This is a genomic window from Mucilaginibacter gossypii (assembly GCF_900100945.1).
Taxonomy (GTDB): Bacteria; Bacteroidota; Bacteroidia; order Sphingobacteriales; family Sphingobacteriaceae; genus Mucilaginibacter; species Mucilaginibacter gossypii.
This window is the reverse complement of record NZ_FNCG01000005.1, coordinates 230283-287953: the sequence shown is the minus strand read 5'-3', so window position 1 is coordinate 287953 and position 57671 is coordinate 230283. Positions and strand designations below refer to the sequence as shown.

General features: G+C 43.1%; 54 protein-coding genes and 1 riboswitch (2 of these 55 cut by a window edge). Of the genes, 29 read left to right on the top strand and 25 right to left on the bottom strand.

All coding sequences use genetic code 11. The annotated features are described in order from the left end of the window. Positions 1-37 carry the beginning of a FecR family protein gene (locus tag BLS28_RS12950; RefSeq protein WP_091167538.1) on the bottom strand. The gene continues 1028 nt to the left of window position 1, outside the view, so 37 of the gene's 1065 nt are visible here — the first part of the coding sequence; the start codon lies at positions 35-37; its stop codon lies off the left edge, out of view. A 241-nt stretch (positions 38-278) separates the two neighbouring features. On the opposite strand from BLS28_RS12950, the gene BLS28_RS12945 reads away from it, so the two are divergent. Beyond that, a complete protein-coding gene (locus BLS28_RS12945; RefSeq protein ID WP_091167536.1) occupies positions 279-839 on the top strand; it encodes an RNA polymerase sigma-70 factor in 561 nt (186 codons plus the stop codon). A gap of 282 nt (positions 840-1121) precedes the next feature. Here BLS28_RS12945 and BLS28_RS12940 read toward each other — a convergent pair whose 3' ends face one another. Beyond that, on the bottom strand, positions 1122-2459 hold the full coding sequence (locus BLS28_RS12940) for an efflux RND transporter periplasmic adaptor subunit (RefSeq protein ID WP_091167533.1): 1338 nt from the start codon (positions 2457-2459) through the stop codon (positions 1122-1124). A 36-nt stretch (positions 2460-2495) separates the two neighbouring features. Continuing rightward, on the bottom strand, positions 2496-3941 hold the full coding sequence (locus BLS28_RS12935) for a TolC family protein (protein ID WP_091167531.1): 1446 nt from the start codon (positions 3939-3941) through the stop codon (positions 2496-2498). A 101-nt stretch (positions 3942-4042) separates the two neighbouring features. Here BLS28_RS12935 and BLS28_RS12930 point away from each other — a divergent pair, with 101 nt between their 5' ends. Continuing rightward, positions 4043-4666 carry a polysaccharide deacetylase family protein gene (locus tag BLS28_RS12930; protein WP_091167529.1) on the top strand — a complete coding sequence of 208 codons (624 nt, stop codon included), beginning with the start codon at positions 4043-4045 and terminating at the stop codon, positions 4664-4666. Positions 4667-4749: 83 nt separating this feature from the next. Here the strand turns inward: BLS28_RS12930 and BLS28_RS12925 are convergent, their stop codons facing one another. The 4 genes from BLS28_RS12925 to BLS28_RS12910 all read right to left on the bottom strand — a co-directional run bounded on the left by BLS28_RS12925 (position 4750) and on the right by BLS28_RS12910 (position 8113). Continuing rightward, positions 4750-5544: an alpha/beta hydrolase gene (locus tag BLS28_RS12925; protein WP_091167525.1), complete on the bottom strand. Its 795-nt coding sequence runs from the start codon at positions 5542-5544 to the stop codon at positions 4750-4752. A gap of 305 nt (positions 5545-5849) precedes the next feature. After that, positions 5850-6707: a helix-turn-helix domain-containing protein gene (locus tag BLS28_RS12920; RefSeq protein ID WP_091167521.1), complete on the bottom strand. Its 858-nt coding sequence runs from the start codon at positions 6705-6707 to the stop codon at positions 5850-5852. A 105-nt stretch (positions 6708-6812) separates the two neighbouring features. After that, the gene (locus BLS28_RS12915; protein WP_091167516.1) at positions 6813-7508 is read right to left on the bottom strand and encodes an alpha/beta hydrolase; all 696 of its coding nucleotides are present in this window, start codon (positions 7506-7508) and stop codon (positions 6813-6815) included. Positions 7509-7603: 95 nt separating this feature from the next. Then, entirely contained in the window at positions 7604-8113 is a 510-nt protein-coding gene (locus BLS28_RS12910; protein ID WP_091167514.1) for a helix-turn-helix domain-containing protein, read from the bottom strand. Positions 8114-8389: 276 nt separating this feature from the next. Here BLS28_RS12910 and BLS28_RS12905 point away from each other — a divergent pair, with 276 nt between their 5' ends. Continuing rightward, a complete protein-coding gene (locus BLS28_RS12905; protein WP_256337409.1) occupies positions 8390-9145 on the top strand; it encodes an IS110 family transposase in 756 nt (251 codons plus the stop codon). A 261-nt stretch (positions 9146-9406) separates the two neighbouring features. On the opposite strand, the gene BLS28_RS12900 is transcribed toward BLS28_RS12905, so the two are convergent. From BLS28_RS12900 to BLS28_RS12890, 3 genes are all read right to left on the bottom strand, one after another. Then, the gene (locus BLS28_RS12900) at positions 9407-10378 is read right to left on the bottom strand and encodes a S41 family peptidase (RefSeq protein WP_091167512.1); all 972 of its coding nucleotides are present in this window, start codon (positions 10376-10378) and stop codon (positions 9407-9409) included. Between the two features lies 1 nt (position 10379). Continuing rightward, positions 10380-10811 carry a MarR family winged helix-turn-helix transcriptional regulator gene (locus tag BLS28_RS12895; protein ID WP_091167509.1) on the bottom strand — a complete coding sequence of 144 codons (432 nt, stop codon included), beginning with the start codon at positions 10809-10811 and terminating at the stop codon, positions 10380-10382. A gap of 62 nt (positions 10812-10873) precedes the next feature. After that, positions 10874-11248, bottom strand: coding sequence for a hypothetical protein (locus BLS28_RS12890; RefSeq protein WP_091167507.1), 375 nt, complete (start codon positions 11246-11248; stop codon positions 10874-10876). A 194-nt stretch (positions 11249-11442) separates the two neighbouring features. On the opposite strand from BLS28_RS12890, the gene BLS28_RS12885 reads away from it, so the two are divergent. Then, a complete protein-coding gene (locus tag BLS28_RS12885) occupies positions 11443-12189 on the top strand; it encodes a class I SAM-dependent methyltransferase (protein ID WP_091167504.1) in 747 nt (248 codons plus the stop codon). Positions 12190-12192: 3 nt separating this feature from the next. On the opposite strand, the gene BLS28_RS12880 is transcribed toward BLS28_RS12885, so the two are convergent. From BLS28_RS12880 to bshA, 3 genes are all read right to left on the bottom strand, one after another. Next, positions 12193-13581 (bottom strand): voltage-gated chloride channel family protein, encoded by a 1389-nt coding sequence (locus tag BLS28_RS12880; RefSeq protein WP_091167501.1) that lies wholly within the window; start codon positions 13579-13581, stop codon positions 12193-12195. 58 nt (positions 13582-13639) lie between these two features. Continuing rightward, positions 13640-13704: riboswitch (Fluoride riboswitch) on the bottom strand. Between the two features lie 425 nt (positions 13705-14129). After that, the gene (locus BLS28_RS12875; protein WP_090530691.1) at positions 14130-14321 is read right to left on the bottom strand and encodes a hypothetical protein; all 192 of its coding nucleotides are present in this window, start codon (positions 14319-14321) and stop codon (positions 14130-14132) included. A 94-nt stretch (positions 14322-14415) separates the two neighbouring features. Next, positions 14416-15570 (bottom strand): N-acetyl-alpha-D-glucosaminyl L-malate synthase BshA, encoded by a 1155-nt coding sequence (gene bshA / locus BLS28_RS12870; RefSeq protein ID WP_090530693.1) that lies wholly within the window; start codon positions 15568-15570, stop codon positions 14416-14418. Between the two features lie 177 nt (positions 15571-15747). Here bshA and BLS28_RS12865 point away from each other — a divergent pair, with 177 nt between their 5' ends. From BLS28_RS12865 to BLS28_RS12820, 10 genes are all read left to right on the top strand, one after another. Further along, on the top strand, positions 15748-16170 hold the full coding sequence (locus BLS28_RS12865) for a VOC family protein (RefSeq protein WP_091167496.1): 423 nt from the start codon (positions 15748-15750) through the stop codon (positions 16168-16170). 198 nt (positions 16171-16368) lie between these two features. After that, entirely contained in the window at positions 16369-17043 is a 675-nt protein-coding gene (locus BLS28_RS12860) for an energy transducer TonB (protein ID WP_091167493.1), read from the top strand. A 47-nt stretch (positions 17044-17090) separates the two neighbouring features. Continuing rightward, positions 17091-17594, top strand: coding sequence for a hypothetical protein (locus BLS28_RS12855; RefSeq protein ID WP_091167490.1), 504 nt, complete (start codon positions 17091-17093; stop codon positions 17592-17594). 235 nt (positions 17595-17829) lie between these two features. After that, positions 17830-20148 carry a PSD1 and planctomycete cytochrome C domain-containing protein gene (locus BLS28_RS12850; RefSeq protein WP_091167488.1) on the top strand — a complete coding sequence of 773 codons (2319 nt, stop codon included), beginning with the start codon at positions 17830-17832 and terminating at the stop codon, positions 20146-20148. A gap of 4 nt (positions 20149-20152) precedes the next feature. Then, complete coding sequence (locus BLS28_RS12845) at positions 20153-21610, top strand: DUF1501 domain-containing protein (protein WP_091167486.1); 1458 nt, start codon at positions 20153-20155, stop codon at positions 21608-21610. A 204-nt stretch (positions 21611-21814) separates the two neighbouring features. Beyond that, positions 21815-22840: an NHL repeat-containing protein gene (locus BLS28_RS12840; RefSeq protein WP_091167483.1), complete on the top strand. Its 1026-nt coding sequence runs from the start codon at positions 21815-21817 to the stop codon at positions 22838-22840. Between the two features lie 25 nt (positions 22841-22865). Then, positions 22866-25022, top strand: coding sequence for a DUF2231 domain-containing protein (locus tag BLS28_RS12835; RefSeq protein ID WP_091167480.1), 2157 nt, complete (start codon positions 22866-22868; stop codon positions 25020-25022). Positions 25023-25502: 480 nt separating this feature from the next. Continuing rightward, positions 25503-26510, top strand: a complete 1008-nt coding sequence (locus BLS28_RS12830) for an NAD(P)H-dependent glycerol-3-phosphate dehydrogenase (protein WP_091167477.1) — start codon at positions 25503-25505, stop codon at positions 26508-26510. Positions 26511-26541: 31 nt separating this feature from the next. After that, positions 26542-26853, top strand: coding sequence for a hypothetical protein (locus BLS28_RS12825; protein ID WP_091167474.1), 312 nt, complete (start codon positions 26542-26544; stop codon positions 26851-26853). Positions 26854-26900: 47 nt separating this feature from the next. Continuing rightward, positions 26901-27221: a hypothetical protein gene (locus BLS28_RS12820; protein ID WP_090530718.1), complete on the top strand. Its 321-nt coding sequence runs from the start codon at positions 26901-26903 to the stop codon at positions 27219-27221. A gap of 236 nt (positions 27222-27457) precedes the next feature. Here the strand turns inward: BLS28_RS12820 and BLS28_RS12815 are convergent, their stop codons facing one another. Both BLS28_RS12815 and BLS28_RS12810 read right to left on the bottom strand, forming a co-directional pair. Continuing rightward, positions 27458-29320, bottom strand: coding sequence for a DEAD/DEAH box helicase (locus BLS28_RS12815; protein ID WP_090531349.1), 1863 nt, complete (start codon positions 29318-29320; stop codon positions 27458-27460). A 372-nt stretch (positions 29321-29692) separates the two neighbouring features. Next, complete coding sequence (locus tag BLS28_RS12810) at positions 29693-30160, bottom strand: DUF4293 domain-containing protein (protein ID WP_091167471.1); 468 nt, start codon at positions 30158-30160, stop codon at positions 29693-29695. Between the two features lie 130 nt (positions 30161-30290). Between BLS28_RS12810 and BLS28_RS12805 the strand changes: the two genes are divergently transcribed. From BLS28_RS12805 to BLS28_RS12795, 3 genes are all read left to right on the top strand, one after another. Next, positions 30291-30812, top strand: coding sequence for a DUF892 family protein (locus tag BLS28_RS12805; protein WP_176844446.1), 522 nt, complete (start codon positions 30291-30293; stop codon positions 30810-30812). Between the two features lie 55 nt (positions 30813-30867). Beyond that, complete coding sequence (gene truA / locus BLS28_RS12800) at positions 30868-31686, top strand: tRNA pseudouridine(38-40) synthase TruA (RefSeq protein WP_091167466.1); 819 nt, start codon at positions 30868-30870, stop codon at positions 31684-31686. Between the two features lie 208 nt (positions 31687-31894). Continuing rightward, the gene (locus tag BLS28_RS12795) at positions 31895-33643 is read left to right on the top strand and encodes an ABC transporter ATP-binding protein (protein WP_091167662.1); all 1749 of its coding nucleotides are present in this window, start codon (positions 31895-31897) and stop codon (positions 33641-33643) included. 79 nt (positions 33644-33722) lie between these two features. Here the strand turns inward: BLS28_RS12795 and BLS28_RS12790 are convergent, their stop codons facing one another. Further along, positions 33723-33923 (bottom strand): hypothetical protein, encoded by a 201-nt coding sequence (locus tag BLS28_RS12790; RefSeq protein WP_091167464.1) that lies wholly within the window; start codon positions 33921-33923, stop codon positions 33723-33725. Between the two features lie 344 nt (positions 33924-34267). Between BLS28_RS12790 and BLS28_RS12785 the strand changes: the two genes are divergently transcribed. The 5 genes from BLS28_RS12785 (at position 34268) to BLS28_RS12765 (ending at position 38287) form a co-directional block, all read left to right on the top strand. Continuing rightward, the gene (locus BLS28_RS12785; RefSeq protein ID WP_091167461.1) at positions 34268-35146 is read left to right on the top strand and encodes a cell division protein FtsX; all 879 of its coding nucleotides are present in this window, start codon (positions 34268-34270) and stop codon (positions 35144-35146) included. 85 nt (positions 35147-35231) lie between these two features. After that, entirely contained in the window at positions 35232-35516 is a 285-nt protein-coding gene (locus BLS28_RS12780) for a DUF3098 domain-containing protein (protein WP_090530735.1), read from the top strand. A 95-nt stretch (positions 35517-35611) separates the two neighbouring features. Next, a complete protein-coding gene (locus BLS28_RS12775) occupies positions 35612-36406 on the top strand; it encodes an undecaprenyl-diphosphate phosphatase (protein ID WP_091167458.1) in 795 nt (264 codons plus the stop codon). Between the two features lie 147 nt (positions 36407-36553). After that, the gene (gene truB / locus BLS28_RS12770) at positions 36554-37285 is read left to right on the top strand and encodes a tRNA pseudouridine(55) synthase TruB (RefSeq protein WP_375339189.1); all 732 of its coding nucleotides are present in this window, start codon (positions 36554-36556) and stop codon (positions 37283-37285) included. Between the two features lie 75 nt (positions 37286-37360). Then, positions 37361-38287, top strand: a complete 927-nt coding sequence (locus tag BLS28_RS12765) for a bifunctional riboflavin kinase/FAD synthetase (RefSeq protein ID WP_091167451.1) — start codon at positions 37361-37363, stop codon at positions 38285-38287. 84 nt (positions 38288-38371) lie between these two features. Here BLS28_RS12765 and BLS28_RS12760 read toward each other — a convergent pair whose 3' ends face one another. Continuing rightward, positions 38372-38995 (bottom strand): LysE family transporter, encoded by a 624-nt coding sequence (locus BLS28_RS12760; RefSeq protein ID WP_091167448.1) that lies wholly within the window; start codon positions 38993-38995, stop codon positions 38372-38374. 166 nt (positions 38996-39161) lie between these two features. Here BLS28_RS12760 and BLS28_RS12755 point away from each other — a divergent pair, with 166 nt between their 5' ends. Both BLS28_RS12755 and BLS28_RS12750 read left to right on the top strand, forming a co-directional pair. Continuing rightward, the gene (locus tag BLS28_RS12755) at positions 39162-40088 is read left to right on the top strand and encodes a cobalamin-binding protein (protein ID WP_091167446.1); all 927 of its coding nucleotides are present in this window, start codon (positions 39162-39164) and stop codon (positions 40086-40088) included. A gap of 132 nt (positions 40089-40220) precedes the next feature. Further along, entirely contained in the window at positions 40221-42776 is a 2556-nt protein-coding gene (locus tag BLS28_RS12750; RefSeq protein WP_091167443.1) for a family 20 glycosylhydrolase, read from the top strand. Between the two features lie 244 nt (positions 42777-43020). On the opposite strand, the gene BLS28_RS12745 is transcribed toward BLS28_RS12750, so the two are convergent. The 4 genes from BLS28_RS12745 to BLS28_RS12730 all read right to left on the bottom strand — a co-directional run bounded on the left by BLS28_RS12745 (position 43021) and on the right by BLS28_RS12730 (position 49223). Further along, a complete protein-coding gene (locus tag BLS28_RS12745; protein WP_091167440.1) occupies positions 43021-45099 on the bottom strand; it encodes a TonB-dependent receptor in 2079 nt (692 codons plus the stop codon). Between the two features lie 463 nt (positions 45100-45562). Beyond that, the gene (locus tag BLS28_RS12740; RefSeq protein WP_091167437.1) at positions 45563-46693 is read right to left on the bottom strand and encodes a TlpA disulfide reductase family protein; all 1131 of its coding nucleotides are present in this window, start codon (positions 46691-46693) and stop codon (positions 45563-45565) included. A 102-nt stretch (positions 46694-46795) separates the two neighbouring features. After that, entirely contained in the window at positions 46796-47983 is a 1188-nt protein-coding gene (locus BLS28_RS12735; protein WP_091167434.1) for a TlpA disulfide reductase family protein, read from the bottom strand. A gap of 58 nt (positions 47984-48041) precedes the next feature. Further along, positions 48042-49223, bottom strand: coding sequence for a formimidoylglutamase (locus tag BLS28_RS12730; RefSeq protein ID WP_091167431.1), 1182 nt, complete (start codon positions 49221-49223; stop codon positions 48042-48044). Positions 49224-49388: 165 nt separating this feature from the next. On the opposite strand from BLS28_RS12730, the gene BLS28_RS12725 reads away from it, so the two are divergent. Beyond that, the gene (locus tag BLS28_RS12725) at positions 49389-50357 is read left to right on the top strand and encodes an NAD-dependent epimerase/dehydratase family protein (protein ID WP_091167429.1); all 969 of its coding nucleotides are present in this window, start codon (positions 49389-49391) and stop codon (positions 50355-50357) included. 70 nt (positions 50358-50427) lie between these two features. Beyond that, the gene (locus BLS28_RS12720; protein WP_091167427.1) at positions 50428-51717 is read left to right on the top strand and encodes an HAD-IB family phosphatase; all 1290 of its coding nucleotides are present in this window, start codon (positions 50428-50430) and stop codon (positions 51715-51717) included. Here the strand turns inward: BLS28_RS12720 and BLS28_RS12715 are convergent. Next, on the bottom strand, positions 51714-52196 hold the full coding sequence (locus BLS28_RS12715) for a universal stress protein (RefSeq protein ID WP_176844445.1): 483 nt from the start codon (positions 52194-52196) through the stop codon (positions 51714-51716). The genes BLS28_RS12720 and BLS28_RS12715 overlap by 4 nt on opposite strands. 84 nt (positions 52197-52280) lie before the next feature. Here BLS28_RS12715 and BLS28_RS12710 point away from each other — a divergent pair, with 84 nt between their 5' ends. Beyond that, a complete protein-coding gene (locus BLS28_RS12710) occupies positions 52281-53234 on the top strand; it encodes a tryptophan 2,3-dioxygenase family protein (RefSeq protein WP_091167422.1) in 954 nt (317 codons plus the stop codon). A 129-nt stretch (positions 53235-53363) separates the two neighbouring features. Further along, positions 53364-54434, top strand: a complete 1071-nt coding sequence (locus BLS28_RS12705) for a branched-chain amino acid aminotransferase (protein WP_090530786.1) — start codon at positions 53364-53366, stop codon at positions 54432-54434. A gap of 203 nt (positions 54435-54637) precedes the next feature. On the opposite strand, the gene BLS28_RS12700 is transcribed toward BLS28_RS12705, so the two are convergent. Both BLS28_RS12700 and BLS28_RS12695 read right to left on the bottom strand, forming a co-directional pair. Continuing rightward, a complete protein-coding gene (locus tag BLS28_RS12700) occupies positions 54638-55186 on the bottom strand; it encodes a histidine phosphatase family protein (protein ID WP_218134406.1) in 549 nt (182 codons plus the stop codon). A gap of 20 nt (positions 55187-55206) precedes the next feature. After that, complete coding sequence (locus tag BLS28_RS12695; RefSeq protein ID WP_090530789.1) at positions 55207-55488, bottom strand: ATP-dependent Clp protease adaptor ClpS; 282 nt, start codon at positions 55486-55488, stop codon at positions 55207-55209. A 99-nt stretch (positions 55489-55587) separates the two neighbouring features. Between BLS28_RS12695 and BLS28_RS12690 the strand changes: the two genes are divergently transcribed. Further along, positions 55588-56457 (top strand): hypothetical protein, encoded by an 870-nt coding sequence (locus BLS28_RS12690; protein WP_143020748.1) that lies wholly within the window; start codon positions 55588-55590, stop codon positions 56455-56457. 84 nt (positions 56458-56541) lie between these two features. Here the strand turns inward: BLS28_RS12690 and BLS28_RS12685 are convergent, their stop codons facing one another. Further along, a protein-coding gene (locus BLS28_RS12685) for a hypothetical protein (RefSeq protein WP_091167415.1) crosses the window boundary here: on the bottom strand, positions 56542-57671 show its 3' portion. It continues 1711 nt past the right edge of the window; 1130 of the gene's 2841 nt are visible here — the last part of the coding sequence; its start codon lies beyond the right edge, outside the window; its stop codon occupies positions 56542-56544.

Below are 57671 nucleotides of genomic sequence, written 5' to 3'. Positions count from 1 at the left end.
ATTTTACCAGTAGCAGTTTTACTTCTTCGTTATCCATTTGTAATATTATCGTTAAGACAATCGAAAAAACAGATACCCTCAAAACGAAAAGAAATATTTTTCAATTTTATTCGGCGAGTAACCTGAACGTCCCCTTCATATTACGCGTAACTGTTTTTTTACAGAATGTTTGTGATTAGCTTTTCATTATTTCCATATTAAATTTGATACAGAATGAAAAACTCTGTAACTTGTTAAAGTTTTTTAAAAAGTATTCGGATTAATTAAAGGCGGGATTAATGATCCAGGAAAACAAACTACCTATAACCTCATTTACACAGGGTGACGCGAAAACGTTTGAAACCCTGTTCAGGCTATACTATACCCGCTTAACTTTGTTCTCCAATCGTTTTGTAAACGATTTAACCGTTGCCGAAGAAATTACTGCCGATGTATTCACCCACCTGTGGGAGCGCGGGCATGAGGTCAATTTTTGCTCATCAGTAAGTTCCTATCTTTTTAAAATGGTGCAAAACCGAAGCCTTAACTACCTTAAGCGCCAGAAAATAGAAAACCTTTACGTTAATTACCTCGAAAAAAACAACTTGTTTGATGAGTTGCGCAATACGCTCGAAAACGGACTGGAGGAAAAAGAACTCGCCCTGCAGATAGAAGCTGCCATAGCTACCCTTCCCGAAAAATGCCGCGAGATTTTTGTACTGAGCCGTTTCAGCGATATGAAATATCGCGAAATTGCCGTACAGCTTAATATCTCCCCTAAAACAGTAGAGCGCCAGATGAGCATCGCCCTCGAAAAATTACGCCAGGTGTTGAAGCATGTGAGTTATATGCTTTTTTAAATTGCCGGTAAGTTACTATATATAGTTGTCGAAAGGTTGGTCATCCCAGGTGTCGAAAACCGGCGAACAGTGAAGGTAAAATAACAAAAAGAGGCCTATCAAGCAGGAGCCCGTCGAAGCATGGACGGCAGGGCTATGACCGCCGTTCATCTTAAACTCGCGCCCATTTTTAACGATGGGTTTAATCATCGGAAATTCCGTTCACAAAAAAGCCCGGGCTAAGCCGGGCGTCTGAAAATCTAATTCATCTGTACATTTGAAATCTGCACATCCGCATATCAATTACTTAGTATTATCGGCGTTAAATAGTTTTGACTTATCTACTTTCTGAGCAGCTTGCCCATCGCTAAGCGTTTTTGAAATAGCCGAATATGGAGCTGATACAACTTCTTCGCCACCTTTAAGGCCGGATAAGATCTGGATGTAACTATCGTTCTGGATACCCGTAGTTACCTGTACCTGTTTAAGCTTACCCGCGTTTAGTACAAATACATATTCTTTGGCTACCGGGCTGATTTGTGGTTTACTCTTATCCTCATCAGCTTTCGGCGGGCCGTTATTTTCTTTCTTTTCCTCGCGGGTGGTTACCGATTGGATTGGTACCGACAGCGCTTTGGCCGAATTAGTGCTGATATCAACAGTGGCTGTTAACCCCGGACGGAAAGGTGATGGATTATCGGCTGTTTTCTTTAACAGTGCGGCATATGAATCGGCATTGATCCTCACTTTTACAGTAAAGTTTGTTACCTGGTCGGCAGATGTACCCACCACGTTTGCCGAGCTGCCTATTTCAGTTACCACACCGGTAAATTTCTTGCCTAAAAATGCGTCTACTTCAATTTTTGATGAATCGCCAAGGGAAATGCGGTTGATGTCGTTTTCATTCACATCAACATTCACGTCCATTTTGCTTAGATCAGAGATAGTCATGATCTCGGTACCGGCAAATTGCTGGGTACCCAAAACGCGCTCACCTTTTTCAACAGATAGCTTTGAAACCACCCCGTCAACCGGCGAGTAAATAGTTGTTTTCGCGAGGTTATCCTGTGCTTCCTTAACTGATGCCTGTGATTGTGCCAGGCCATATTGCGAGCCTACCACATTTTGCTTGGCAGCTTCAAGCGATGCTTTAGCGCCTTCATATGCAGCTTTGGCATTTTCAAATTCCGAAACCGTTAACACTTTTTTATCATAAAGCTCTTTACTGCGCTTGTAAATACCGGCCTGGTTAGCATAAGTAGCTTCGGCTTGTTTAAGCATTTGGCTTGAATTACCTACGCTTGCTTTTTGGGTATTGTACGATGCTATAGCCCGGTCATAACCTGACTTTAAAATGTCGGGCCTGATCTTACAAAGCAATTGGCCTTTTTTAACCACATCACCCTCTTTTATTGGCAGCTCAACCACCTCGCCCGATACTTCGGGGCTTATCTTAACCTCAACATGTGGTTTGATCTTTCCGCTGGCCGATACGGTTTCATTTATTTCGCGTGTTTCGGCCTTTTCGGTAGCTACCTGGGTTAGCGCGGGCTTGCCTATCAGGCCCGTAACCTTAGCAATGATCAGCAGGACAATCAGTGCGCCAAGACCTATCAGAATATATTTAGTAGTTTTTCCCATGACGGTGAATTTGGATATTTTACGGTTAAGATTTTATTAAAGTGTTATAGGGTTACCTAAATAATAGTCAATGACTTTGCTTCTGAAAATCACCTGGTATTGCGCCTCAATCATATCAAACTGCGATTTGTTAAGATTGGTTAGCGATGTATTATAATCAAGCGAGTTAACCAAACCTACTGTATAGCGTTGCTGGATAATATTAAACGCATCTTTATTTGCGTTATAAGTTTGCGTTGCCGATGCATAACGCTTATCAGCCGCCTGTAAATCCCATACCGCCTGGTAGATAATCTTGCTCAAATTGTTGCGGGCCAGTTGCGCTGTAACCTCGGCATTTTGATTTTGCAGTTTTGCTTTCCTAACCGCTGTGCGTGACAGAAACCTGTTGAAAATCGGGATCTGTAAACTCACCCCTACAGATTGGTTAAAATTATCGCTCAGTTGCCTGAAGAATGGGTTGCTTTTATAACCAACTTTATAGTTAGGCACTACAACCGCCTGTTGCGAATTTTGCACAAAACCAATAGTGTCAAATCTGCCTGTTGGAGTAACACCAAATGGCGTGTTCTTGGCATCAGAAAAGTATGAACCGGCAGCACCAAATAATACTACCGACGGATAGTAGTTGCCTCTTGCTATTTTAACACCCTGCGCCGCAGCTTTTTGACGTTGCTCAGCCAATAACACATCTGGGTTTACTGCAAGAGCGGTTTTTACAACTTCCTGGGCATCGTATACAGTTTTCACATTGTTTAACTTACTGATGTCGGGCCTTTCAACTCTAATATCAGTGCCGGGATCCATCTCCATATATTGCTTTAGGGTCAATAAGGATTGCTCCAGCTGATTTTCGGCATTGGTATAGTTAAGGTCGTTGGTTGATAGCTGCGCTTTGGCTTGCGACAGATCGGCAAGGGTTTGATTACCCACATCAAAGCTTTTCTGGGCGCGGTCCAAAGCTATTTTTGATACATCAATTTGCTGTTGCGCAGCCTTTACCAAATCCTGGTTGGTTAGCACCAGCAGGTAGGTAGTAACCACGTTCAATATCAGGTCGTTTTTTACTTTGGCAACGTTGGTTTTGTCAGCATCAAGCAAAATCTTGTTCTGAATTACTGTATTACGCAATTGCCCGCCCTGAAACAGTGTTACCTGCGAGGTAAAGTTACCATTAACCGCCAGGATGCGCTGGTTGCTGAACTGGTTGGTTGAAGGGTCGATATTACGGCCAAAGTTGAATGAGCCCTGTGGGCTTACGGCTAAATTTGGCAGTTGATTATATTTCGACTGTTTAAGATCTTCGTTGGTGATGGCAGCTGTAAATTCGGCCTGTTTAATGGTAAGGTTACGTTCAAGGGCCAGGTCTACCGCCTTTTGCAAGCCTATTACTTCCTGCGCGCCGGCATTAATGCCGCAAACCGAAAATATTATTGTGCAAATGAGCGTTGCTTTAACTGATAGTAATAATTTTAGTTTCATAAGGTTTTTCTATACAATGGTAAGCAACTGTTCATTACATTGCAGTGTTTATTTTTGTTAAATGTTGTTAATAGGGATAAAACACAAACTACCTCATCTGTATGTACCTGGTTAAAACCCCGTGGCTGCTGAAAAAGCTTTATCCCCAACTTACCTGGGATATAAAATCAACTGACCGTTGCATTTATCTCACTTTTGACGACGGCCCTATACCAATTGTTACACCGGCTGTATTAAATATTTTAAAACAATACAATGCCAAAGCCACCTTTTTTTGCATTGGCGACAATGTACGCAAGCACCCCGATATTTTTGAACAGGTAAAAGCCGGTGGCCATGCCATTGGCAACCATACTTTCAATCACCTTAAAGGATGGAAAACCGATACCCAAACCTATGTTGATAATTTTTTACAGGCCGATAAATTGCTGGATACATCGTTGTTTCGGCCCCCTTACGGAAGGATAAAAAGGTCACAGGCCCGCGCGCTGAAAGCAGCGAAACCCAATCTGAATATTTTTATGTGGGATGTGCTCAGCGGCGATTTTGATGCGGCCCTTAAACCTGAAGATTGCTTAAAAGGAGTGCTTAAATATACCGAAGCAGGATCGATGGTAGTATTTCATGACAGCATCAAAGCTTTTGATCGATTGGAGTATGTACTGCCCAGGGCATTGGAGGCTTGGAGCAAGGAAGGGTATAGTTTTAGCCCCCTAACCCCCTAAAGGGGAAAATAACAGTTGGCAATAAAAAAACCGGATGCCAATATCGGCACCCGGTTTTTGAGTTTTTAAAAGCTACCGATAGCTTATTTTTTTACAGAAGCATTTTCGGCTGCTTTTATAATTACAGCGGCAACTGCTTTAGGTTGCGATATGAAAACCACATGGCTTCCTTTTATTTCAGTTATTATTGTATTTGAACGTTTGTACATAGCACGTTCTATATCAGGATTGATGCTTTTATCTTCAGTGGCAACTATGCCATAAGCAGGTTTAGTTTTCCAGGCTGCATTAGTGATAGGGGTGCCAAATCCTTTTGCATAAAAGGCACCTTGTGAAGCATACATGAAATCAGCATCTTCTTTGCTTATATCGGCACAAAAACCGGCATGGAATTTAGCTTTGTCATAATAAACAATGCCTTTATCATCAGGTGCCAGAACACCATTTTCAGGAGCAGGAGGAGCAGTTTGCAACCATTGAACAGATGTTTCACCTTTATCTGGCTGCAGTGCCGCGATATAAACAAGGGCTGCTACTTTTGGGTTGTTACCTGCTTCGGTAATTACCGTACCGCCCCATGAATGGCCTACCAATACCGCAGGTCCGTCTTGTTTGTCCAATGCTATTGTTACAGCTTTAACATCGTCTTCCAAAGAAGAGAGTGGGTTTTGCACCACTGTAACATTATATCCTTTTTTGGTAAGTTCATTGTATAATGCCTTATAGCCAGATCCATCAGCAAATGCGCCGTGTACCAGCACTACATTTTTTACGGCCTGGGCCTGTGATGAAATAGTAAAACCTAATACGGCTGCAAAGGTTAATGCCAGGCTAAGTAGACCTATTTTAATTCTGTTTTTCAATGTTGGAGTTTTCATATTGTTTTATCTTAAATGTTGTATTTGATTTAACAATACAAAAGTGCCCCAAATGCGGCAGGTGGGAAATGTCGCCGCTTCCCGAAAGATTGTAATTTCTTCCCGAATGGCTTAAATGAGTTGGGAAAGTTCTTCAATTCCCTCCCTTGGGGAGGGGTGCGGCTGGTTTGCGCGGTGGCAGGGAGGGGTTTGTACGCCATGTAACGGATATATCGGGCTATGAAACCCCTCCCTACACCCTACCAGGAGAGGGAATCGCACCTCCCCCACTTTTTACCTTTTTAGTTCAACACATTTGCTTCCTTTTACGCTGCCACCGGCTGCGCTTTCCCATTTCTGAACTCTGCGGGCGACTGCCTGGTATGTCGTTTGAAAAAATTACAGAAATAGGCAGGATCTTCAAAACCCAGTTCATAAGTAATTTGCTTAACCGACTTTGTGGTGTAGCTCAACAACCGCCTCGCCTCAACAATAATACGCGCCTGGATCACCTGTTGCGGCGTTTTGTCGTTATAAAGGGAGAAAATATTTGAGAGCGTTTTGGGCGATTTATTCATCAGTCCCGCATAAAAGTTAACCGAATGCTCGTTTTTGAAATTCATTTCAACCAGCAGGTTAAATTTCCGGAAGATATCCAGTTTTTGATCCTGGTTATTTTCTGCGGGAATGTATTCTGTACGGGCCATCTGAGTTACCATGATGATCAGCCGCTTTAACAGCATGATCAGCATGTCATTCTGAATTTTATCTTTAATATGCAGTTCCTGCGTAAAAATATCAAGCAGTACTTTAAGCTTCGATTGGCTGGGATCATCCAGAGGAATGAACAGCAGATCGCCCATCCCAAAAAGAAAACCTACGCAGCTTACTTCGGTATCATGGTCTATCAAACAATAAAACTCCCTGTTAAATTGCCAGGCGATGATATTAGCCGACCTTTCGAACGTAAAGGTTTGGTCGAACATGAGCGGTAACAGCGTATTCCCGTTAAATACATGATCTGCACCATCTATATTGATTATTTGACTCGCGCCGGTATTCCAGGCTATGGTAAAGTACTTCTTTGTTTTATCACGGGTATAAAAGAAACGGTCAAAATTTTCTTCCCCGCTGATCAGTAACAGATCGCCGCCGGTTTTATGGTCGGAAACAATTAACTTCATTAATTTTTGGTGCTAAAGATAAGGCAGATTGATGAGGTTTTAAACAAAACATCCGCATACGGTTTAATGCACACGGATGTTCATACAGTATTTAAACTGTTTTTTTTACACTTCCGAAGCTTTTCTGGCTGCTTCAATAATCACATCGGCAACAATCTCTGGTTGCGACATAAAAATCACATGGCTGCCTTTTACCTCGGTTACAATAGTGTTTGATCGATTATACATAGCATGTTGAATATCCGGATTGATACTTTTATCCTCGGTAGCAATTAAACCATAAGCCGGTTTATGACGCCAGGCCGCGTCAGTTATCGGCGAAACAAAACCTTTTGCGTAAAATGCACCTTGTGATGCATACATAAAAGCGGCTTCATCGGCATCAATGTCAGCGCAAAATCCAGCGTGAAACTTGTCTTTATCATAGTATACAATGCCTTTTTCATCGGGAGGTAACACGCCGTTTTCCGGTGCAGGTGGTGCGGTTTGCAGCCACTGCAGTGCTGATTCGCCGTTATCCGGCTGAAAAGCCGCGATATACACCAGCGCAGCTACATTTGGATGATTACCGGCTTCGGTAATTACAGCGCCACCCCACGAGTGCCCGGCAAGGATGGCGGGGCCACTAATCTTGTCTAATACAACATGGGTTGCTTTTACATCATCTTCCAATGAGCTTAGCGGGTTTTGCACCACCAATACGTTATAACCTTTTTTAGTAAGGATTTGATAGAGTGCTTTAAAGCCAGATCCGTCTGCAAACGCGCCGTGTACCAGCACTACATTTTTTAAGTTTTCCATGGTTAATTTGTTGTTTTATAATGATTTGATTTATCACAAAGCAACAAACTGTTTCAAGCTTAAACAATGCAGTAATAGCGGAAGTACATGTACAATTAGCGGTATTTTTTACGGAAAGCCCCCGGCGACATCTTTACCATCCCAATGAACATCTTCGAAAAATAGACGTAATCGGCGTAACCCAATTCATAAGCAATGGCCTTAATGGTTTTATCGGTATAAATCAGCAGGCGCTTTGCTTCAAACATGATCATATTCTGAATCCAGTAACTAACCGTTTGTCCGGATATTTCTTTAACCGCTTCGTTAAGATATGGGGTAGATATATTTAAAGCCGAAGCATATGAAGAGGGCTTTTTCAATGTTTTATATTCTGCAAAAATCAGCCTTTTAAAAGCCGTAGTGATCCTGACAGCGCTTGAGTCTTTCCTCCCGTGAGCTATTGTACTATCAACGTATTCTCCGGCAAACATGCCTGCTACAGCATCAATCAATCCCCGTTTTATATGTTCCTTACAGCTATTAACACTTGCATCTTTCACTTCAGCGCCCAGCAGTGAAATCGCCGATTTTAGCCTCCCGCCCCTTTCTGCGTTTATCGCCACAGGCGTTTGTACAAAACCTTTGTTCTTGAAGAAAGCAACGTAGTTGTTTTTTACCGTTGTTGAAGTGGGGGTTGCAAGGGGGTGTTAAGAACTAAGAAGTTTGTTAAGAACGTTAAATTAAGGACAGGGGTGCACTACAGTACAAAATAGTTTTATAGAACTTTCGGTTGTATAAGTCCCCTGCCCATAATTGTCTAAGGCCCAGCTAGAATATTTTCCTTGAATCAACAAAGGTTTTTGGCAAAAGACAATTTCAATTAACTAAAAAATACAAACATGGAAAACTACAGTTTTATCTTGGGTGTTGATGTTTCAAAATTGACATTAGACATCAGTTGCGCAGAGTTACGTCTGCACTTGAAAATCAATAATGATAGCAAAGGCTTTGCTGAATTTAAAAAATGGTGCAAGGTAAACGCCATTAGTCTTTGTAAAACATTCATCGTAATGGAACACACTGGCGGTTATGAATATCGGTTCATTCAATTCTGTGATTCATTATCAATTGCCTATTCTCGGATCTCACCTTTAGAAATTAAAAGATCTATGGGTATGACCAGGGGAAAGAACGATAAAGTCGATTCCTTCCGGATCAGTCAATACGGCGAAGAAAAGATCAAACGTTTAAAGCCTGATCAGCCTATCGATACTAATATCTTATTATTAAAACAATTCTTGTCCTTTCGTAAAAGATTGGTAAGGGAAAGTGCTGGGCTAAAGGCTACTATAAAAGAGCGCAAACACAATTATAAAATAAATAAGTCTGATACCGTTATTCGCATTTCGACAGAAAAGATAAAATCGAATCTTAAGTATATTGAACAGTTAGAGGACGAAATAATTTCCTTAATAAAGTCAAATGAAACACTGTTTCTTAACTATCGAATATTGGGAAGCATTAAAGGAATCGGTCCAATAAACGCATGCATGACACTTGCATATACAGAGAACTTTAACTCTTTCACTGATGCCAGAAAATATGCCGTATATGTTGGGGTTGCTCCTTTGAAAATACTTCGGGAACTAGTATAAAGGGCAAAATGCGAACAAGTATCCTTTCGAACAGAGATCTTAAACAAGAATTAAATCTAGCTGCAAAGGTGGCTGTTACACATGATCCAGAAATAAGAGCCAATGCTGATCGAAAACTAAAAAACAAACGCTGCCGGTTGTTTTAAACAACGTAAAATTCAAATTAATCCTCAGAATGTTCTCGCTAATAAAAAGAGGCGAAATGTACGTTGAGAATTATCAAAGAGACTCTTAAAATCAATTTCATGCCATACAGCGGTTTTATTTATGATTCACCATCCTAAGTGCAAAATCGAGTGCTTGATCCGCTGGAACAGCCTTATCGGGTTTTACGCCCACTGTTTCCCAATCTGATTTTGTGATAGGATTAATAGCGCGGGCAAAAGGCACATTAGCTACAAATCCGTTACCAACGGTAAACGGTTGTACCGGATGGGCGCCCCCGCCGGTAGTCTCACCAATAATAACAGCCCGTTTTTGCGTCTGTAAGTCGTAGGTTAGCTCTTCACCAGCTGAAAAGGTACGTTTACTGGTTAAAATATAAATAGGCATATTGTGAAATCCCTTTAAAATTGTATCTGGGATTGCCCAATATGCTGTTGTGGATTTGTCTTTTCTGAAATACAAATCATTCAAATGCGTCTTTTGGTTAAACAATAAACCACAAATGAAACTCACCATCCGTGGATCACCACCCATATTGTTCCTTAAATCGATAATCAATGATTCGCTATTACTAACAAAACGAAAAGCAGCAAGCGTCATTATTTTAGCGGTAGAATCCGGCTCAAAAAACCCACCAATTTTTAAATAGCCGATATTCCCGGGCAAGATCTCTGCTTTATCAAATCCGAAATTCACCCTTTTTCTGAACTTTAGCATTCTTTCTCTTTCCATAATTGTATCAGTTTTGCCATTAGCAGACGTGAAAAGAGGATCATAACTAATGGATAAATGGCCGTCGCGATACACAGACAAGAGATCACTAGTAAGTCTAGCAGCAAACGCAGCCGGGTTTTGAATGGTATCGTAGCTGCCTGATTTAAGCTGGTCCTGAATAAAACTGCCCATCTTTATAGCTGTATCCAAGTAGATATAATTTGCTTTAAGGCTTGCGGATATTTTTGCAACCGTTTCGGATTTTACTTTTTTCGTCAGATTTACTGTCTGAGCACAGACCATTCCGGTTGAAAAAATCGAGATCAGCAACAATGTTGTTTTAAAGATTTTCATATTAAGATTTACAATTTTCTATAATCTTGGTTAAATATTTATCAAGATGTGCTACTTCCTCTTTACTTATTCCATCAAGTGCTTGTTTTCGGTTTCTTTCAGTTATAGGCTGCATAGCCTGTAAATTTGCTATTGCCTTGTCAGTCGGACTAAGGTTAAACCTTCTTCGGTCATTACTATGGATGGCTCTAGTGAGATATTGTTTCTTTACCAGTATTTCGACAATGCGCGTTACAGATGCAAAATCTTTGAAAGCAGCCTCAGCTATTTCCTGCTGCGTCCAGTCTGGATTGTCACTAACTGCTTTTAAAACGAGCCACTGATCTATTGTTAAATCAAAGCCATTTTTCATCATGTTTCGTTGAGCAAATTGCCTGTAACTCTTAATAGCTTTTTCAAGAGAATAAAAAAGTATGGTATCTAGCTTTTCCATATTATTTAATTGATACAATTATAATTGATATATCAATTAAATCCAAATAGCAATTCGACTTATTAATAAAAATGTTTTTTACATATTATTTGGAAATGTTCCAGCCCTAGAATACAACCTTCATCAAGAATAAACTTATAAGTTTGATTAAGCAAAAAGGCATCCACAGCAATAACGTAAGCATCGGCTTCGGTGTCAAAATGCTGCATTACCTGCCCAGGCAAAATGTAATAAACAGATTGAGCCGGTATCACCATCCCGCGCGAATCAACTACGAGTTTCAGGTTACCGTCCGTTACCAATACAAAAAGATAATGTTCGTTGCGGTGAGGGCTCTTAAGAAAATGAAGATCGCCCGCTTTTCTATAATCAACCACTTGCAAACCAAGCTCAATTACTTCATCAAGTTTGATTGTAGGAATAAGTTCATTGCTCATGAATGCTAAATTTAATACAGTTATTACACTGTTGTTTAATTAATTACACAAAGTTGCTTATTCATCGCATGATATATCTATGTACAATTCCCGGATGATTGTAATTATTTCCTGTTGATGTTACCATCTCAAATCCATGCTTTACAAAATAACAGTGTTTTGAACTATTGCCGAATTATCTTTCCTTTGCACCCATGAGCAACGAACTCACCGACAAGGCATTTTGGGCTGGTTACTGGGAATCAAAAAAAGACCTGGCTTTCAATGTGCCGGCTAGTTATACTTTTCACAAGCTGCTAAAAAAGATTATCGATACCCATAAACCGGCGTCGGCTATTGAGCTTGGAGGTTTTCCGGGTTATTTTGCCATTTTTTTGAAGAAGTATTTCGGGTTAAAAACTACACTGTTCGATTTTTATGTGCACCCAAAAGTTTTAAAGGAAGTACTGGATGTCAATCAGCTTAATGATCAGGACATTGCAGTTATTGAAGGCGACCTGTTCAAATACCAACCCGAAACCGAATATGACCTGGTACTTTCATGCGGATTGATAGAGCATTTTAATGATACCAAAGGCATTATTGAAAAACACCTCTCTTTCCTTAAACCAGGAGGCACATTGTTTATTACCCTGCCTAACTTTACCGGTGTTAACGGATGGGTACAACGCAACTACGACCTTAATAACTACGAAAAACACAACATCAATAGTATGAACCCTCCATTACTGGCCGGCTATTGCAAGGAACTTGGCTTAAAAAATGTTGAGGCATATTATTACGGCAAATTTTCGGTTTGGCTGGAGGATAAGGCTAACAAGCCTGCCATAGCTAAAGCGATCACCAAACTGGTGTGGGTAGCCGGCAAGGTTTTTACCAAAATCATACCGGTTGAATCAAAGCTGCTATCTCCTTATATTGTGGTTACCGCTACTAAATAGTGCTTATTCTCTCGCTTTAAGGAAACTATATTTCGCCAGTTTATGGTATAAATATCCGCGCCTTTTCATTGCTTCCGAAAGCGTTTTGTCATCAGCCGGCCCACCGGTTAACTTAGTAACTCCAATTCTTTGGGAGCCATATATACCCGTATGCCCGCTGAAAAGATAGGCTGTGAAACAGGCCACGGCAAACAACAGGGCGTGTTCGCCACCAAAAAGCTCTATACCCATAAAAGTACAGGCCAGCGGGGTATTAGTCGCGCCTGCAAAAACGGCTATGAAGCCCAAAGCTGCAAACAGGCTAACTGGCGCATCAAGTAAGCCAGATAAAGTGTTACCCAAAGTAGCGCCAATATAAAACAGCGGTGTTACCTCGCCGCCTTTAAAACCGGTACCTAAGGTTACAGTAGTGTAAATGGTTTTCCAGAGCCAGCTCCAGGTACCGGCACCGCCGGCATGAAAAGCCGAAGGGATTGTAACAGCGCCAACATGTTCGGCATCTACCCCTAAACTCAGATAATCGGGTTTGCCATTAACAAAAGTAAGCGCGATAATGATCAGCCCGCCAATAAACGGGATCAACCAGGGTGTTTTAATGTATTGGGTAAAAAAACTTTTGATGCCATGTACCATTTTGGCAAAAAGGTAACTGGCCAGTCCGAAAGCGATTGAAGCTACTATGGTTTTAATGATAAGCAACAGATCGGTTGAAATATAACCCGAAAACCAATGCGGGATAACCGGGACAATATCGATATGATAAGGCGTGTGATGAACTCCCCATGCAGCTACAGTAACATCCCCAACAATGCCCGCAATAAGGCAGGGCAGCAGCGCATTATATTGCACCCGGCCTATCGTCAGCACCTCCATTGCAAAAACAGCACCAGTTAACGGCGTACCAAATACCGCACCGAAACCCGCCGCTATGCCCGCGGTAAGTACTGTTTGGGTATCAGCTTCGTTAAGCTTAAGCCATTTGCCTATCATTTGGGCTAAGCTGCCGCCCATTTGTACAGCCGTTCCCTCGCGCCCGGCCGAGCCGCCAAACAAATGAGTGATAATGGTGGTGATCAGCACCAATGGGGCCATACGCTTAGGGACCCCGCCACCGGGGTTATGAATTTCATCAATAATTAAATTATTCCCCTTTTCGGCCGGACCACCAAAAAATTTATAAATGAAAAATATCGCGATACCTGCCAACGGCAGCAAATACAATAACCAGTTATGTGCAAACCTAAAATGGATAGCCCAACTCAACAACCACAAGAATAAGGCAACCGCGCTGCCAATAACAACAGCTATGGGGATGATAATGACCGTCCACCGGAGGGCGTTTTTAAGAATTGCGAAATGTTGCGAAGAAAAAAGTCGGTTTTGATTTTGCATGTTGCTGATATTTATGTACCCACAAAAAATTAGCACAGGATAAAAGCCTGTGAGTTAATTGTCTGTAGGCGCCATCAGCTTTTTAGGGCGGTTAAGTAGGAAGACACCATTTCCTTTTGTGATGCTAATATAGGTTTCTTTTGTTCTAAAACAAAAGTTTTAAAAGCTCGGGATGTGCGATTCCCCTCTTGAGAGTAATAGCCCATAAAAAGGCATAGTCATGAAAATCATCGCGCATATCGACTCACCCCGACATCGCTGCACTCGTCACCCCTCTCTACGCAAGCGTAAAGAGGAGATTTTCTCTTTTATTTTTCTTTACCCTCTTTGCCCAAAGGGCAGAGAGGGTGGTCCAGCGTAGCGTAGACCGGGTGAGTCAACTATACCGCTTGTAATTTCCAGTCTAATTCATCATCTGCTCTTGATGGGCTATTACTCTCAAGAGAGGGGATCTAAAATCTACAAAATAAAATAGCCTTACTTAGCACGTATGCATGAGTAAGGCTATTTTCCCTTGTCTTTTGAACAGACCGGCTCAAGTTATCTACTTAAGCAACGCTTAGTGTTTCCACATCCTTAAGTGCCAGAAGCATTAATTTACCCTGGTATTCCACCCAGATGTCGGCGAAACTATTCTCATCGTACCCCATAAATTTTAATGGATGACCAATGTGCAGGTTTTTCCATTTCTTTCCGATGTACTTAAGGAGTTGTCCGCTTTTTAGTGTGTGCTTTGCCATAAGTTTTAACTTTTAGGAGTGAAAAACTAAATTAATTAACGAAACCGATAAAATTTAACTTTTAAAGAATATTTTTTGAATTGTATCAGGTTTATTACAACTGTTGGTTAAACAGCTTAGCTTTATTTTGCTCAATTACCTCAAGGTAAAAGTTTTCATATTTGGGCAAAATGGTAGATAATTCAAACTCTTTGGCGTGTGCCAGTGCATTTTCTTTAAATTTAGCTAAACGTTCTTCATCCTCCAAAATAAATATTGCTTTTTCTGCCATACCTTCTACATCTCCTGGCTCTTTCAAAAAGCCTGTTACGCCATCAATATTTAATTCGGGCAAACCACCGGCATTACTGCTGATCACCGGCACTTTACAAGCCATAGCTTCAAGCGCTGCTAAACCAAAACTTTCTGATTGCGATGGCATCAGGAACAAATCGGATACTGAAAGGATCTCTTCAACAGCATCCTGTTTACCTAAAAAACGCACGTTATCGGTAACGCCCAAATCGCGGCAAAGCTGTTCGCACATGGAACGTTCGGGGCCGTCGCCTACCATCAGCAGTTTCGACGGGATCTTTTTAATTACTTTAGCAAAAATCTTCACTACATCTTCGGTACGTTTTACCTTACGGAAGTTGGAGGTATGCACCAGGATCTTTTCGCCCGAAGGTGCAATCGCTTTCTTAAAATGATCTTTAGGTTTTAGGCTAAACCTGCTAAGGTCAATAAAGTTAGGGATCACGAGGATATCCTTCTTAATATCAAAAAACTTATAGGTATCCTCTTTAAGGTTTTGCGATACGGCTGTTACACCATCACTTTGGTTAATGGAAAAAGTAACAACCGGTTTAAAGGTGCGGTCTTTACCAACCAACGTAATATCTGTACCGTGCAGCGTAGTTACCACCGGGATGTAAATGCCATAGGTCATTAATATTTGCTTGGCCATAAACGCGGCCGAAGCATGGGGTATAGCATAATGCACATGCAGTACATCCAATTGTTCATGACGCACCACATCAACCAGCCTGCTTGCCAGGGCCAGCTCGTAGGGCGGAAAATCGAACAGCGGATAGTTGGAAACCGAAACTTCGTGATAAAACAGGTTTTCGGAAAAGAGATCCAACCGCGCCGGCTGGTTATAGGTCACAAAATGAACCTGGTGACCACGGTCTGCAAGGGCTTTACCAAGTTCAGTGGCAACAACCCCGCTTCCGCCAAAGGTTGGGTAACAAACAATTCCGATCTTCATTAATATGTTTTAATTGGTGCAAGTTTAACTGCAATTTACATCAAATGTGTTAAGCTTGTGTAAAATGATGGATGGATGATAATTACTTGCATATTTATTTTGCCGGCGTTGCCAACCATATCTGTTACCGAGTGTTTAAACATATATTAAATCCATAATAAACAACTGATTATCAACATGAGCAACCATATAAATTTAGCAATAAACGGAATACAACATATCGGTGTGCCGGTAACCAATATTGAAGCATCACAACAATTTTACGCCAGACTGGGCTTTAACAATGTAATGCAAGCCCCTTTTACCGATAACGGCGGTACCGGCACCTGCGTTATGATGCAGCGCGGCAATATGATCATGGAGCTTTACCAATTGCCTGAAGCTTCGCTGGCCGAGATCCGTTCAAGATCAAACGGGCACATTGATCACGTAGCCTTTGATGTTGATGATATCAACCTCGCCTTTAAAACTATTAAAGAAGCTGGCTTCAACGTGATCGAACCAGAGCCCGTGTTTTTACAATTCTGGAAAGATGGCTGCAAATATTTCAACATCACCGGGCCGGATGGCGAACGGTTGGAGTTTAACCAGGTACTTTGATTTGAGAATTCGGATTTTCAATTTCAGATTTAGTTATACATATAAAACAGGTGGTCAGCCAATTACAGCAAGTTGATTGGCAAGCCGCTTGCAAATGGGATACTGAAAACAAATATGACTATCCGTTTAGTTATTCAACCATAATTCTTTCTAAGGCTATCTAAACATAATCCACAATTTATTGTCGATATTTATACTATGCTTAAAGCCCTTTGTCTCCATATCGCGTTGATCATTTTTACAGCGGGCTATTTGCTTGGCCAACAGCCTGCGTTTAAAGGTGGACAGCAGGCGTTTAACAATTTTCTGAAGACAAAGATCATTTATCCTGAATATTCGCGGCAAAATTGTATTTCGGGAACCATCAATGTTTCGTTTATGGTTGATAAAGACGGTGTGGTACATGATGCTAAAGTACAGGATGGCCCCGGTATCGACCTTGACGATGAAGCTTTGAGGGTTATTAAACTTACATCGGGCCAGTGGGTGGTTCCGGCGGGGTATAATCTTAAAACTAATATCGTTCAACCCATCCGTTTTGACCCTGATCCCGCACGTTGCGGGCCTGCCAGCATCCGCGATATGCAAAGCGCCATTGCCAGCTATAAAGCTCAGCAGGAACTGGAAAACGCAGTGACCAATTACTACAGCAATAAATATAAAGGCAAGGCCGATACCACCAAAGAGGCTATCATTATTAACCTAAAAAAACAACTTGGCTACGACGATGATTTTATAAACGATGTATTAAGCCAGGCCGGCGAAAAATTTAAACAAGGCGACAAAGAAGGTGCCTGTCATGACTGGAATTTTATCCGCAACATAGGCAGCGATAAGGCCGATAATTTTATAAAGAAGTATTGCGCCCACTAACCCCTAAAGGGAGAATATACCACCAAATTCCCTAACTTGCCCTTGTTATGAAAACCGAACCTGAACTTCGCAAAAAAATAAAAACCTGGGTAACTGTATTTATCATCGGTCTGGTACTAAGTGGTGTAACCGCTTTCCCTATCGAAACTGAACTTGCCTGGCTTGCTAATCATGCCTCCGTATCTCCGGGATTTATGCAGAACTGGCTAACCAATGTTTATCTCGCAGTAAAAACAACCAATCAAAACTATCCTTACCTGGCTTATGGTACCGACTGGCTGGCTTTCGGTCACCTTGTTATTGCTATGGCATTTGTTGGCCCGCTGAAAGACCCGGTTAAAAACATTTGGATAATTGAGTTTGGCATGATTGCCTGTGTAATGGTGTTCCCGCTGGCCTTTATTGCCGGCCCAATCCGCGGTATCCCCGTTTACTGGCGGTTCATTGACTGCTGCTTCGGTATTTTTGGGATCATCCCCTTATATATCGTTTACCGGGATATTAAAAAGTTGGAAAAGATGAGCAATCAGAACATTGCTCCTTTATATTAAAAAAACAAATATTAGCCAGTCAAATTCAATTTATTGGCCATCGGCTATTCCGTTTTTATTCTTTTAAAAATGCCCTCCTTTGCGCGTATGTTAAAACATTTGTACAAAATGTATGAACATATCATTTTTCATGCTATATTGCCCCCGCTAAATCAATTTGAATACATAAATATGTATTTGCAAATTGTGCTATAAATTATATAACTTTAATTTCTGTTTAACCAATTTTAAACCCATGTACCGGAAGTTGTATTATGTGTGGCTTACAATAGCCATCTGCATGCTGTACACGCTTTATTCCTGCCATTCATCGGGCGGGATAGCCGAAGAACAGGTGCCCGATACCATCAGCTACAACTTTAATATCCGCCCAATACTTTCAGACAAGTGCTATAAATGCCACGGCCCTGATGCCTCTCATCGTGAAGCCGACCTTAGGCTTGATCTTCCGGAGAGCGCCTATAAGGCATTAAAAGATAACCCATCATCGCATGCACTCGTCCCCGGAGATCCTATGCAATCGGAGGTTTATCGCCGAATCTCTACCAAAGACACCACCGAGCAGATGCCGCCGGCGTCATCCAATTTAAAGAGGTTATCACCCTATGAAGTTCAACTCATTCACAAGTGGATAAAACAGGGCGCCAAATATGAAAAGCACTGGGCTTTTGTCGCTCCGCGAAATTACCCGGTTCCGCAGGTAAAAAACGCGGCATGGCCTAAAAATGCTATCGATAACTTCGTACTGCAAAAAATGGAGCAGGCCAGCCTGGAGCCTAATCCCGAAGCGGATAAAGAACGCCTGCTGAAACGCATTTCACTCGATTTGACCGGTCTGCCGCCATCTCTTGCTTTAATGGATGAGTTTTTAGCCGATAAAAGCGCCAATGCTTACGAAAAAATGGTGGACAAGCTGATGGCAACTCCGCAATACGGCGAAAAAATGGCGCTGCACTGGCTGGATGTTGCCCGCTATGCCGACTCGCACGGTTATCAGGATGATAATTACCGCACCCAATGGCCATGGCGCGACTGGGTGATCCATGCCTATAACGAAAACCTGCCTTATGATAAGTTTATTACCTGGCAACTGGCGGGCGATCAACTACCCAACGCCACTAAGGAGCAGTTGCTGGCTACAGGCTTTAACCGCAACCATAAAATAACCGAAGAAGGAGGCGTAATTGATGAGGAATACCGGGTTAGTTATGTAACCGACCGAACCAATACCTTCGGCAAAGCACTATTGGGCGTCACATTGGAATGCGCTCATTGTCATGATCATAAATACGACCCTTTTTCGCAAAAAGAGTACTACCAGGTTTATGCCTTTTTTAACAATGTGAAAGAAGTGGGCTTGCAATCAACCGTGGGCGGGCCTGAAACCTACGCTAAAAACCCCATGATGAAGATCAGCAATGAGGATGTTAAAAAGATCCTGACTTTTGTGAATAAGCGCGATACCGATAAGCTCATCGTATCCATAATGACGGATAGTGACAAGGTGCGGCCAACCTACATCCTCAAACGAGGTAACTACGATGCCCATGGCGATGAGGTGCAGGCCGGTACGCCCAAATCCATTTTGCCATTTACCAATAACTACCCAAAAAACCGCCTGGGTTTGGCCGAATGGCTGTTCAACAAAAACAACCCGCTTACCGCCCGTGTATTTGTAAACCAGATGTGGCAGGAGTTTTTTGGCAAGGGCATCGTAAAAAGCTCTGGCGATTTCGGTATGCAGGGCGATCTGCCATCGCACCCGGAATTGCTGGACTGGCTGGCTGTTGATTTCCGCGATCATGGCTGGAATATTAAACGGCTGGTAAAACAGATGGTAATGTCGGCCACTTATCGGCAATCGGCAGCGGCCACACCCGAAAAACTGAAGGAAGATCCGGATAATACTTTATTAGCCCGGGGCCCAAGGGGCCGTTTACCTGCCGAATTTGTTCGTGACCTGGTGCTGGCCAGCAGCGGGCTGCTTAATCCAACCATTGGCGGCCCGAGTGTTAACCCTTACCAGCCGCCCGGCCTTTGGGAAAATGCCACCTCGGGCAGGGGGATTTTGGCGAATTACAAACAGGTGCACGGGCCAAACCTGTACCGCAGGGGAATGTATACCCTAATTAAACGTACCGTTCCGCCAGCATCCTTAGGTATTTTTGATGCCAGCAACCGCGACCAGTGCGAAGTAAAACGCCTGCGTACCAATACCCCATTGCAGGCACTGGTAATGCTGAACGATCCAACAGTGTTGGAAAGCGCGAGGGTTTTAGCGGCAAAACTTTTGCAGGACAAAAGCACATCGACAGCAAAGATCACCAAAGCTTTCCGGTTGATCCTATGCCGCCATCCGGAGCAAAAAGAACTGGCTATTTTAACTTCATACTATACAGATGAACTAAAAACTATGAAAAAGGCGGATGCCGAAAAACTGCTAACCGTGGGCGAATATCCAGTACCGGCCAATTTGGATAAAATAACACTGGCAGCTATGATGAAAGTGGTTGATACCATGTATAATCTGGAAGAAGCCATAACAAAAACCTGAGCACATGGAAAAAGATTTTTTAGAAAACAGGCTTAATATCAACCGGCGCAGGTTTCTTTCCAGGCTCAGTTTGGGCATTGGCAGCGTAGCATTGGGTTCTTTACTCATTCCTGATCTGTTTAGCGGCAAGGGAGATGAAGCCGAGGCTGATTTTATCCCCGGCATCCCCAATTTTGCGCCAAAGGCCAAGCGGGTAATCTACCTTTTCCAGGATGGGGCACCCTCACAACTGGAGTCATTTGATTACAAGCCCAAGCTGCGCGAAATGATGGGGCAGGAGCTGCCGGCATCGGTGCGCGGCAACCAGATCCTTACCGGCATGACGGCTAAGCAGGCTTCGTTCCCGCTGGTAGGTTCTTTTTATGATTTTAAGCAATATGGCGAGTCGCGCGCCTGGATCAGCGATATGTTCCCACATATAGGTAAAATTGCCGATGATATCTGCATTATTAAATCGCTTAACACCGATGCCATCAATCATGATCCGGCACTTACCTTTTTCCAAACCGGGGCACAGCAGGGCAACCGACCCAGCATGGGTTCATGGGTAAGTTATGGTCTTGGCAGCGAGAATAAAAATCTGCCTGCCTTTACAGTATTGCTGTCTAAAGGCAAGGGAAACGGGCAGGGAGTTTATTCCAAACTGTGGAGCAATGGCTTTTTAGATTCCATTCACCAGGGCGTACAGTTCAGCAGCGGCGAAGACCCAATCCTGTACCTGAATGATCCGGAAGGACTGAACCGTCACGAGCGCCGTAAAATGCTGGATAAACTGGCCGAGCTCAATGACATGAACTACAAAGAGTTTGGCGACCCGGAGATAAACACCAAAGTACAGCAATATGAAATGGCTTACCGCATGCAAACCGCGGTACCCGAAATTATGGACGTAAGCAAGGAGTCGGACGATATTGTGAAGATGTACGGGCCGGAGTGCCTTATTCCCGGCACTTATGCGGCTAACTGTTTGCTGGCCCGCAAACTTTCTGAAAACGGCGTACGCTTTGTACAGCTTTACCACCAGGGCTGGGACCAGCACAGCAACCTACCGCAGGAAATGGCGGGGCAGGCTAAAGACGTAGACCAGGCATCCGCAGCGCTGGTTACCGATTTGAAACAACGTGGTTTATTGGATGAAACACTGGTAATCTGGGGCGGAGAATTCGGACGAACCAATTATAGCCAGGGTAAACTGGAAAAGGCTAATTATGGCCGCGACCATCACCCGCGCTGTTTCAGTATCTGGATGGCCGGCGGCGGTATCAAGCCCGGCATCGTTTACGGCGAAACAGATGAGTTTGGCTACAACATTGTAAAAGATCCGGTACACGTGCATGACTTCCATGCCACCATCTTAAATCAATTGGGTATCGACCATAAAAAACTAACTTATAAAAGCCAGGGCAGAAGATATAGATTAACGGATGTAGCGGGGAATGTGGTGAAGGGGATCATAGCGTAAACCCCACCTAAACCCTCCCCATTCAACTATGTCATTGCGAGGTACGAAGCAATCGCACGGAGGCCGAGGGGCTATGCAAGTCCGCCCCTGTAAAGTTCGCGATTTCTTCGTTCCTCGCAATGACGGGATGAACAAGGATTCAAAAAATCGGTGTAATCAAAAGAAATAATCAGCGAAATCAACGCAATCATAAAAATCAACGGTATGGAAAGAAGAGAATTTATCAAGCACACTTCAGTTTTATCAGCAGGCTTTTTTATAGCTAAAGACATGTTAGCAAAAGATGACGGGCTAATTTACGGTCACGGAAATATGCGCTACCGCATGGATAAAAACTGGAGCAAGGCCGATTCGCAGAAAAACCCGGTGAATGATTGCCACGAGATGGTGCAGGATTCAAAAGGCCGCATTTTACTGCTCACCAACGAGACTAAGAACAATGTACTCATTTATAATAAATCGGGCAAGCTACTAAGTACCTGGGGGCATGATTTCCCCGGTGCACATGGCCTCACCCTGTTTAATGAAAACGGTACCGAGGTGCTGTTCATAACCGATACCGTAAAACACCAGGTTTATAAAACCACGCTTGATGGCCGTATTTTAATGACCATTAATGTGCCGCTCGAAACCGGCGTTTACAAAAAAGCCGAAGAATTTGTTCCTACCGAAACTACTATCGACAGCAATGGCGATATTTTTATTGCCGATGGCTACGGGGCCCAATACGTTACCCATTATGATAAAGATGGCAAACTAAAAGGTTTCTTCGGTGGTAAAGGCGAGGGCGACGAACACCTGGATAATGCGCACGGTATCGTGATTGACAGGCGATATGATACACCGACATTACTGGTTACCGATCGTACCCGTAATTGCTTTAAACGCTTCAGCATGGATGGCAAACTACAGGAAGTGATCAAACTGCCGGGAGCATGCGTTTGCCGCCCGGTAATTAAGGGAGATCATTTGTACGCTGCCGTACTTCGCTCGCCCGACCTGAGCAAGGAGAATACCGGCTTTACTACCATATTAGATAAGAACAACAAAGTAGTATCCAACCTTGGCGGTACCGAACCAGTGTATACCGACGGTGTGCTGCAACCAATGGCCCAGGCGGAAAAGATTTTCCTGAACCCCCACGATGTTTGTGTGGATAACGACGAGAATTTGTATGTAGCACAATGGGCATCGGGCAAGGTATATCCTTATAAATTCACAAGGGTTTAATTAATACACATACAGCCCGGCGTATATGAAAAGCAGCCACAAAGGTTTTGCGGAAGGGACATTATTTGCCCTTAATATTTTTATTGGAGTGCTGCTTATAGCCGGCGATAGCCTGGTTGTGCCCCGCTGGCTGCAACCCGTTGGCCGCATGCACCCGCTTATCCTGCATTTTCCCATCGTGATACTGATGCTGGCCATGGTGATGGAGTTTTTCCGTTACCGGGCCGAGTTTATTAACGAAAAACTGTATCAAACTTTTACAAGTTACCTGCTGCTGCTGGGTGCATTACTGTCATCAATAACGGTGATCATGGGCTTGTTCCTTTCAAGGGAGCCGGGCTATGAAGGCGATACTTTACAATGGCATAAATGGTTTGGCGTAAGCGTGGCCTTTGCCGGGTATGGAGTGTACCTTATCCGCCATACCTCAAAATATACTGTAAGGTTCGCTAAAGCCGGAGCTATAATAACCGTTTTCTGTTTAATTGTTGCCGGGCACCTTGGCGGCAACCTTACCCATGGCAATGATTTTGTTTTGGGCCCGGTAATGGATAAGAGCAAAAACGTGGTACCGATAGACCAGGCCCTGGTTTATAACGATGTGATCCGCCCCATATTTGAGGTTAAATGCCAAAGCTGCCATAATATCGATAAAAAGAAAGGCGGCCTGATGCTTACTGATTCGGCAGCAATCATGAAAGGCGGCAAAACCGGCAAACTATTCATAGCCGGCGATCCAACCATGAGCCTGCTGCTGCAACGTGTGCACCTGCCCGAAACCGAAAAGAAACACATGCCGCCTACCGGCAAAACGCAGCTTACCGATGATGAAAAAATGCTGCTTTACCTGTGGGTAAAAAGCAAAGCACGCTTCGGCAAAAAAGTGATCGAACTGCCAGCTAACGATTCATTACGGATGATAGCCGCCACCCGTTTAAAGCCCGCCGAAAGCGAAGAAGAGGTTTATGACTTTTCGGCAGCCAATGAAAAAGAAATTCAAAAGCTGAACAACAACTACCGGGTGGTTTATCCGCTGGCCAGCGAGTCGCCGGCGCTGGCGGTTAATATTTACAATAAAAGCACCTATAATGTAAAAGTGCTGGATGAGTTAAGTTCTATAAAAAAACAGGTAGTATCGCTCGATCTGAACAAGATGCCCGTAAAGGATGCCGACCTGAAAACGATTGCCAAATTTGAAAACCTTCGCAGGCTAAACCTTAACTTCAGTGATGTTACGGGCAAAGGCTTAAAGGAATTAGCAGGTTTAAAATATCTCAAGAGTATTTCATTAACGGGTGTTAAACTTAATATAGCCGATGTAAAACAACTCATCGCTATAAAAAGCCTCAATGAACTCGCTGTATGGGATAGCGGCCTAAATCCGGCCGACCTGCAACTGCTTCAAAAACAAAACCCCAAACTGAGCCTGTTAACCGGCTTTAAGGATGATGGTAAGGCGCTTAAGCTCACCAGTCCGCAGTTAAAAAATACGGCAGTTATATTTAAGCAGAATTATGCTTTGCAACTTAGCAACCCTATAAAAGGTGCGGATATCCGGTACACTACTGATGGTTCGGTGCCTGATAGTATCAAGGCTGCATCTTACAAACCAGGCATTGTATTTACCCAAAGTACCGTGATCAGGACAAGGGCATTTAAAGCCGGATGGATTGGCAGCGATACCGTACAATTCAATGTTTATAAATGTGCCTATACACCCGATAGCATTAGCTTTGTCAAATATCCCGACGACAAATACAAGGGCGATGGCGCTAAAACAATTATCGATAAAGAATTAGGCGGCGATAATTTTGGCAACGGAAAATGGGTTGCATCGCAAAAGGATCTGGCGGTGATCATGTGGTTTAATAAACCGATTGATCTGCATTCGGTTAGTCTCAATGTAATGCGTAATACAGGTTCCCAGATCTTTTTACCCGCCGGGGTTGAGGTTTGGGGAGGCACCGATCAAAACCATCTCAGGCTATTAAGCACACTTAAAACAGGGGTACCAAAAAAGTCTGATCCGTTTATTTTGACCCCATTGGAATGTAAGTTAAAATCCGAACAAAAGATATCCTGCATCAAACTGGTTGCCCAATCGCTTAAAAGCGTGCCGGAATGGCATCCGGCCAAAGGCAAACCGGGCTGGGTATTTTTGGATGAGGTGTTTTTGAATTGATGCTTAATAAATAATAGCATCTTGCGCTCCCCTGCTATTCTTTAACCTACCATCCCGACAACAAAATAAACCCGGGAGCGTGCAAACTATCTTAAACTCTTTATCTTAGAAACTGTTTACTTTTGACAAATATCGTTTACAGGTAGATAAAACTTCATTGCCGTTGGTTTTAACCAACGGAATAAAGCATTCACAACAAGAGGGCTTCAGCCCAAATCCGCTTGCATAATTAGGCTAAAGCCAGGAGTTTTCGGCTCTTAATCCGTTGGTTAAAACCAACGGCAATTAATATTCTTCATTCTTAAACAGCTTCTTAGAAAAGAAAAACGGAAGCATCGGCCCGGAGCCAGGTTATTGTCTTGCAAAAAGACTCAAAAAAGTAGTTAAGCCCACTTTTTCTCTCATTCGCCAATCTGCATAATATTTCATTAATTTGCTTAGCCAATTAAAACCAGGCAGCGATATTTCTATTATTTATTGATGGATAAAAAATTAAACAAGATCACAGTTGTTGGCGGGGGGAGCTGGGCTACGGCTAATATCAAAATGCTTATCGACAACACCACCCCAAAAGAAATTTTTTGGTGGATGCGTAATGCCGAAGCTGTGGAACATCTGCAAAAGTTTGCGCGTAACCCGCATTACCTGAGTTCGGTGGAGATCAAACTTCCCGAACAAAATATATCTACCGATCTGAAACCACTCATAGCGGCTGCTGACATTGTGTTGCTTAATGTGCCTGCTGCTTTTTTGAAAGACGCACTAAAAGACATTACTACTGCCGATCTGAAAGGTAAAAAAATAGTATCGGCTATAAAAGGTATTGTACCCGATGAAAACCTGATAATTGCCGAATTCCTCCATCAAAAATACGATATATCGTTTGATGATTTTATGGTGATCAGCGGGCCGTGCCATGCCGAGGAAGTGGCGCTCGAAAAATTATCATATTTAACTATAGCTTCCGGAGATACAAAACTTGCCTCGCAGTTTGCGGGAATGATCAATACCCGGTATATCAAAACAAACATTTCTGATGATATCTATGGTACAGAATATGGGGCTGTTTTGAAGAATGTATACGCAATTGCCAGTGGTATTTGCCATGGTGTGGGCTATGGAGATAATTTCCAGGCGGTGCTGATATCAAACGCCATTCGCGAATTAGAGCGTTTTGTCGCCGCTGTACATCCTATCGACAGGGATATTAAAGAATCGGCTTACCTGGGCGATTTGCTTGTCACTGCTTATTCGCAATTCAGCCGTAACCGCACCTTTGGTAACATGATAGGCAAGGGATATACAGTAACATCGGCCCAACTGGAAATGAACATGATTGCCGAGGGGTACTATGCAGTAAATTGCCTACACGAGGTTAATAAGCAATACGGCGTGAGCATCCCTATTTGCGAAGCTGTTTATGCTATTTTATATCAAAAACGCTCACCTGTAGTAGAAATGAGAAATTTGGCCGAGAAATTGAGTTGATTTTTATTAAAGGAACTTAATTACTGTCAATATGAAAAATCTGTTTAAAATAGCCCTGTTTGCTGCTGGTACACTTATGGTTAGCCCGGGCTTTGCCCAAACACATAAGGATTCAACCCTCGGTGGTAAGATCAGCAAAACCACAAAAAAAATAGGCCATAAAACATCCGAAATTGCGGCTAAAGGCGCAGCTACGGTAGCTGATAAGAAATATGCCGGCAAGGCTGGCCCTAATGGCGAAACCATTTACATTGATAAATATTCGCATTATTTTTATGTGAATAAAAAAGGTCACCGGGTTTATCTGAAAAAATCTGAATTGATAGATAAACCTACCCAATAATTAAATTCAACAAAGGCGTAAGCCGTTCTAAAAAATCCTGATCCGTCATGAAAAAGTTTGCTCCCATATTTGCTGCAGTTGCAGGCATGTTATTGATATACGCTTGTTCTCAGCCTCCGGCCGCCAATAAAAAGCTGGAAGGTAACTGGAAATCAAAAGATGGTGCTACCAAGCTTTCGATAACGGATAAAGATTTTATTATGGACGACGGGCAGGCCAGCAAAGAGGATTATTTTGTAAAAAATGATACCATTTATACCTCATACCAGGGGAGCAGGCCTTATACCAAGTTTTTTATTAAGGAACTTACCGACAGTAAGCTAACGCTTTGTTATCCTGATTCGGACATTGTTGAATTTAGCCGTTAATGTAGGCTGAAAGCTGAATGCTCAAAGCCGAAAGCTCATACAGTTTATGGATGGGTTGAAGGTTGCTTATGACCAGAAAAGGCGGGCTTATATATAAAACAAAAGCCTTTGTTCCCGTATGCAGCGGTAAAAAGGCTTTGTTAACAAAACTAAACTAAAACTAATGCTTCTTACTAAAGGAAGCTCATGAAAACCACCACATGCTTTGCACATGGTGGTTTTTTTATGATGGATAATTAAAATCTCCTTCTGCGCTCAGGGCGATCTTCACGGGGTTTGCCTGAAAAGTCGCGGAAACCACCGCCATTGCTGTGCTCGCGCCTTTCGTTGCCACGGTAACCACCGCCTTCACGACGCTCGCCGCCACGGTAACCACCTTCACGGCGATCTCCGCCACGGTATCCGCCTTCACGACGATCACCACCGCGGTATCCGCCTTCACGGCGTTCGCCGCCGCTACGGTTATCGCTGGTGCCCTCGCCAGAGATCTCGATCCTTACGGGGCGACCTTTATATTCGGCTTCTTTAAAGCTGGCCATCACTTTATCAACATCTTCGTTTTGTACTTCAAAGAAAGAGTACACACCTTTAACATCGATTTTACCTACGGTACGGCCGCTTATTTTGGTAGTGTTACAGATGTAACCTAACAAATCGCCGCGGTTAAATTCATCAACCGAACCTAAATTTATAAATAAACGGGTAAAGTTGCCACGTACACCATTGCCGCGTTCGCCGCGATCTTCAAACCTGTTACGGCCTTCTTCAACGCTGGCATTCAGGTCAGGAGCGTTTTTATAATAATCAAGGAAACGGTTAAACTCAATTGAAGCAAATCGTTTGATGAAATCTTCCTTGGTGAAATCTTTAAACTCGTCATAAATACGCGGCAGGTATTGCTCAATCTGCTCTTCGTTTACAGTTACGTTATGTACCTTGTGAACGATAGAGAATAATTGTTTTTCGCAAACATCAAAACCTGTAGGGATCTCAGCTTTCACGAATTTTTTACCAATAACACGCTCAATCTGGCGAATTTTGCCTAATTCTTTGGCGTTAACGATAGAGATTGATACACCGGTTTTACCTGCACGGGCTGTACGGCCGCTACGGTGAGTATAGTTTTCAATCTCGTCGGGTAATGAATAGTTAATAACGTGAGTTACGTCGTTAACGTCGATACCACGTGCGGCAACGTCGGTTGCAATTAATAATTGCAGGCTGCGCTCACGGTAGCGTTTCATCACTTTATCGCGTTGTTGCTGTGAAAGGTCACCGTGCAATGAATCGGCATTGTAGCCGTCTTTGATCAGCGATTCAGCAATTTCCTGGGTTTCAATTTTGGTACGGCAAAATACGATACCAAAAATATCAGGATTAAAGTCAACAATACGTTTAAACGCGGCATACTTGTCACGTGCACGTACTATATAGTACTCATGCTCGATATTGGCATTGCCGGTGTTTTTTGCGCCCATGGTAAGCTCGAAAGGATCGGTCATGTATTTTTTCGCGATCCGCCTAACTTCGGCAGGCATGGTGGCCGAGAATAGCCAGGTTTTTTTCTCTTCGGGTGTGGTAGATAAGATACTATCAATGTCTTCCTGAAAGCCCATATTGAGCATTTCATCAGCCTCATCCAATACTACATACTTCACAGCCGAAAAATCAATAGCCTTACGGTTAATGATATCAAGCATACGCCCTGGTGTAGCAACTACGATCTGTACGCCGCGTTTGATCTGGCGTAGCTGATCCATAATGCTTGCTCCGCCATAAACAGCAACAACGTGTACGTTGCTCATTTTTTTGGAGTAGTTCTTAATGTCGTTCGCGATTTGTAAACAAAGTTCGCGTGTTGGGCATAAAACAAGTGCCTGTGGATGATTTTCTTCGAAATCAAGCAGTTCCAACAATGGTAGGCCAAAGGCAGCAGTTTTTCCGGTCCCGGTTTGGGCTAATCCGACAAAATCGTTGCTGCCTGTTAACAATACCGGGATTGACTGCTCCTGGATTGGTGTAGGATTCTCAAATCCTAACTCAGAGATGGCATTAACAATATCATGACGGATTCCCAGTTCAATAAATGGGTTGTTCATGAATTTAAATAACGAATCTGGCAACATCGCCAAATCGGGCGCAAAGATAGTGTTAATGTTTTATAATTCCAATAGGCTGGTTGAGATAAAATGAAGTTTGGTAGTATTATTGAGAATAAGCAACTAATTAACTGAAAAAAAACCAGTTAATTAATAATTTCATAACAAGGATTACCTTTTTCTCCGGTTTTTAAAGCCCGATTTTCAGATAACAAGGGGTCTTAGTAAGCATGAAAATCATAAATCTATTACCTGGTTTTTACAAAGGGATTGCAAACAATGAACTTAGGTTAGTCATAGTTTTAACTATAGAAAAGGAAACCAGACTTATAACTGCCGACTTAGTACTGTCGACTTAACACTAACACGGGTTTACCTCAACCTGTCGGCCGATTTCACCAGCTTCTCATCTTTTTTTATGCTCTTTTGTGCAAAGATGATCAGTATGATGCTTAGTGAAGTAAGGAACAGGCCAATGCCCATCGTGCGTGTATCAAGGGTAATGCTGCCTGCTGCACCTTTAACAGTTTGTGCCATCCAGAAACTGTAGCCAATAAGTACAAGTATAGCGCTATAGCAGAAGGCTATTTGCTGTTTTCTGTTTTTATATAGAAAAATGATGACCAGCGGAATAAGGGCAACAATAGCTGTTATAGCGGTTAGTGCCACAAATGTTTGGGTATGCTGCTGTACGCCGTTCACATCCTGGTAAATACCGGTAACCATGATGCTTGAGGGTTTATCATTAATATAGACGTTGTGGGCAAGCGGAAAAAAGAAAAGGGCAAACAGCACAAGGCTGGCGAACAAAAGGTAAATGCTTTGGATGCGTTGCAGCATGATATTAAAAAATTATAAAGGCAAATATAAATGTTTTGCTTATTGGAGAAGCACTAATTTAATAAGGATATTGCTTGCTTTGAATGATAATTATTTAATGTATATTTATTTGTATTTAAACAGTTGTCAAATGCCCCCTATTAGTGAACAAACCCCCGAAGATGTTAAATTTGAGAATGTCCATCTAAAAAGGATTTTCCTTGAGCACCTGAACAGCATTTATTTTGGCAAAAAACATCTGATTGATTTTTTTGAGGAGATAAAAGAGCTTGCATCCTTAGCTTATTTAAAGGAGGCCGTACAGGAATGTTATGAAGCTACCCAAAAGCAGCTTGCCCAGCTCGATTCTATTTACAGCGCCATTAATGAAACGCCATCAAAAACGACGGTACTTGGCATAAAAGCCATGACGCTTGAAGCTTATTTATCGGCAATTAAAACCGGGAAAACTGCCATGGAGCGTGATGTGTTCATTGTATTTTATGTGCAGATCATCGAAGGCATTGAAATAACCTATTTTGATGTTTTGCGTAACCTGGCAAAAGCCATTGGATATAGCAACACCTTTATCAATAAGCCTTTTAATCTGGCGGTTAAAAATAAACTGGTGTTTGAGGCAATCTATAAGGCCTATATAACCGAACCTGCATAATACTATGACCAAATTATGAACCCGGCATAGGCGGCAGATTATTAACTTTGCCGTCGTGAGCACAAATCAGCGTTATTTTATTGAACTGGCCTACAATGGCACTGCCTATCATGGCTGGCAGGTACAGCAAAATGCCGTAACTGTACAGGAACTGCTGAACAAGGCACTAAGCACAATTTTACGACACCCGATAGAAACTACCGGCTGCGGCCGTACAGATACAGGCGTGCACGCTAAAGAATTCTTTGCGCATTTCGATATTGAAGGCCATGGTCCATGGTCCATGGTCGATAGTAAATCCTCAAGCTATGGTCTATCGACTATTGACTATGGACATAAAGTGAGGGGCCTCAACGCTCTGCTCCCTCCTGATATCGCCATAAAAAACATTGTCCCGGTACATGCCGATGCGCATGCCCGTTTTGATGCCACATCGCGCTCATATCAATACCATATTCACTTTAATAAAGACCCTTTTTTGCAGGGATATTCATGGCAGCTGCGCGATGTGCCCAATATCGATCTGATGAACCAAGCCGCGGCTATTATGATGGAGTATATTGATTTTAGCTGTTTCAGCAAATCAAACACCCAGGTTAAAACCAATAACTGTAAAATAACCCGCGCCGAGTGGGTGAAAACAGAAAACGGCATTGTCTTCCATATAACTGCCGACAGGTTTTTGCGTAACATGGTACGGGCCATTGTGGGTACCTTGATGATGATTGGCCGGGAAGAAATGCAACCGGAAGGTATCCGTGAAATTATTGAAAGTAAAAACCGCTCCAATGCCGGCACCAGCGTACCGGCCTGCGGGTTGTATTTGACGGAAGTTAAATATCCTTACCAACTGGTCGCTCCATTAGCCCCCTAACCCCCTAAAGGGGGAACAATGGTGGATAATGTGGATGAGATTTGACGATAGATAATTATACTTTAACTTTGATATAGTGGCTAAAGAAGAAAAAGATAATAAACAGGAAACTCCCTCCTCAGCAAATGAGGGAGCAACCAAGCAAGCAGCCCCCCCTTCTGGGGGCGTAACCGGAAAGGCCCTTGACTGGAAGCTGCTCGGCCGGGTAATGCATTACGTTAAGCCGTATAATAAAACCTTTGTTATAGCTACTTTCCTAACCATTTTTATAGCAGCCAATGCTTTGCTGCAGCCAATCCTGATCCAACGTACATTGGATGTTAATATTTTGAACGATGATTATAATGGGTTGGTTTTTATGGTTGAGCTCATGATAGCACAGCTTCTCATTCAAACTATTGCGCAGTACTACCAAACTTATTTAACCAATGCGTTGGGCCAATATGTGATCCGCGATTTGAGGATCGATATTTTTAACCACATTACCAGTTTAAGATTAAAATACTTCGACCGTACGCCTATCGGTATGCTTATTACCCGTACGGTGTCCGACCTGGAAACTATTGCCGATATTTTTTCGGAAGGGTTGATCTCTATCATGGGCGATATGCTGCTGGTGGTTGCTGTGATAGGCTATATGCTTTGGCAGGACTGGAAACTGGCCCTGATTACGCTCATTCCGATGCCCTTCCTGTTTGCTTCAACCTATGTGTTTAAAGAGGCTATTAAGTCCTCATTCCAGGAGGTGCGTACGCAGGTGGCGCGGCTCAATACTTTCTTGGCCGAGCATATCTCGGGGATTAGTGTGATCCAGATCTTTGCCCGTGAAGACCAGGAGATGCGTAAATTTAAAGCCGTGAACGAGAAGTACCGCGATGCCAATATCCGCTCAAACTGGTATTATTCGATATTCTTTCCTGTAGTGGAAATCCTGTTTGCCATTTGCATGGGCCTGTTGGTTTGGTATGGTTGTAAACGAATGCTGTCAGATAGTCAAATGCTAACTATCTCTGCATCAGGTAAGGGTATTACTCCGGGATTGATCACCAGCTTTATAGTATTGCTGAATATGTTATTCAGGCCTATCCGCCAGCTGGCCGATAAATTTAATACCCTGCAAATGGGTATGGTAGGTGCCGACAGGATTTTTAAAGTATTGGATACCGACGAGGTGGCCGAAAATAAAGGCACACTTACAACAGGCAGGCTGCAGGGCGATATTAGCTTTGATAAAGTATGGTTTGCCTATAATGATGAAAACTGGGTGCTGAAAAACATCAGCTTCCACATTAAACCCGGCGAAACCCTGGCTTTGGTAGGGGCAACCGGCGCAGGCAAATCATCAACCATTAATATCCTGAACCGTTTTTATGAAATTGGTAAAGGTTGTGTAAGGGTTGATGGACATGATATCCATGATTATGATGTAAACTACCTGCGTTCGCAGATAGCAACTGTGATACAGGATGTGTTTTTATTTAGTGATACCATTGCCAATAATGTCAGCCTCAATAATCCTACTATAACCCGCGATCAGATCATAGCTGCAGCCAAAGATGTTGGCGCGCATGATTTTATCGAACGCTTGCCCGGTGGCTACGATTATAATGTGATGGAACGCGGCTCAACACTTTCGGCCGGGCAATCGCAACTAATCTCGTTTATCAGGGCACTGGTTTATAATCCCGCAATCCTGGTTTTGGACGAAGCCACGTCATCTGTTGATACAGAAACCGAGATCCTGATCCAGAATGCCATCAATAAATTAATGGAAGGCCGCACGGCTATAGTGATAGCCCACAGGCTTTCCACCATTCAAAACGCCGACAGGATCATCGTACTTGACCATGGCGAGATTATGGAAATGGGTACCCACCAGGAGTTGCTTAAAATTGAAAACGGCCACTACCGGAAATTGTACGACCTTCAGTTTAACTCGGCGGGGATTGCGAGATAACCCCACCCAACCCTCCCCAGCAGGGAGGGCTTAAAGATCTTAATTAAGTCTCCCCTTCCGGGGGAGATTTAGAGGGGGCTTATTTCGGTACACTCTTCACCGAATGAACCGGTTGTTCTTCTTTCTCATGCTTTTTGGCAATATCGCCTCCATGCGGATTATCGGCGTGATATTGTTTATCTTCTTTACGCACCTTGCTTTTATGCCCGTTGTCATTTGGCCTGTGGGTCGGGGTATCTGATGGCGAGGGTTTATCTTTTTCGTTTGCTGGCTTTGTCATGTATTGATAACAATAGCGGTAGCGCTTTGTTTAACTCCAGGTTTAGATCAGAATTGATGTTTAATTTGTCTGAACCGGGATTTGGGGGGATTTTTCTGTTTTTTCGGATGTTTGTTTGATCGGAATTTGTCGAAATCTGCGTAATCCGAAAAATCCCCCCAAATACCGGTTCTGCTGTTAATAAATGTTAAATCTGTTAAGCTAAAGCGTTATTAAACATATTTATAAGCAATAAACTTTTACCTTTAGGGAGGGTTTCTTATTTTCGCAGAAATATGATGTTAACTTGAGGGGGATAGTGATCTCAAATCTCACGTCTAATATCTAACATCTAACAAAAGTAAATGGAAGAATTTGAAGCAAGCGCATCCTCTAAAAAGACAAAAACCATCTACATTTCAACTGTATTTGGTATTGCCATGGTGCTGTTAATGGTAGGGCTGCTGGGTTTAATACTGGTATACGCTAAAAATATTTCGAGCTATGTTAAAGAAAACATCGTGCTTAATATTTTTGTTGATGATGCCGCCCACGAAAGCGATGTATTGCAACTTCAAAAACAGTTGGATGGCAACGTAATGGTAAAACAAACCCAATACGTAAGTAAAGAGCTTGCCGCCCGCAACCTGCAAAAAGATCTTGGCGAAGACTTTGTAAAGTTTTTAGGTTATAACCCGCTATCGCAGTCAGTTGATGTTTACCTGAAAGCGGATTATGCCAACAACAAGGATATCGAAAAGTTTAAAGCCGAGTTGCTGAAAAACCCCTTAATAAAAGAGGTTAAATATCAGCAGTCACTGGTTGACCAGATGAACCAGAACGTAACGACCATCAGTTTAATCATCCTTACCTTCGCCGGAATCTTTGTAGTGCTTTCGGTAGCGTTGATTAATAATACCATCAGGCTGGCGATTTATTCGCAGCGTTTCCTGATCAAGTCAATGCAACTGGTTGGGGCTACAAAAGGGTTTATCCGCAAGCCTTTTTTACTGTACGGGATCTGGCATGGCTTATTAGGCGGCCTGATTGCTATTATCCTGCTGATAGGTACTTTATATGTTGCTTATGACAACGTACCCGACCTTGTATTTTTGCAAAACTACACCGAGTTTGGCATCGTGTTTTTAGTTGTAGTTGGGCTGGGTATTTTTATATCAGGCTTCAGTACCTTTTTAGCAGTTAACAAGTTTTTACGTTTAAAAATATACGATCTGTACAGATAGAGGTTAAAGGTTAAAGCTGAAATGCTTGATCTGAACTTTCAATCACTAATTCACTAAATCAATAATTCACTCATTAAAAAGATATATGGCACAAAAATTTAAACCAGCGGCTCCTGTAAAAACAACTGCTGCAACATCGCCGGCAGCTACCGGTGCCGCAAAAGCTACTGCGCCGGTACAATTTATATTTGATAAAAGCAATTACCGTATGCTAATTATCAGCGTGGCGGTTGTTGCCTTCGGTTTTGTGCTGATGTCGGGCACAACTGACATTTACAGCACTACCAAAATAGTTATCGCCCCAATAGTAGTTTTGGGCGGTTTTGCTTTGGGTTTCTTCGCTATCCTTAAAAAGCCTTCGGCTAATTAATACAGTAACCATGCTGAATTTTACAGTAGATATGTTTTAGTGAAAGATATCTACTGTAATAACGTATATCTCTACCTCAACCCCTTAAAACCCCAATGAATTTAATCCATGTTATTATCCTTGCAATTATTGAAGGGATAACTGAATTTTTGCCCGTATCATCAACCGGGCACATGATCATTGCTTCATCAGTAATGGGCATAGCAGCCGATCCTTTTGTAAAGCTTTTTACTATTGCCATACAACTGGGTGCCATCTTATCGGTAGTGTTCCTGTACTGGAGAAGGTTCCTCCAATCGGTTAATTTTTATTTAAAACTGTTTATCGCTTTTATACCTGCAGCGGTATTTGGCGTATTGTTTAGCAAAAAGATAGATGCTTTATTGGAGAGCGCGCTTACCGTTGGTATTACCCTTTTTGTTGGCGGTATTATTTTATTGTTTGTTGATAAATGGTTCAACAAGCCTATGATTAAAGAAGAAAAAGAAATCAGCAATTTAACTGCATTTAAAATAGGTTTTTTTCAGTGTTTAGCCATGATCCCCGGTACATCGCGTTCGGCTGCTACTATTGTTGGTGGCATGGCGCAAAAGCTAAACCGAACTGCAGCTGCCGAGTTTTCATTCTTTTTGGCGGTGCCCACTATGTTTGCCGCGACTGCAAAAAAACTATACGACTTCCATAAAGAAGGGCACGTATTTACCGGCGAAGAAATTAAATTACTGGCCATAGGTAATATCATTGCTTTTATTGTTGCCATGCTGGCTATTAAAACATTCATTACTTTTCTTGAGCGCCGTGGTTTCCAGATTTTCGGCTGGTACCGTATTGTGATTGGAGCTGTTATCATAGGATTAATTTTGAGCGGGCACCAATTACAAACGATTTAAGCATTTAAGTATATCACATTAATTTTGCCGCGCCGGATCATTCTCATATCAAAAGAGATTGATCCGGCGTAGTAATTTATAGCTTGTCCGGCAATAGGGCCGAAAATCGTACCTTTGCGAAAAATCGGATAAATTGATCCGGTGTAAATAAAAGATTTGAAGAACACGTACACCAAAATAGAGGAATTTGCCGAGGGTCAGCTACTGCTGGTTAATAAACCGTACCAATGGACAAGCTTTGATGTGGTTGGCAAACTCCGCAATTCATTTAAGCCGCTTAAACTAAAGGTTGGCCATGCAGGCACGCTTGATCCGCTGGCTACAGGCCTGTTAATCATTTGCACCGGTAAAATGACCAAGCAGATTGATACTTTCCAGGCCGAAGAAAAGGAATATACCGGGACCATGGTATTGGGTGCTACTACCCCCTCGTACGATATGGAAACGGAGCCAGACAAAAGTTTCGACATCAGCCAACTCACCGAAGAAATGCTGCGTAACAACTGCAGACAGTTCATTGGCGATATCCAGCAATATCCGCCGGCGCACTCGGCCATAAAAGTTGATGGCGAGCGTTTATATGAAAAAGCACGCCGGGGCGAGGATGTGGAACTGAAGCTCCGTAACGTCACTATAACTAAGTTTGAACTAACCCGCATTGAGCTGCCCGAGGTTGATTTCAGGGTGGTGTGCAGTAAGGGCACTTACATCCGTTCGCTGGTGAATGATTTTGGCGCGGCTTTAGGCAACGGGGCTTATCTTTCAAAACTACGACGTACACGCAGCGGTAACTTCAGAATTGAGGATGCCTGGGAAGTGATGGAACTGGTAAATACTGTGAGGGAATTAAAAGTATCAGATGTACATACAGCGCGGTAAAGGAAATTTACAAAGCTCAAACACTCCGGTTTTTAATCCCATCAACTAAAAATTAACTTTGTGTTTTACTCATAAATGAGGGTTTACAATAATATCGACGAATTTACAGCGGTAAACAATGCAGTAGTCACCATCGGTACATTTGATGGGGTACACTTAGGGCACCGTAAAATTATCTCAGGCATTAAGGAGCTGGCTGAAAGCACAGGAGGCGAAACGGTAATCCTTACTTTTTTTCCGCACCCGCGTATGATCCTGCACCCGGAAGATGAAAGCCTGAAACTGATAACCACCATTGCCGAAAAGGCCGACCTAATGGAACGTATCGGGGTTGACCATCTCATTATAACCCCTTTTTCAAGAGATTTCTCCAATCAATCCGCCGAAAGCTATATCCGTGATGTGCTGGTTAACAAAATTGGTACAAAAAAAATAGTAATAGGCTATGACCATCGCTTCGGGAAAGACAGGCAGGGCGGCTTTGAAGACCTGCAGCGCCTTGGCCCTGTGTATGGTTTTGATGTGGTAGAAATTCCCGAACAGGACATCAACGAGGTGGCCATCAGCTCAACCCGTATCCGCAACGCCCTGTTAAGCGGCGATATTCATTTGGCTAATGCCTTTTTAGGCTATCCTTTCTTTATTACCGGAAAGGTTGTCCGCGGCGATCAGATCGGCCGTCAGCTTGGTTATCCGACAGCCAATATCGTGGTTGAAGAAAAATATAAGCTTATTCCATGCGATGGTATTTTTGCGGTAACAGTAATTATAGCTGATCAGAAATATAAAGGGATGGCCTACATCGGCAGTCGCCCAACGGTCAATGGCCTTAGCCGCAATATCGAAGTAAACATCTTTGACTTTAACGAAGAGATCTATAATCAGACTATCCGTATGGAATTTCACCACTACATCCGGAGCGATGTTAAGTTTTCATCGCTCGACGAGTTGAAAGTTCAGCTGGCCCAGGATAAGGTTGATGTGTTGAAAGTCATGAATTGAACCATGATTTGCTTGATTTAAGGATTACCTTGAATTTGGCATTAATCGTATCAGGCAATCCTTAAGTCAAGAAAATCAAGATTTTTAGTGTTTGAAAAACGACAGATAAATCTGCTTTACAACGTGATACACTGCAAATGCGAAAAATAATATAGCTATGCTGGTATTGATAAGCCTGGTGCTTAACGCAAATCTTTCCTGTATGTATTTAGCGAATTTGGCATAGATAAACAGGCATAAAAAAGCACCTGCTGCCGAACCCAGACTAAAAATAACAAGAGCTACGCGGCCATCAAGGATCCATTCATGCGTAATGAGGTATGTGCCTGTAACCATCCAGAAGGGTACCTGCATGGGGTTTAGAAAGCCTAATAAAATACCGTATTTAATACTGGCGTGTTCAGAGTAATTGGCTTTAGGTGGGGCATTGCGATGAATCCAAGTGATATAACCCATTACACCAAACAAAACCACCATGATCCAGTCGATGATGGTGCCCAGTTTCAATTGTCCCGAAAGCCAGCGGGCAGCATGCATAATAAAATAGGTAAAGAAAAATTCAACTGCCGAAAAAGCTGTAATAAAACGTACAGCCTCTTTTATGCCACGGTTTATAGTGATCTGTACTAAAGTTAGGTTTATATTGCCGGGTGGTATATAGCCTATGAAATTAGCTATAAGCCCGATGAAAAAAGTCAAAAATATCATTGCAGCAAAGATAGGTTGTTAATTGGAGTTGGCAAATTATTGTCTGAGCCACGATTTATAGGATTTGAGTATTGTCCGATGTCGGCATTAGAATCCAATAATCTGACAAATCCGTTTAATCCCGGTTCAGAATCTTCCTTACATTTGCAAACTTTAACTTGTTAACATGCCAACAAAAAAAATAGTTTCGTTACTACCGGCCGCTACCGAAATAATTTGTGCTTTAGGATTAGAGAAAAACCTGGTGGGGCGTTCGCACGAATGCGATTTTCCGGCATCTGTTAAAGAATTACCCATATGTACTGAAGCTAATTTTCCGGATGGTTTGAGCAGCGCCGATATTGATATAAAAGTGAAAGAGATCCTGGCCGATGCGCTCTCGGTTTATACCGTAAAACGGGAACAAATTAAAGCACTTTCACCTGATGTAGTGATAACACAAGCCCAGTGCGAGGTTTGCGCCGTATCGTTAAAAGATGTTGAAGAAGCGCTTGAAAACTACCTGGATAAACAGGCACAAATTATATCCCTGCAGCCTAACAGTCTCGATGATATTTTTGAGGACATTGTTACCGTTGCCAATGCACTGAACGTGCCCGCGGCCGGTGCCGAACTGCTTGAAAGCCTGCAGGAACGGGTTGACATTATTAAGCATAAACTGAAATTTATAGACAGCAAACCCACCGTTGCGTGTATTGAATGGCTGGAGCCAGTAATGATATCCGGCAACTGGGTACCAGGCCTGGTAAACATAGCCGGCGGAACGCCTGTTTTGGCACAGGACGGCAAGCACTCACCTTATATTGAGTGGGATGAGATCCTGCAGCAGGACCCGGAAATTATTGTGGTGATGCCTTGCGGCTTCAGTATTGAACGCACCATGCGTGAGATAAACCTCCTTTTGGACCGCCCGGGTTTTGCATCACTCAAAGCAGTAAAAAGCGACAGGTTTTATATTGTCGATGGCAACCAGTATTTCAATCGTCCCGGCCCAAGGATTGTCGACTCAATAGAGATCCTGGCCGAAATCATCCGCCCTAAGCAGTTCATATTTGGTTATGAAGGGGAAGGGTGGATTAAGTTTTCCCTTTAAGTCTTGAGTCACTACTGCCGCAGGTTTAGCGATAGCGTAACCTGTGGTCTGTCTCTATAAAAAACACTTATTAAAATAATTTAAAAAGTAATATATTTACCTGTCTGTTTTCTCCCAGGCACAGGATCAATTATGAACAAAATTTTTACGCTGGTGGTTATCGCCGCGGTTTTTGTATGCAGCGGTTTTAAAATTAATGATGATAAAAAACCGAACGTAACCAACCTGCACCTCACCTGGCAGGTAATGGATAATAACTATCAAAATAAAAACCAAGCCCTCACCGCACTGGTGATTACCAATAAAAGTCGTGAGGTTTTGCCTGCAGGGGGATGGAAGATCTACTTTAATTCCGGGCGCGGTTTTACCAAAACGGCCGTTAGCAATAACGCCCTGATTGAACAGGTCAACGGCGACTTATACAGCATAACCCCAACATCAGGCTTCAAAGACCTGAAACCCGGCGAAACCTCCCGCATTGAATTTGTGTGCGATGACCCTGTGGTAAACATTACCGATGCACCTGAAGGGCCATACCTTGTTTGGGATAATGCCCCTGAAAAAGGCTATTCTTTCGGCTCATATGATATTACGCCGTACAAACCAACTTACCAGGGCTTAATAACCCCCGAAATTGTTTATGACAGGAATAAAACGGTTGCCGATATTCCTGCCGATCAGTTACTGAAAGTTTTCCCTACACCGGTAAGTTATAGCCTAAGCAGCGGCAGTTTTTCGTTCACTGCAGGTGTTCAGGTTTCATCTGCCGATGCGCGGTTCAGCAAAGAAGCAGCTGTTTTACGTAATTACATTGGCGGCATCTTCGGAAAAAAGGAAACAGGAAAACCGGGTAAAGTTATTTCATTTGAATACAAAGCCGGTTTGGGCAATGAAGCTTACGAGCTAAGTGTAAAACCAACCACTGTGGTTATCCGCGCATCTGCAAATACCGGCATCTATTATGGTATTCAATCATTCAAAAGCCTGATCCCGGCGAGCGCTTTAGCTAAAACGCCATCATTGGTACAAATTCCATGCGTTGAAGTTACCGATGCCCCTCGTTTTGCGTATCGTGCCGTAATGCTTGATGTAGCCCGTAACTTTCAGTCAAAACAGCAGGTGTTGAAATTACTGGAAGCGATGAGCCTGTACAAGCTTAATGTGTTGCACCTGCATTTAACGGATGATGAGGGATGGAGAATAGAGATTCCTGCGCTGCCTGAGCTTACTGCTGTCAGCTCGAAACGCGGGCATACCCTTGATAGCAAACGCCACCTGCCACCGTCGCACGGCTCTGGCCCGGAGGTTAATAACCCTTTTGGCACCGGCTATTATACGAAAGCAGATTATATCGAGATCCTGAAATACGCCAATGACCGTCATATCACTGTAGTACCTGAAATTGAAACACCGGGGCACGCCCGCGGAGCTATTAAAGCAATGAACGCTCGCTATGACCGATTAATGGCCGAAGGCAAAAAGGCTGAAGCTGAAAAATATTTACTGTATGATCCCAATGATAAATCTGAGTATCGCTCGGTACAATACTGGAACGATAACGTGATTGATGTATCGCTCCCTTCAACCTATAACTTTGTGGAGACTGTTGTAAATGACCTCATCAGCACTTATAAAGAAGCCGAAGCGCCACTGCCCACCATCCACTTCGGTGGCGATGAGGTCCCTGCCAATGTGTGGGAAAAATCACCTGCTTATGCAGCGCTTAAGTCTACCCATCCCGAAATACAGAGCACTAATGATCTTTGGTATTATTTCTACGGAAGGATTAATGAAATCCTGAAAGCGAAAGGTATCCGCCTGTCGGGTTGGGAAGAAATGGCGCTGCGTAAAACAACCCTCGACGGTCAGCCGGCTTACGTACCAAATCCGGATTTTACAAAAGAACACCTACAGGTTGATGTTTGGAACAACGTATTAGGCGGAGGGCAGGAAGATTTGGCTTACCGTTTGGCTAATGGTGGTTACAAAGTAGTGCTAACCTGCGTTACCAACCTGTATTTTGATATGGCCAATTACAAATCATTTGATGAGCCGGGCTATTACTGGGGCGCGTTTTTAGGCATTGATAAATTCTTCTCATTTATTCCCTACGATTATTTTAAAAATGCCGACGTTGATAAGCAAGGCAACCCGATAAACAGGAATATCTTCATCGGCAAGCAACGCCTTACCGATTATGGTAAAAGCAATATAGTAGGCTTGCAAGGTGCCTTATGGGCCGAAACAGTGAAAGGCCCCGAAAGAATGGATTACATGATTTTCCCGAGGCTGCTTGGCCTGGCTGAACGTGCCTGGGCGCAAGACCCGGCATGGGCCACCGAAAAAGACCCTGTAAAAAGCAAAGAGGCATACCAGGTAGCCTGGTCAAACTTTTTGAATGTGTTGGGCAAACGAGAACTGCCACGTTTATCCTATTACAACGGTGGCTACGATTATCGTGTGCCTAAGCCAGGGATCAGCCTGCAGGATGGTAAATACTTGAGCAATGTGGAGTTCCCGGGTTTAACTATCCGGTATACAACCAATGGTAAAGATCCTGACGCTGGCAGTAAGGTTTACACTGGCCCTGTTAACTACAATGGCGGCGTTATCAAATTCCGCGCTTTTGATCCGAAAGGCAAGGGAAGCAATATAGCTGAAGGAGGTAATAACAATTTGAATCCGTAGTTTCAGTTTGCAGGTCGCAAGCTAAAAAAAGTCCGGTGTTTACTTCGTAAAACACCGGACTTTTTTTATTTACAAATGCCGCCGCTCGGCTCCTGCCGTGTGGCAACTATTCTACGGCCTCTGGCCGCCGTAAACAAGCATGGCGAACACAGGCCAGAGGCCTGGAAATAATCGACACTCGGCTGGAGCCGAGCGTCGGCGTATTTTGGCCTTTACTTACTATGAACCATCAACTATTAACCATCTAATACATAAAATTCATCCCAACCGAGTAATTCCTCAGCGGAGCCGCATTATAATATCGGTTACCTACAGCATTCAAATCATTACCAAGGCTATATTTCTGATTCAGTAAATTATCCGCGGCAGCAAATATTTCAAAACGGATTTTACGGCCAATGGTTGGCTGATAGCTAACGCGGGACTGCAACAGGTTATATTTTGGCGCATATATGGTGCTTGCATCGTTCAGCGGAATTTTTGAAGTAAAGGTATGCTGAACAAATAATGCAATACTTTCAGGGAACCTGATCTGCAGGCTGCTTACAAATACGTTTTTAGGTACGCCGGTTAGCCTGTTACCCGAATAATTGGCATTGGTAACCATATAATCCCTAAACCGGAAATGACTGTACGTAAAAGATTCGTTGAGTTGTAGCCCGCGAATGAAGTTATACCTGTTTGGGCGAATAATCCAATAGTATAATGACGCTTCGGTGCCTAACTGGTTGGTACCACCGGCGTTGATGTAATGCTCGGTTTCATTAGCATTTAGGCGGCGTACTATGGCATTGTTTAAGCGATAGTAGTAAACAGATGCATCAAGCATAAAAGTTTCGTCGCTGTTGCGCAGGCGGAAGCCAGTTTCGTAGTTCCAGCCGTATTGGGCCTGCAGGCTGGTGTTTACAATATTGTCAGTTGGCCGTACCTCGGCAGTTGTAGGACTTGAATAACCGCGACTTACACTTGCCCGCCACGCCAATGCGTTAATGAACTGGTATGATAAAGCCAGCCTCGGCATCAATTGCGCGCTAAAGTTTCGGTTAGTAAAGTTGTTTTGATTAAGCGGATACAGGTTTTTAAAATCATAACCATAATCGTTTAAGCTTACCGCGGCTTCAATATGCAGGCGTTTATACACATCGGCAGCATAACGGGCAAATACAAAATGCTGGTTGGTGTGGATATAATCAACGGTTTGGGTGGTATCTTTTACCCCCTTTTTATTACCATAATTGGCAATGTGCGAGTTGGTTTGCTGCCATTCAAAACCGAGGTCAACTTTCCAGTTTAAATTGGGTTTCTTATCGCCGGTTAGTTCAAAATAGGTGCGGAAGCCATAGGTATTTTCACTGCGTTGTTCATAGTTGGTGATAAACGGATTGGCAAAATCAACGTGATTGCCAAACACAGCCAGCACGTTGCGGATGTGGTCGTTAAAATGATATTCGTTGGTTAAGCCGCCTAAATACATTTTGGTAGTAATACCTATGCGTTGCTGAATAGCCCCTGGCAAAGTTGCCGTAGGCTGGCGGGCTAATCTCGGATTGACGGTATACTGGGCCAGGTTTAAGCCACCCGGTGTTTGATAGGCCAAATCGGAATAAATGCCCAATGCTTTTAAGGTGTTTTTGCCGCTGTAGTTCCAGCTATCGGCCAGTTGCAGGTAGTTGCGGTGGGTATCGCTGTTTTGCCTGTAGCCATGATAGGTTTGAAAGCTTTGGTTAATGTTGAGCAGGTAATTGGTAGTTTTTAATTGTACTGCTGCTTTTTCATGAAACAACCCGTATGAACCGCCATTTATCCCGGCCGAAATATAGGTACTGTCGTTATACCGGTTAAGCGGACTAAGAATGACTACCCCGCCTGAGTTTGCCCCAAATAAGCTGCCATCCGGGCCCTTTAATATTTCAACCTTTTGTATGGCCGCTATATCAATGGCATTTAAATAACTGTTGCCGCCAGCGTCGGTAAGCGGGATATCGTCAAAATAGATCTTTACGTCCCTCACGCCAAAAGGCGAACGTAATAAACTGCCCCTGATGGATAAACGATAACTGCCTGGCGAACGCTCCTCGGTACGTACCCCCGGAACCGTATTTAAGGCGTTTACAAATGAATTATCAGGCTGGATCCTGAGCTGGGCTGCATTAAGCACACTTACCGACGCCGGTACGCTTATCACAGGCTGATCGCTCAGGTAACCTTTGATGATCACCGGTTTAAGCTCGGTGGTATCTCTGTTAGGCTTGATCTTATTTTGTGCGTGGGTTACAGTAAAAGCTGCAAGTATAAGAGTTATAAGAGTAAAGCGTTTTAGCATAGATTGACAATCAGGGATGACCCTCAAAAATAGTTGTTTATACTTGTAAAAGGATATTGCAGATTTGTAAATATCTTGATGTTGTGAGTGGGCGGCGCTGAAACTTACGAAGTTTTGAAAACTTCGTGAGTTTGGGCTTGGGTCAATGCCGCCCTTTTACTTTTGTCCCCTAATCTCAGGGACTGTTTAAAAACGGGAAATATTCATAGCCGTTGGTTTTAACCAACGGAAAAAAAAGCTGAAAAGTCTTGGCTTTAGCCCAATTGTGCAAAAGAATTTTGGCTGAAGCCCCCTTATTATTACTCATTATTCCGTTGGTTAAAACCAACGGCTATGATTCCAATATGATACATAAATAATTCGAATCAAATTTAAACAGCTTCTTAGGGGTGAGAAACAAACATAAAAGCCTTAACAAATTGATTTTGCTAAGGCCTTACAGTCAATGACTTCAATAATATAATTAGATCTTTCCAAAAATCTCCGCGAGCTTATTCTCCAGATCTTCACCCCGCAGGTTTTTTCCTATGATCTTTCCGTTAGGATCTAACAAAAAGTTTTGAGGAATTCCGCGTACTGCATACAGATCGGCTGCTTTACTGTCCCAAAACTTAAGGTCGGATACATGGTTCCAGGTGAGGCCATCTTTGTGAATAGCTGCCAGCCATTTATCTTTCGCATTCGGCCTGTCGAGCGACACGCCAAGTATGGTAAAGTTTTTGCCTTTATAAGCGTTGTAAGCCTTTACCACATTAGGGTTTTCGCGACGGCAAGGGCCGCACCATGATGCCCAAAAATCTATCAGTACATATTTACCACGAAATGATGACAGGCTAACCATTTTACCCGCAGTATCAGCTTCGGCAAATTCGGGTGCGGCTGCACCTAAAGCTACGGCTTTTAATTTTGGCAGGCGTTCGGCAAATTTCTTGCCTGCTTCGGTTGCTTTAATAGCAGGACTGAAGCTGTTAAACAATGGGGCAATATCTACGTAATCGGCACTGTAGGCATATGATTCAAGCGCGTTAAGGCTTACGTATGAATCGGGGTTTTCCTGGATAAACTTTTTATTTACCTGCGCGTCCTGGTCGTCGATCTTTTTTTCTTCAGCATTTAGTTCGGCCATTTGCTCCGGCGTGGCGGTTTTACGTTTTGCCGAAAGCGTCTCATAGGCATCATTAATCGGTTTTTCGGCCAGGTTATATTTTTCGTTATCGTTATTGGTTTTGGTACCTTCTATTTTGGCATCAGCAATTTTATCAGTTGCACTTACGTTGATGGTACCCGGTTCAAGGTAAATGGAACGATAATCTTCTGAGCTATGCAGACCGGTACCTTTGGGGTTAAACAAAATATAACCGCTTACAGGTGTTGTTGTGCTTGTTTTACCGGTAAATTTAAAGGCCCCTCCGTTCAATACTGCCGAATCGACAACCGTTTTTCCATCTTTACGATATTGCACATACACTTTCGCCGGTGCGTTATAGTCGCCAATTTTACCTTGCACAGTATATTGGGCATCCTGGGCAAAAGCTAAAGCAGGGGCGCTTGCAATTGCTGTTAAAGCTATTTTTTTAATTGAGGTCAAGTTCATATCGCAATATAATAAAATTAGCCGGGTATTAAATATTCGGCTAATTCAACGGTGAATATGACATATTAATTAATATTGCCCTGACAGGGGCCATATTATCAATTAATTGTATTTTCCAAATAGCTGTTCCAGTTTGGCATCAAGATCTTCGCCGCGCAGATTTTTTGCAATGATTTTTCCCTGCGGATCGATCAGGAAGTTTTGAGGGATAGATGTTACCGAGTACAAAGCCGCAGCCTGGTTGTTCCAGAATTTAAGATCAGATAATTGCGTCCATTCCAATCCGTCGCTTTTAATGGCAGCAAGCCAGGCCGATTTGCCGTCGGGCCTATCCAACGAAACCCCAACTACCGTAAAGTTTTTGTTTTTGAACCTTGCATAGTTACGTACCACGTTCGGGTTTTCCTGGCGGCAGGGACCGCACCATGATGCCCAAAAATCAAGTAACACATACTTGCCCCTGAACGACGATAGCTTTACAGGTGTTCCGTTAACGTCGTTTTGTATAAAATCAGGAGCTTCGGAGCCAATAGCCGTAACTTTTAGGGCGTCGAGCTGCACCTTCATCATTTTACCGGCTTCGGTATCTTTGATTTTTTGAGATAACGAATTGTATAATGGCTCAACTTCGCTAAGGTCGGGAGCAGGACCACTTACCGAGGTTAGTGCAAGTAAGCTCAAATAACTATCGGGGTTAGCTGCAATAAAGCTTTTCAAGGTTGTTTTTTGCTCTGTTTGCAGGGCTTTATATCTTGCCTGCATGGCACTCCTGAAAGCTGCCGATTTTTGCTGCTCCGGCGTAGCTGCCTTGGCCTCAGCCATCAGTTTTTCTCCTTTTTGATTGATGGCTTTCAACTGAGCCTGGAGTTTTACATTATCTGTATTAAGTTGCGAACCTGCGATCTGCGCTTTATCTATCGAATCTTTACTGGTGATGGTAATGGTAGCTTTTTCCAGGAAAAAATCTATGTCGTCGGCCGTCTTTGAAATCAGGCTGCCGTTATCGGCATATTTATAGTTACCATCGATAAATTTTTCGAGGGGTAAACCCTTATAATTAACAGCTAATGTGGCATTAACGGGGTTAAATATCGTGCCGGTAAATGAAAATGCACCATTAACCACATTGGCCGAATCGGTAACATTATTAGCACCCAGTTGGTACGATAAATATACTTTGGCGGGTGTGGTGACATTGCCTAATTTACCATTAATAACAAAGGTGTCTGTAGCCTGTGCAAGCGCAGTTACCGGCAGCATGGCGGCTATGTAAAAAAATAATTTCTTCATTAAATTATATAAAAACTCTACGCTGCTAACGTCTGAGCAAGGGTTAAAATTGTGAATATCAGTTTAATTTTTGATATGTGCGCCACCAAAGGTCCGGTAATTCGCCGGATGTTGCTGTTTTGTAATCGGCATAGCTGCAGGGTACCAAATGAAAACGTTCGTTTGGAGAACCTGCCGACGGGTAGGGCACCTGCATCCACCAGCGGTCGGATTTTTTACTTTTTACAAATATTACTTCCTGGTCGTCGTGGGTTAAGCTGGTTTTATAAATAAGGTATTGGGATTTAGGGTTAAGCGGAAAATCGCGCTTGCGATTGTAAAAACCGTCAATAAAATACCAGATCATTTGCGCCAGCTGCCAGGCGGTTTGCCCGTTACTATCATAAGCCGGGTTAAATTCATAAAAACCTATCGAAGTAAGTTTATCATTAAAACCCGCGTAACGGCAGAGCTGGCAGGCTTCTTCGCCATAAAAACCATTTGGCGTGGCATTGGCATTCCCCATGGCATCGGCAGCCCGGATAGCACCGATATCGAAGCTCACCATGCTGGCATTACGAATGGCAGGTTCAGTAACAGCAATATTGCCGCTCAGTTCGCCTAAACGGTGTACATCAAAATAAAGTTTGTCCATTACCCGCAGGCTGTCCTGGCTTACAAAATAGGTTTGGTAGCCAAGGTTGCTGAAGTTGAACAGGTAATTGGGATCATGCAGGAATATTTTGTTGAGATAGGAAGCAGAAGTAGTTTCAATACTTTCGCCGTGATTATCTTCATCCAAATCAAAATGCGAATCGATTACCACCAGGTCAACTTTCTGTTCAAGCTCCTCATAACCCAGGTACTGGGCGTAAGTAAGATCCTGTCCCCCGCCTAAAATAACGGGGATGATGTCTTTTTTGATCAGTTCGCTCACTACCGTTTTAACAGCGAAGTAGGTGTCTGTTACCTTTTCGCCGGCACGGATATTGCCCAGGTCGGCAATTTTTACAGAATAGCCGCCTTCGTTTAACTGGTATAATTTTTCGCGGATGTAATCAGGGCCAAGTGAACAACCGGGGTTGCCAATTGCATTACGATCATCCATAACACCAATAATAGCGATATCAGTTTTCTCCTCCAGATCAGGAAAATCGACAGAATAATGCACAATTTTATCGCCAAGCTGGCTGGTATAATAGCCTTTTTTAGGAGCTATCTTTTTAAGATCAATCGGCGTAAAAAAATCAGCTAATGACATAAGTGTTTAATGTGCAGATTTCAGATGTGCAAATGTGCAGATTTTTTAGCCTAAAGCTTAAGGCTAAAAGCAGAAAGCTTTTGTTACCATGTTGCTTAAGTTTAAAAAAGAAAGCTTTAGGCCTTAGGCTTCTGCTTTGAGCTAAAAAATATTCACATTTGCATCATGATCTTAATAACAGGCGCAACTGGTTTTCTCGGGGCCGAACTGGCAAAACTATTGGTTACCACTACCGGGCAGCGAATCCGCTGCACCAAAAGGGCAAGTTCAGTTATCCCAAGGTTACTGTTACCATACCAGGAAAACATCGACTGGGTTGACGCCGATATAATGGATATTTTTGCATTAGCCGATGCTCTTGATGGCGTTACCCAAGTTTACCATTGTGCCGCCTGGGTATCATTAAAGCAGGCGGATAAAAAGCCGATGATCAATACCAATGTTACGGGGACTGCCAACCTGGTTAATCTTTGTAATGAACGTGGCATAAGGATGGTGCATGTAAGCTCAATTGCTGCTATTGGCGCCGCCAAACCCGGAGAGTTAATTACCGAAAACCACCACCTGGAGCAATCAACAGAAAATGATGGTTATGCCATATCTAAATTGGAAAGCGAAATGGAAGTTTGGCGGGGTATTGCCGAAGGTTTGGACGCTGTTATTGTTAATCCCTCGTTGATAATTGGCGCGAGTGCCGGCACCCAGGGCAGCGGCGCTTTATTCAACACGGTACGTAAGGGGCTTAAATTTTATACCTCGGGCACCATAGGTTTTGTTGATGTAGAAGATGTTGCCAAATGCATGGTAGGTTTAATGAACAGTGATATTACGGCCGAGCGTTATATCATCAGCGCTGAAAACCGGGACTACAAAGGTATGGTTACCGAGATAGCAAAAGGTTTCGGCATCAAGCCACCCGCTATTTTTGCTAAACCCTGGATGATGGAACTGGCCTGGCGCGGGGCCGCTTTTGTTTCGGCTATAACCGGTGGTGTTCCGGCTATAGATAAAACATCGGCACAAGCGGCTTCATTAACCCGCGAGTTTGATAATTCAAAAATAAAAAAAGCGATAGGCTTTGAGTTTAAGCCAATCAGTAAGACGATAGGGGAAATTTGTGAGGCGTTAAAATAATAAGAGCTTTCAATTACCTATAAATTCTACCTGTTCTATCAGCAAATTTTTTCGCACCTTTGCAGCCAAGATGGAACAGTACTTTATTATTGATTTCGATAGCACCTTTACACAGGTTGAGGCCCTTGATGAACTGGCCCGGATCTCTCTAAAAAATCGCCCCGACCGCGAAGATATCTACAAACAGATAGAAGATTTGACCAATGCATCGATGGAAGGTAAACTATCGTTTACCGAAAGTTTAGAGCTCAGGGTAAAATTGCTAAATGCTAACCGCGATCATTTAAAGCAACTGATCAGCCATCTTAAAAAGAAAGTTTCTACTTCTTTTTCGCGGAATACTATCTTCTTTAAAAATCACCAGGACGAGGTTTTGATCGTATCCGGTGGGTTCAAAGAGTTCATTACACCGGTAGTAACCGAGTACCACATTAAAAAAGAAAATATCTACGCCAACACTTTCGTGTTTGACGAGGAAGGCAATATTATAGGTTACGACCGCGAAAACCCGCTTTCGCAGGAGGGCGGTAAAGTAAAGCTGCTGAAAGAGCTTCAGTTACCGGGTGATATTTATGGTATCGGTGATGGTTATTCTGATTTCCAGTTAAAGGAATCGGGCATGATCAAAAAGTTTTTCGCTTTTACCGAAAACATCGAACGTAAATCAGTAGCCGAAAAGGCCGACCATATTACCCCAAGCTTTGACGAGTTCCTCTATCTGAATAAACTGCCGCGTGCCATCTCCTACCCTAAAAACCGTATTAAATGTTTGGTTGTGGGTAATGTGGATGAGGATGCCTTAGACCAGCTTAAAAAAGAGGGTTACAACATGCGCCACCGCGACGATGTTGAAGAAAAATATCTTGAAGAAGCCGGTGTGTTATTTTGCGACGAAGAACATCAGCCAAGTGCCGAACAAGTTCAAAATGCAGGCAGGTTAAAGGTGATTGGTATTTTTGGCAAATGTAACCGCAAGCTGGCCGATGCTGCTGCCGAAAACGGGATCATCATTTTTGACGACCCAAGGCATAACCCGCACAGTACTGACTTTTTACCCAAAAGGGTGATGGCTTTCATGAATGAAGGTAAAACACATACCAGTTGCAATTTCCCCGATCTGCAGCCGCCGCGTGTTAACAATGCCCACCGTTTAATTCATATCCATAAAAACGTACCGGGGATACTGGCTAAAATTAACGATGTATTTGCCCGCCATAATATTAACATTGTGGGTGAATTCCTGGTTACCAACCCGCAAATAGGGTATGTAATTACCGACGTTAATACAGGCTATGATACTGAAGTGTTGAACGAGTTAAAAGCGATTGAGCATACCATTAAGTTCAGGCTTTTATATTAATTTTTCGCTTCAATATAAGGCACAACCAATACAGGGATCAATGATTTGTTGACCACCTGCTCGGCAACGTTGCCTAAAAAGAATTTATCGATACCGGTACGGCGGTGAGTGCCTAAAACTATCAGGTCGGCATTAAATTCTTTACCGCATTCAATAATACCCTCGGCTGTTGAACCGTATTGGGTGAAATGAGCTATTTCCAGTCCTTCACCCCATTCTTTTGCCGTCTGATCCAGCAATGCGGCAGAGCGCTCGGTCTGCAATGTTTCTAATTCTGTGCCTGGCAAATTTATATTAGGATCAAATGGCATCCCTCCTAATAAACCGTCCTGGGTATCGGTGGGAACAATGATGGGTTCAACGATGTGTACCAAACCAACTTCGGCACTATAGGTATGGGCTATATCAAAAGCGTAGGCCGCTGCATAACGTGAAAATTCGCTTTCATCAATACCGATGAGTATCTTCCTGATCTTCATAATAATATTTATAAGGCTTGTATCCATTATAACAACCTAATACAGATATGTTTTAGCAGTATACTATTTTATTACCTTTGAAGTATGCATTTCTCTACCGAAATTGAAGACCGGCTAAATCAACTGCAGGAAAAGTACGAAGCTATGGGCCAGGATATGAACTCATACCTTGATGGCCTGCTTTATGCCGATTTTTTAACCTACTGGGATTATATCCACCTGGATACCCTGTTGAGCTTACAAAACCCTAAAACCCCTTTTCCCGACGAGGAGATCTTTATCATTTATCACCAGATAACTGAATTGTATTTTAAGCTGGCCCTGCATGAGTGCAAACAAATTGCCGAAGCAACGCCGCTGACAGCCGAGTTTTTTACAGCGCGGTTAAAAAGGATCAACAGGTATTTTGGTGCCTTAACCCACTCGTTCGAAATCATGGTTGACGGCATGGAAAAAGAGCAGTTCCTGAAATTCAGGATGTCGTTGCTGCCGGCAAGCGGTTTTCAGTCGGGCCAGTACCGGATGATCGAGATCTACGCTACGGATTTTATAAACCTGGTTGCTAAAGATAAACGTGAGGAACTGCAGCATGCAACTATTGAAGCGCAATTTGAATACCTGTACTGGAAGTTTGGCGCTACCGAACTTTCCACCGGTAAAAAGACTTTGACGCTGAAACAGTTCGAAAAAAAATATTCAAAAACATTTATTGAACTGGGCAAGGCCGCTGTTAAGCACAACTTTAATACGCTGGCTAAACAATTTGATTCGTCATCAGAACTGACTCCTGAATTGCGTAACGAATTGCGCCAGCTGGATATCAATGTCAATGTAAACTGGCCGCTTTCACATTATAAATCGGCGGTGCGTTATCTGAACCGCGAGCCTGAGGATATTAAGGCAACAGGCGGCACTAACTGGCAAAAGTACCTGCCGCCACGTTTTCAAAAGCGAATCTTTTATCCCTGGGTATGGAGCGAAGAGGAAAAAGAAAACTGGGGTAAGGCCTGGGTTGATGACGTGCTGAGTAGTAATTGAACCTGGCAATCATATTGTCAAAATGATATTTTTATGTGTGATAATCACCATTTAACTATGCAAATTTTTGGCGCAGGCCATAAAAATGCCTAACTTGCCATTTTCTATAATTTATTAATTTTTAATGCCATGACCGAGACATTGGACATCAAGATCAGCAGGACAACTGCTTCCCGTTTGCAGCAAACGGACTTTGACAACTTACCTTTTGGAAAAACTTTTTCTGACCACATGTTTGTGGCCGATTACGCGGACGGTGAATGGAAAAATCTCTCGGTCATTCCCTACGGCGAAATTGGTCTAAGCCCTGCAATTTCAGCACTTCATTACGGACAAGCGTTTTTTGAAGGACTGAAAGCCTATAAACATGCTGATGGAAAAATTACCGTTTTCCGCCCGGATAAAAATGCTATCCGTTTCAACAAATCGGCCGAGCGCCTTTGCATGCCAACCCTGCCCGAAGAAATCTTTTTGCAAAGTATAGCTACTCTGGTTGACCTTGACCGCGACTGGGTACCTTCAAAGCCAAACCATGCTTTGTATATCCGTCCGTTCATGTTCGCTACTGATCCGTACCTGGGGGTAACACCGTCTTCAACTTATAAATACATGGTATTGATTGGCCCCGTTGGCCCGTACTTTTCAAAACCATTGCGTGTTAAAATTGAAACACACTATACCCGCGCTGCCGAAGGCGGTATGGGTTATGCCAAAGCTGCCGGTAACTACGGAAGCTCCATGCTGCCGGCCCGCAAAGCAACTGAAGAAGGTTTTGATCAACTGATTTGGACTGATGCCAAAGAGCATAAGTTTATTGAAGAAATGGGCGCTGCTAACGCGATGTTCCTGCTGGATGGTAAACTGATCACAGCCGAAGCAAAAGATACGATATTAGATGGTGTAACCCGCGATACCGTTATAGCTTTAGCCAAAGAGTGGGGTATCACTGTTGAAGAACGCAAAGTTTCTGTAGCCGAGATTGTTGAAGGTGCTAAAAATGGCAAACTTACCGATGCCTTTGGTGCCGGTACTGCCGCAACTATAGCTCCTGTAGCTTCAATCAGCTACGAAGGCCAGGAGTATTTCCTGAGCGATCCGAAAACACGTGAGTTTTCGAACAAAGTATTTGATACACTGGATGCCATTAAATATGGTAATGTTCCGGATACGCATAACTGGAATTACCTGGTTAGCGAATAATTATCAGTTAACATAAAACACAAAACGCCCCGGAAAATCCGGGGCGTTTTGTGTTTTATGTTATACTTTGCCGCCGCTCGGCCCAAGCCGAGTGGTTATTATTCCAAGGCCTCCAGCCTGCGTTATCCGGCGGCCGGGAGGCCGCTTAATAGTTGCCACTCGGCTGGAGCCGAGCGGCGGCGTAAACGATGAGGTGGATTAATTTAAAAACTACACCCCACAGCCGGTGTAATCCCTTCTCTATCCATCGTTAACGACGGTTTGCCTTTTTTGAAAGTCACTATCCAGATACTGTCGAAATCACTATCGGGCCATTCCAGGTCTTTAACTTTCATGCCTAAAGCTTTCAGTAAAGGTTTAATTTGATTATGTTCCCATACAATAAGGATGGTGCCTTTTTTTGAGGTAAGCTCTTTAGCGACGCCGTTATCATCCTCTTCTTCAAAATTACTGTTGACGGAGAGATTATATTTTGCAGCAAACGGCGAGATGGTTTGGAACATGCGTACCCTCGCGGTTGATTTACCCTGGTGCATTGCCGGCACATAAATATGATCGGGCAAACCGAATTTGGCTTTTAAAACTTCGGGCAGTTTGAGCGAACGGTTAAACCCGGCGCACGAAAGGTTATCCCCAACATCGGGCTTTTCGGCATGACGGATAATTACCAGTTTCAGGTTTTTGCCCTGGCCGCAGGCGGTCAGGCTTGCCCAACCGACTAATAAAAAAAATAAAAATGATCTTTTTAGCATGTCGGTTATTTTTTAGCGTGTTATTCTACTGAAACTGTTAAGCCCTCCTGCTGGAGGATCTTCCGGTAGATCTCCATTTCGGTAAAGGAGCCTTCCAGTACGGCGCATTTGCCTTCGTTATGCACTTTCCATGCTATCTTTTCGGCTTGGGGTTCGGAGTAATCCAGGTATTTCATCATGCAGTGGATCACGTGGTCAAAAGTGTTAAAATCATCGTTCCAGAGTATTAAACGATGCATCTCTTTAAGTCCTGCAAGTAACTCTTCGAGGGTAAATGTTTCTTCCTGTACTTCAGTTGGCATACGTAACTACAAATTTACTCAAAAACAATAATAAAAAAGTTAAAATCGTGTTCCATGGTCTTAAAAATCATGTTACACAAAACCCCTAAAAAATTTCACATGAAAAAAGCATCCCCGGCTTTTGTTTTAGCATTAACTGCACAACTTTTGGTAGCTCATCATTCATCGGCCCAAAGTACTAAAAACAGCTTACAGGGCCCGCCCGCTAATATCAACATTGATGGCAGCCTGAAAGACTGGGGCGACAGCCTTCGTTACTATAATGAAGAGAAGAAGCTGAACTACGCGCTGGCCAATGATAAGGATTACCTGTATGCAGCTATCCGCATTAGCGACAGGCTTGATAAAATCAAAGTATTAAATGCAGGGATTACACTGAGCATTGATCCTAAAGGAAAAAAGAAAGATAGTTTTATGCTTACTTTTCCACTGGCAGCCCCGGATGAAAAGCCCGAGTTTGCCAGGCCAAAAGATGATAACGGCGAAATTACCCAAGCCGACCGTGACGAGCTGATGCGCGAGCGGATAACTAAGCTGCGATATATTAAAGTTATTGGGTTTAAGGATATTGATGGCGATATGATCACCACATCAAATACCTACGGCATTAAAACAGCCATAAATTACGATGCCAATGGCGATTTGGTTTATGAAGTGGCCATACCCTTAAGCTTTTTCCACGCCGGTAACGATGCTTTTAAAAATGAGTGGGCTTTTAATTTTAAGATCAACGGTTTCCAGCGCCCGGCAGGCACAGGTGGGGGCGAGCAAGACGGTGGCAGCTTTGGCGGCGGCGGTGGTCGCGGCGGACGAGGAGCAATGGGCGGAGGCGGCATGGGTGGCAGCCGTGGCGGAAGAGGAGGTCGCGGTGGCATGGGCGGCGGTATGGGCCGTGGTGCAGCGGGCGGCGCAGGCGAAATGTCAAAATCTATTGATTTTTGGGAGAAGTATTATTTGAGCAGTAAATAAGTTTGCTCGCCAAAAATAAAGTCCGAAAGAGATAAACATTAGCATTGCTTAAATCTTTCGGACTTTCTGACTGCGGACTTAATATCATTCCACCTTATACCTATAAACCTGCCTTCCTAAATTACCATCGGCATCAATGCCTTCAATAACAATACGGTAAGTGCCCTTTGTATCTGCATTAAAATATTCAAACGTTGCTTTGCCGTCCTTATCTGTAAAAAGACCAGGTTGCCAATATATAGCGTTTCTCAGATCTGTGCCTTCTGTTTCATTAGCTGTGTGCCGGTATTTGGGCGAATAAAATACGCGGGATTTTGAAAATCCTTTAAATGGATAAGTTATGAGGCCGGAGGGAGATTCGCTGGTTACAAAATTGTTATTCCCGCGTTTGGTGGTGATCACCAGGGCACCAGCCCCCACGCTTGAGCCGTAAATCGCTATGCTTGCGCCACTACGCAATACTTCAATACTATAAATATCATTGGCGTTAACGTTATTTAGGGCATAGCCGTTTAAGATATTCCCATCAACAATAACAGACATCTTTCCGCCGCCCCTCGTATTTCGTGGACTACCATCTTTATCATAATAAACACCAAAAACGCGCCCAATGAGGCAGTCAGACAAACGAATGCATCCACTACCAATTTTATCACCCATAATTACCTGGTCAGCATTGCCAGGTCCGTTCAGGTTCTTGGAATAGCTCATGTCCGGTTTTTTGTTAATTCTTTTAGCCGTGATATTTACCTGTTTAAGTACGGTGGTATCTGTGCCTGCTTTGCGTTTGGTAGTTATTACAATGATGGGGGCGGATGCTCTGGGGTCAATGGGTGCGATTATATGAATGCTTTCAATCTCACTGGCTAATAGGCTGCTTAAGATATCAGGTGTGTAACTTATACCATCCACTAATATCCCCTTGGTGGTATCTTGAATAGCTTGAACAGGAGACGCTGCCGGTTTGCGGATATAAGCTGATTTTTGGCCAAAGTAAAGTGGTTCAGTCCAAAACAATGCGTCTCCTAACGAACTGAAGTTTTTATTTCTTAACTTACTCATGTCAAGTTTTCTGTCCTGTATTGTGCCATATCTGTTTAATTCCGCCAAGCTTTTATTTTTTTCACCTTTTATTTTTACCTCCTTAAGCTGCACCCCGTTTTTAAGAGAATCTATCTGTCGTTTTTTCCTGATTTCGGTAGCATTCATTCGCA

Coding starts and splice junctions, on each gene's coding strand:
- BLS28_RS12945 (WP_091167536.1), top strand. CDS start 279: ATGATCCAGGAAAACAAACTACCTATAACCTCATTTACACAGGGTGAC.
- BLS28_RS12940 (WP_091167533.1), bottom strand. CDS start 2,459: ATGGGAAAAACTACTAAATATATTCTGATAGGTCTTGGCGCACTGATT.
- BLS28_RS12935 (WP_091167531.1), bottom strand. CDS start 3,941: ATGAAACTAAAATTATTACTATCAGTTAAAGCAACGCTCATTTGCACA.
- BLS28_RS12930 (WP_091167529.1), top strand. CDS start 4,043: ATGTACCTGGTTAAAACCCCGTGGCTGCTGAAAAAGCTTTATCCCCAA.
- BLS28_RS12925 (WP_091167525.1), bottom strand. CDS start 5,544: ATGAAAACTCCAACATTGAAAAACAGAATTAAAATAGGTCTACTTAGC.
- BLS28_RS12920 (WP_091167521.1), bottom strand. CDS start 6,707: ATGAAGTTAATTGTTTCCGACCATAAAACCGGCGGCGATCTGTTACTG.
- BLS28_RS12915 (WP_091167516.1), bottom strand. CDS start 7,508: ATGGAAAACTTAAAAAATGTAGTGCTGGTACACGGCGCGTTTGCAGAC.
- BLS28_RS12905 (WP_256337409.1), top strand. CDS start 8,390: ATGGAAAACTACAGTTTTATCTTGGGTGTTGATGTTTCAAAATTGACA.
- BLS28_RS12900 (WP_091167512.1), bottom strand. CDS start 10,378: ATGAAAATCTTTAAAACAACATTGTTGCTGATCTCGATTTTTTCAACC.
- BLS28_RS12895 (WP_091167509.1), bottom strand. CDS start 10,811: ATGGAAAAGCTAGATACCATACTTTTTTATTCTCTTGAAAAAGCTATT.
- BLS28_RS12890 (WP_091167507.1), bottom strand. CDS start 11,248: ATGAGCAATGAACTTATTCCTACAATCAAACTTGATGAAGTAATTGAG.
- BLS28_RS12885 (WP_091167504.1), top strand. CDS start 11,443: ATGAGCAACGAACTCACCGACAAGGCATTTTGGGCTGGTTACTGGGAA.
- BLS28_RS12880 (WP_091167501.1), bottom strand. CDS start 13,581: ATGCAAAATCAAAACCGACTTTTTTCTTCGCAACATTTCGCAATTCTT.
- BLS28_RS12875 (WP_090530691.1), bottom strand. CDS start 14,321: ATGGCAAAGCACACACTAAAAAGCGGACAACTCCTTAAGTACATCGGA.
- bshA (WP_090530693.1), bottom strand. CDS start 15,570: ATGAAGATCGGAATTGTTTGTTACCCAACCTTTGGCGGAAGCGGGGTT.
- BLS28_RS12865 (WP_091167496.1), top strand. CDS start 15,748: ATGAGCAACCATATAAATTTAGCAATAAACGGAATACAACATATCGGT.
- BLS28_RS12860 (WP_091167493.1), top strand. CDS start 16,369: ATGCTTAAAGCCCTTTGTCTCCATATCGCGTTGATCATTTTTACAGCG.
- BLS28_RS12855 (WP_091167490.1), top strand. CDS start 17,091: ATGAAAACCGAACCTGAACTTCGCAAAAAAATAAAAACCTGGGTAACT.
- BLS28_RS12850 (WP_091167488.1), top strand. CDS start 17,830: ATGTACCGGAAGTTGTATTATGTGTGGCTTACAATAGCCATCTGCATG.
- BLS28_RS12845 (WP_091167486.1), top strand. CDS start 20,153: ATGGAAAAAGATTTTTTAGAAAACAGGCTTAATATCAACCGGCGCAGG.
- BLS28_RS12840 (WP_091167483.1), top strand. CDS start 21,815: ATGGAAAGAAGAGAATTTATCAAGCACACTTCAGTTTTATCAGCAGGC.
- BLS28_RS12835 (WP_091167480.1), top strand. CDS start 22,866: ATGAAAAGCAGCCACAAAGGTTTTGCGGAAGGGACATTATTTGCCCTT.
- BLS28_RS12830 (WP_091167477.1), top strand. CDS start 25,503: ATGGATAAAAAATTAAACAAGATCACAGTTGTTGGCGGGGGGAGCTGG.
- BLS28_RS12825 (WP_091167474.1), top strand. CDS start 26,542: ATGAAAAATCTGTTTAAAATAGCCCTGTTTGCTGCTGGTACACTTATG.
- BLS28_RS12820 (WP_090530718.1), top strand. CDS start 26,901: ATGAAAAAGTTTGCTCCCATATTTGCTGCAGTTGCAGGCATGTTATTG.
- BLS28_RS12815 (WP_090531349.1), bottom strand. CDS start 29,320: ATGAACAACCCATTTATTGAACTGGGAATCCGTCATGATATTGTTAAT.
- BLS28_RS12810 (WP_091167471.1), bottom strand. CDS start 30,160: ATGCTGCAACGCATCCAAAGCATTTACCTTTTGTTCGCCAGCCTTGTG.
- BLS28_RS12805 (WP_176844446.1), top strand. CDS start 30,291: ATGCCCCCTATTAGTGAACAAACCCCCGAAGATGTTAAATTTGAGAAT.
- BLS28_RS12795 (WP_091167662.1), top strand. CDS start 31,895: ATGCATTACGTTAAGCCGTATAATAAAACCTTTGTTATAGCTACTTTC.
- BLS28_RS12790 (WP_091167464.1), bottom strand. CDS start 33,923: ATGACAAAGCCAGCAAACGAAAAAGATAAACCCTCGCCATCAGATACC.
- BLS28_RS12785 (WP_091167461.1), top strand. CDS start 34,268: ATGGAAGAATTTGAAGCAAGCGCATCCTCTAAAAAGACAAAAACCATC.
- BLS28_RS12780 (WP_090530735.1), top strand. CDS start 35,232: ATGGCACAAAAATTTAAACCAGCGGCTCCTGTAAAAACAACTGCTGCA.
- BLS28_RS12775 (WP_091167458.1), top strand. CDS start 35,612: ATGAATTTAATCCATGTTATTATCCTTGCAATTATTGAAGGGATAACT.
- BLS28_RS12765 (WP_091167451.1), top strand. CDS start 37,361: ATGAGGGTTTACAATAATATCGACGAATTTACAGCGGTAAACAATGCA.
- BLS28_RS12760 (WP_091167448.1), bottom strand. CDS start 38,995: ATGATATTTTTGACTTTTTTCATCGGGCTTATAGCTAATTTCATAGGC.
- BLS28_RS12755 (WP_091167446.1), top strand. CDS start 39,162: ATGCCAACAAAAAAAATAGTTTCGTTACTACCGGCCGCTACCGAAATA.
- BLS28_RS12750 (WP_091167443.1), top strand. CDS start 40,221: ATGAACAAAATTTTTACGCTGGTGGTTATCGCCGCGGTTTTTGTATGC.
- BLS28_RS12745 (WP_091167440.1), bottom strand. CDS start 45,099: ATGCTAAAACGCTTTACTCTTATAACTCTTATACTTGCAGCTTTTACT.
- BLS28_RS12740 (WP_091167437.1), bottom strand. CDS start 46,693: ATGAACTTGACCTCAATTAAAAAAATAGCTTTAACAGCAATTGCAAGC.
- BLS28_RS12735 (WP_091167434.1), bottom strand. CDS start 47,983: ATGAAGAAATTATTTTTTTACATAGCCGCCATGCTGCCGGTAACTGCG.
- BLS28_RS12730 (WP_091167431.1), bottom strand. CDS start 49,223: ATGTCATTAGCTGATTTTTTTACGCCGATTGATCTTAAAAAGATAGCT.
- BLS28_RS12725 (WP_091167429.1), top strand. CDS start 49,389: ATGATCTTAATAACAGGCGCAACTGGTTTTCTCGGGGCCGAACTGGCA.
- BLS28_RS12720 (WP_091167427.1), top strand. CDS start 50,428: ATGGAACAGTACTTTATTATTGATTTCGATAGCACCTTTACACAGGTT.
- BLS28_RS12715 (WP_176844445.1), bottom strand. CDS start 52,196: ATGAAGATCAGGAAGATACTCATCGGTATTGATGAAAGCGAATTTTCA.
- BLS28_RS12710 (WP_091167422.1), top strand. CDS start 52,281: ATGCATTTCTCTACCGAAATTGAAGACCGGCTAAATCAACTGCAGGAA.
- BLS28_RS12705 (WP_090530786.1), top strand. CDS start 53,364: ATGACCGAGACATTGGACATCAAGATCAGCAGGACAACTGCTTCCCGT.
- BLS28_RS12700 (WP_218134406.1), bottom strand. CDS start 55,186: ATGCTAAAAAGATCATTTTTATTTTTTTTATTAGTCGGTTGGGCAAGC.
- BLS28_RS12695 (WP_090530789.1), bottom strand. CDS start 55,488: ATGCCAACTGAAGTACAGGAAGAAACATTTACCCTCGAAGAGTTACTT.
- BLS28_RS12690 (WP_143020748.1), top strand. CDS start 55,588: ATGAAAAAAGCATCCCCGGCTTTTGTTTTAGCATTAACTGCACAACTT.